This is a genomic window from Aquimarina acroporae, from assembly GCF_023195925.1.
Lineage (GTDB): Bacteria > Bacteroidota > Bacteroidia > Flavobacteriales > Flavobacteriaceae > Aquimarina > Aquimarina acroporae.
This window is the reverse complement of record NZ_JALPRE010000023.1, coordinates 1-57,671: the sequence shown is the minus strand read 5'-3', so window position 1 is coordinate 57,671 and position 57,671 is coordinate 1. Positions and strand designations below refer to the sequence as shown.

The 57,671-nt window shown below is 32.9% G+C and carries 22 protein-coding genes and 1 tRNA gene (1 of these 23 running past the window's edge); 22 read left to right on the top strand and 1 reads right to left on the bottom strand.

What is annotated here, in order from left to right:
* The 7 genes from nhaB to M0D21_RS22325 form a co-directional block, all read left to right on the top strand.
* Positions 1 to 56, top strand: the 3' portion of a protein-coding gene (gene nhaB, locus M0D21_RS22355) for a sodium/proton antiporter NhaB (RefSeq protein WP_248333689.1). It extends 1,471 nt beyond the left edge of the window; 56 of the gene's 1,527 nt are visible here — the last part of the coding sequence; the start codon falls outside the window, past its left edge; the stop codon is at positions 54 to 56.
* 66 nt (positions 57 to 122) lie between these two features.
* The gene (locus M0D21_RS22350) at positions 123 to 824 is read left to right on the top strand and encodes a MotA/TolQ/ExbB proton channel family protein (protein ID WP_394802487.1); all 702 of its coding nucleotides are present in this window, start codon (positions 123 to 125) and stop codon (positions 822 to 824) included.
* Position 825: 1 nt separating this feature from the next.
* Complete coding sequence (locus M0D21_RS22345; RefSeq protein WP_248333687.1) at positions 826 to 1,218, top strand: ExbD/TolR family protein; 393 nt, start codon at positions 826 to 828, stop codon at positions 1,216 to 1,218.
* A 2-nt stretch (positions 1,219 to 1,220) separates the two neighbouring features.
* Positions 1,221 to 2,117, top strand: a complete 897-nt coding sequence (locus M0D21_RS22340) for a cell envelope integrity protein TolA (protein ID WP_248333685.1) — start codon at positions 1,221 to 1,223, stop codon at positions 2,115 to 2,117.
* Positions 2,118 to 2,122: 5 nt separating this feature from the next.
* Positions 2,123 to 3,340 (top strand): bifunctional folylpolyglutamate synthase/dihydrofolate synthase, encoded by a 1,218-nt coding sequence (locus tag M0D21_RS22335; protein WP_248333683.1) that lies wholly within the window; start codon positions 2,123 to 2,125, stop codon positions 3,338 to 3,340.
* 87 nt (positions 3,341 to 3,427) lie between these two features.
* Positions 3,428 to 3,502 (top strand) — tRNA-Val (locus M0D21_RS22330).
* A 436-nt stretch (positions 3,503 to 3,938) separates the two neighbouring features.
* Positions 3,939 to 4,700, top strand: coding sequence for a ThiF family adenylyltransferase (locus tag M0D21_RS22325; protein WP_248333682.1), 762 nt, complete (start codon positions 3,939 to 3,941; stop codon positions 4,698 to 4,700).
* A 144-nt stretch (positions 4,701 to 4,844) separates the two neighbouring features.
* Here the strand turns inward: M0D21_RS22325 and M0D21_RS22320 are convergent, their stop codons facing one another.
* Positions 4,845 to 5,606: a response regulator transcription factor gene (locus M0D21_RS22320; RefSeq protein WP_248333680.1), complete on the bottom strand. Its 762-nt coding sequence runs from the start codon at positions 5,604 to 5,606 to the stop codon at positions 4,845 to 4,847.
* 281 nt (positions 5,607 to 5,887) lie between these two features.
* On the opposite strand from M0D21_RS22320, the gene M0D21_RS22315 reads away from it, so the two are divergent.
* From M0D21_RS22315 to M0D21_RS22245, 15 genes are all read left to right on the top strand, one after another.
* On the top strand, positions 5,888 to 6,496 hold the full coding sequence (locus M0D21_RS22315; RefSeq protein ID WP_248333678.1) for a hypothetical protein: 609 nt from the start codon (positions 5,888 to 5,890) through the stop codon (positions 6,494 to 6,496).
* 471 nt (positions 6,497 to 6,967) lie between these two features.
* The gene (locus tag M0D21_RS22310) at positions 6,968 to 7,498 is read left to right on the top strand and encodes a UpxY family transcription antiterminator (RefSeq protein ID WP_248333676.1); all 531 of its coding nucleotides are present in this window, start codon (positions 6,968 to 6,970) and stop codon (positions 7,496 to 7,498) included.
* 211 nt (positions 7,499 to 7,709) lie between these two features.
* Positions 7,710 to 9,017 carry a TolC family protein gene (locus M0D21_RS22305; protein ID WP_248333675.1) on the top strand — a complete coding sequence of 436 codons (1,308 nt, stop codon included), beginning with the start codon at positions 7,710 to 7,712 and terminating at the stop codon, positions 9,015 to 9,017.
* Between the two features lie 141 nt (positions 9,018 to 9,158).
* Positions 9,159 to 10,409: an efflux RND transporter periplasmic adaptor subunit gene (locus tag M0D21_RS22300; RefSeq protein WP_248333674.1), complete on the top strand. Its 1,251-nt coding sequence runs from the start codon at positions 9,159 to 9,161 to the stop codon at positions 10,407 to 10,409.
* A gap of 54 nt (positions 10,410 to 10,463) precedes the next feature.
* On the top strand, positions 10,464 to 11,177 hold the full coding sequence (locus M0D21_RS22295) for an ABC transporter ATP-binding protein (RefSeq protein WP_248333671.1): 714 nt from the start codon (positions 10,464 to 10,466) through the stop codon (positions 11,175 to 11,177).
* Between the two features lie 68 nt (positions 11,178 to 11,245).
* The gene (sbnA, locus tag M0D21_RS22290) at positions 11,246 to 12,235 is read left to right on the top strand and encodes a 2,3-diaminopropionate biosynthesis protein SbnA (protein WP_248333669.1); all 990 of its coding nucleotides are present in this window, start codon (positions 11,246 to 11,248) and stop codon (positions 12,233 to 12,235) included.
* 31 nt (positions 12,236 to 12,266) lie between these two features.
* On the top strand, positions 12,267 to 13,235 hold the full coding sequence (locus M0D21_RS22285) for a 2,3-diaminopropionate biosynthesis protein SbnB (protein WP_248333666.1): 969 nt from the start codon (positions 12,267 to 12,269) through the stop codon (positions 13,233 to 13,235).
* 207 nt (positions 13,236 to 13,442) lie between these two features.
* Positions 13,443 to 14,435 (top strand): TauD/TfdA family dioxygenase, encoded by a 993-nt coding sequence (locus tag M0D21_RS22280; RefSeq protein WP_248333665.1) that lies wholly within the window; start codon positions 13,443 to 13,445, stop codon positions 14,433 to 14,435.
* Between the two features lie 226 nt (positions 14,436 to 14,661).
* Positions 14,662 to 16,602 (top strand): cyclic peptide export ABC transporter, encoded by a 1,941-nt coding sequence (locus tag M0D21_RS22275; protein WP_248333663.1) that lies wholly within the window; start codon positions 14,662 to 14,664, stop codon positions 16,600 to 16,602.
* 33 nt (positions 16,603 to 16,635) lie between these two features.
* On the top strand, positions 16,636 to 19,026 hold the full coding sequence (locus M0D21_RS22270; RefSeq protein ID WP_248333661.1) for an ABC transporter permease: 2,391 nt from the start codon (positions 16,636 to 16,638) through the stop codon (positions 19,024 to 19,026).
* 187 nt (positions 19,027 to 19,213) lie between these two features.
* Entirely contained in the window at positions 19,214 to 25,564 is a 6,351-nt protein-coding gene (locus M0D21_RS22265; protein ID WP_248333659.1) for a type I polyketide synthase, read from the top strand.
* Positions 25,565 to 25,596: 32 nt separating this feature from the next.
* Positions 25,597 to 32,067: a non-ribosomal peptide synthetase gene (locus tag M0D21_RS22260; protein ID WP_248333657.1), complete on the top strand. Its 6,471-nt coding sequence runs from the start codon at positions 25,597 to 25,599 to the stop codon at positions 32,065 to 32,067.
* A gap of 46 nt (positions 32,068 to 32,113) precedes the next feature.
* Entirely contained in the window at positions 32,114 to 41,740 is a 9,627-nt protein-coding gene (locus M0D21_RS22255) for a non-ribosomal peptide synthetase (RefSeq protein ID WP_248333654.1), read from the top strand.
* Positions 41,741 to 41,760: 20 nt separating this feature from the next.
* On the top strand, positions 41,761 to 48,321 hold the full coding sequence (locus tag M0D21_RS22250) for a non-ribosomal peptide synthetase (protein ID WP_248333652.1): 6,561 nt from the start codon (positions 41,761 to 41,763) through the stop codon (positions 48,319 to 48,321).
* Between the two features lie 291 nt (positions 48,322 to 48,612).
* Positions 48,613 to 57,671, top strand: a 9,059-nt coding sequence (locus M0D21_RS22245) for a non-ribosomal peptide synthetase (RefSeq protein WP_248333650.1), incomplete at its 3' end; no start/stop codon positions are given.

Genomic DNA, 57,671 nt, shown 5'->3' with positions numbered 1-57,671 from the left:
CATATACGATTGTGCTAGGAGGAATTGGCTTATTAGGTGTGATATACCTATTATAGAAGAATTTATATACTTAACCTATAGAAATAACGTTAGTATACTAACACTAAATTAACGAAATCGAAATGACATATTTATCTATGCTAGGTGCTTTTGCCCAAAACACCCCAGAAATTGAAACAGCTGCCGAAGAGAAATCGCTATCGATTATGGATCTTCTTTTAAGTGGAGGTACTGGAGCGGTAGTAATTATTGCAATTCTTTTTGTACTGCTTTTTGTGGCAGTTTATATTTATTTTGAGCGATTGTTCGCTATTAAAGCTGCGTCTAAATATGATGAGAGTTTTATGCATCAAATTCGGGACAATGTTGCAAGTGGAAAAATTGAAGCAGCCAAAATTTTATGTGCTCAAACCAATAATCCTGTGGCAAGATTAACCGAAAAAGGAATTTCCAGAATTGGTCATCCTTTAGAAGATATAAATAAAGCGATTGAAAATGCAGGTCGATTAGAAGTATATAAGTTAGAGAAAAACGTAGGAATTCTGGCTACAGTAGCAGGTGCTGCACCTATGATTGGTTTTTTAGGAACAGTAATTGGTATGATTTTGGCATTCCATAATTTGGCGTCAAGTTCTGGTACTGCAGATATGGGAGTTTTGGCAGAAGGTATTTATACGGCTATGACCACTACAGTAGGTGGTTTGGTTGTGGGTATTGTTGCTTACATAGGATATAATCATTTAGTTGTTCGTACCGATAAGGTAATTCATACTATGGAAGCTCAAGCAGTAGATTTTCTAGACTTGTTAAACGAACCTGCTTAATATGAACCTTAGAGGAAGAAATAAAGTAAGTCCTGAGTTTAGCATGTCATCAATGACAGATATTGTTTTTTTGCTATTGGTATTCTTTTTGCTAACCTCTCCTGCAATTACTCCTGAGGCATTAGATTTGGTATTGCCAAAGGCCAAAGGGAAAAGCTCAAACGTGCAGAATGTATCCGTTAGCATTACGAATAAGTTACAATACTATGTAGACGATGAACGAATAAGCCAAAGTAGTTTAGAATCTACATTGCTATCACGTTTGAAAGGACAGAATGAGCCTACCATTATTCTAAGAGCCGAAGAAGGTGTGCCTATTGAAAGGGCTGTTGGAGTAATGGATATTGCAAATAGAAATAAGTTTAAAGTCATATTGGCGGTGAAACCAGATTAAAGATGATAAAACTAGATACAAAACATAAAAGAAAGTCGTTTGTGCTTACATTGTTGTTGCATATAGGGATCATCTTTTTATTGTTTTATCTTAGTTTGAATTATATCGTTCCGGAGGAAGAGGGAGGAATCGCAGTAAATTTTGGAACCACAGTAACAGGTTCGGGTAGAGTACAACCTAACAAACCTATTAAAACAGCTCCTAAGAACACTACAGAAGAGTCTGCTGCAAATGTTCCAGAACCTCAGGAAGAATCGCCAGAAATTCAAGAAAAAGTGGCTACACAGGAACTTGAAGAAGCTCCTGTAATTGCAAAGAAACCAAAGAAGGAAATTAAGAAAAAGGTAGAAAAACCTAAAAAACAGCCTCAAAAGACTTCAGATCAAAAAGTAGTAAAAGAATCTTCAAAGGATAAACCCGTTAAAAAGGTTGAAGAAAAAAAACCTGACCCAAAACCAGATAAATCTACATTAGATATTCTGAATAGCTTTTCTAATGGACCAAAAAATGATGGTAGTGCAAAAGGTGGTGAAGGAAACGATAGATCGCCTGGTGATAAAGGGAACCCTAATGGTGATCCCAATGCAAAATCCTACTACGGAACAGGAAAAGGGTTAGATGGTGACGGAAATTATAGATTAGGAGGAAGAAAAGCCCTTAATAAAGAGAAGTTTGTTCAAGATTGTAACGAATCAGGCATTGTTGTTGTAAAAATTGAAGTGAATCAAAGCGGAAGAGTAATTCGAGCTACTCCCGGAATGAAAGGTACTACCAATAGTGCTTCCTGCTTAATGGAACCAGCAAAAAGAGCTGCAATGGCCACAAAATTTAACAATGATCCTAAAGCTCCGGTAAAGCAAGTTGGAACAATTATTTATCAGTTTAAATTATCTGAATAGGTATTATGGATTATAGGGAAACCCTAGATTGGATGTTTGTTCAATTACCAATGTACCAACGACAGGGAGCTAGTGCTTATAAGGTAGATTTAGGTAATACTATTAGATTAGCATCTTATCTAGACGATCCACAAAATAACTTCAAGAGTATTCATGTAGGAGGAACCAACGGCAAAGGGTCTACAAGCCATATGTTGGCCTCTATTTTGCAAGAAGCAGGGTACAAAGTGGGATTATATACTTCGCCACATTTAAAAGATTTCAGAGAACGAATTCGAATAAATGGAGAGATGATCTCCAAAGAGCATGTGGTAGACTTTATACAAAAACACAAATCTTATTTCGAAAAAGAACAATTGTCTTTTTTTGAAATGACTGTAGGTATGGCGTTTCATTATTTTTCTGAATCCAAAGTTGATATCGCAGTGATTGAAGTAGGTCTAGGAGGAAGATTAGATTCTACAAATATCATAACCCCCGAAATTTCTGTAATCACAAATATAGGTTTAGATCATACACGTTTTCTAGGAAATACCATGGTTAAAATTGCGGGCGAGAAAGCCGGTATTATTAAGAATGGGGTACCTGTAGTTATAGGAAGGTCGAACAGGGAGACAAGAGGAGTTTTTGAGGAAAAGGCAAAGGAATGCAGAAGCGAGCTTTATTTTGCCGAAGAATCAGAGGTAGAAGTATACGAATCAGATCTAATAGGAGATTATCAAAAAGAGAATATGAGAACGGTTTTACAAACAGTATCAATTCTCGTAGAGAAAGGATGGAAAATTGATCATGAGGATGTAAAAAAAGGCCTTTTAGCTGTTACCGCGAATACTGGATTGCTAGGTCGATGGCAGATTCTTAAGAAGCAACCCAAAGTAATTTGTGATACAGCTCATAATGTTGATGGTTTGCAACGAGTATTACATCAATTACTTCAGGAAAGATATGAACATCTTCATATAGTTTTGGGAATGGTTAATGATAAGGAGATCGATGAAATTTTATCATTATTCCCGAAACAAGCAAGATATTATTTTACAAAACCAGATATCCCAAGAGGGTTAGATCAGAAAGAATTAAAAAAAACAGCAAAAAAATATAATTTATTTGGAGAAGAATTTGAGGAAGTAGATAAGGCGTATCAATCTGCATTACAGTATGCTACAAAACAAGATGTAATTTATGTGGGCGGAAGTACTTTTGTAGTTGCAGAAATAATTTAATTTTTCTTTGAAATTCTTTTGGTAGACTATAAAACTGTGTTATATTTGCATCCGCAATCAGGAACAAGGATTGTTAAAAAACATAAAGGGCGCGTAGCTCAGTTGGTTCAGAGCACTTGGTTTACACCCAAGGGGTCAGGGGTTCGAATCCCTTCGCGCCCACAGAATTGAAACCCGATGATTTATCATCGGGTTTTTTTATTTGTAAATATATTTACAAGCTTTTTTGTTATGGTTCGTTGTATAATATCTAAGACCGAAAAAGCATTGATATATTTACTTTTTTCAATATATATCTTCAAAATTCATTTTTAGTATAACTACCCTTGGGTGTAGCATAATAGTAGATATTGTCCCTTACATTTGACCTATAAGAATAGTAAAAAGGGGGTTGAAGCCTTGGGTAATGTAGATAAGAAAAACCAAAATAATCAACAATAACTATTCTTAACAGTAATCATATTCTGTAAAACAAAACTCATGTGACTGGGATTGGCGAAGCCATACATGGAATTGGTTAAGACATACTGGAATATGCAAAAAGGGTAAAAGATCTTAAAATAATTTAAAGTGAATTTAGAAGTAAAATTTAATCCCCATGAATGAAAGACATACTCGAAATAGAATTTATGTAAGTGAAGAGGAACAGGAATTAGTTAAAAACTTTCCAATTCTATTGGCAGGAAGTGGTATTGGAAGTGTAATAGCAGAATGTGCTCTTCGTTTCGGTTTTGAAAATATTACAATCATAGATGGTGATCTAGTTGAAGCATCTAATTTAAATAGGCAAAACTACACCGAGGAGGATATTGATACGAATAAAGTTGATGCTATTGCTAAAAGACTATTGTCTATTAATAGCAAAGCCAATATTAAATGTTTGGATCTTTTTCTTACTCTAGAAAATGTAAGTGAACATATAAAAGGGCATAAGGCAGCAATCAATGCTTTAGATTTTTCTTCTCCGGTACCGTTAATATTTGATACAACATGTCAAAAATTAGAGATACCTGTTTTACATCCTTATAATATTGGATGGGGTAGTTTGGTAACAGTAATAGCTAAAGACGGTTTGACATTAGATACACTAACTAAACCTGAAGAAGAGTTTAATGAAGTCAATGTCGTTAAATATGCCTCTAGTTATTTGAGGTTTTGGGGAAATCCGCAACAATGGATTGATGGTGTTGTCGAAAAATATATAGCAGAAGAAGAGGTTTTACCTCCTCCACAATTATCAATAGCATCTTGGTCTGTAGCATCAATGTGTACTCACTTGCTATTTAATATAGCTACAGGCAAAAAGTTTAAGCAGTTTCCTGAGTTCTACCTGTCGAAAATAATCGATGACAACCTATAACTAATATAGTGCGATATACCATTTTAATTTCGTTCACAACTTTATAAGTATAAAATAATACCGAGCGTATTATGAATAAACAACATTGATTATTGCTTTTAATAAGGAACAATAATCAATGTTGACACGGTTTTATCTTAGTTTTTAGACCAAAATATTATTATTTGTTGCATACGCAATAGCTTCAGAAATATTGGCTACACCCAACTTTGAAAAAAGTTTTCTTCTATGAAACTTTACGGTATCAGGAGATACAAAAATAGTTTCAGCAATTTCTCCGATTGTATATCCGCGAATCGAAAATTGCAGAATTTCTTTTTCCCTATTCGATAATGTAATTTTTTCAGTTGTTTTCCAAAAATCTCCGTCGAGATCATATTTGTAGATTTTGTTATCTCCTTTCTTGTATATCTTAATATTCCCAGAACTTTTTTCTGAGGAAAGTGATATTATACAAATAGCTTTCCAGATTTTTCCGTTTTGTGTTAAGTAAACCGGAGTGAGTTTTTGATTGATAAGAATAATTTTGCCATTAGGGTTTTTTAAATGGAAATCATAGGTAATGGTATGATATATTCTTTGTTCAACAGGAATGTTTTCATAAAAATCAAAGCCAATAGTATTAATTTTAAGAAGCAAATCAAGATCACCTTGAGTAACATATTTAAAATAGAAAGCATATCCTAGTTGCTGAACTTCTTCGGCGGTATGCCCACACAAAAATAACGGGTTCTCTGAAACATACTCAAACCCTTTTTTTTCATAATCTATAACATATATACTCTGATATGTTGTTCTTGCGAAGGCTTTTATCGCCTCCAAGTAATACATTGCTTGATCTTTTTCGTTTTCCGAGATATTTCTGACTGTATTTCTCGAAGAAAAAAAATCGTTTTCACTGACCATACGTAATCTAAGTTGGTTTAATGTTTTGTTAAAAATACATCTTTTTTTTTAAAAGGAATAAGTGGGTTTTGAATCACCAAACCATATGGTTTCTTTAAGTTTTTTTTAACAATTGTATAAAAGGGTGGTTTTGGCAACTACACTTTAGTGTGGTAGTTAAATTTTAAGGTGGTATATGCCCCTACCCTTTAGTGTGGTTTTTTATTAAGTAGTTGGTAACTAGCCTTTTGTGTAGTGGTTTCAGCTGTGTGCTGAAATAATTTTAGGTAAAACTAAAAATCATGACACACACAGTAAATCACTTAAACGAGGCTAAACAAAACGAACTTTTTAACATGTCAAAATTCGTAGTAATGGAGAATTTTAAACACCATACTAACGAGACAATGACTCAGGATTACAATGAAGATATAGCTTCTATTTATAAAGAAGAGATGGAATACTTATCAAATTCCCAAATCTCTACGGTAAAAAATGAAGATGGAGAGATAACTGGTACCATAAGAGTTTTAAAATGGGATTATGTTACGCCGTTACCAATTCAAAAGATGTTTAACATTAATCCCTTGCTATGTACCAATGGTAATCCTATAAATGAAATATTCCATATTGGACGTTTTGCCATTAAAAAGGAAGCTAGTGATATCAATTTGCTTAAAAAATTAATGGCCTTTGCAATCAAACCTATTTGTGAGCATAAGGATAATATAGGGTTTGCAGAATGCGATGCCAAATTACTTCGAGTGATGAGACTTATGGGGATTAAGGCAAAGGTAGTTGGAGAATCTATAGAATATTTAGGTTCTGAAACCATTCCTGTAAGCCTACCTTATAATGGATTGATAGATTTTTACAACGAGAATAAACATTTAATTGATTCTGAAGATTAAATATTACGAATGAAAAGCTAGCAAACTACACAATAGGGTAGTATTCTTCTGGAATACAGACAACTACCCCCAAGTGTAGCAGAATGAGAGAAATTCGATCTTAAATTTGAGTAAATAATGATAGTAATATATCTGAGTTCATTGATTTAGAATTTAAAATGTTTAAAAAAGCTTTTGCAGAGAAAAGCTAAGATATAGATGATTATATATGCATTTATAATTAGTTTTTATCTAAGATTGAATCAAGGTAGAAAAAGCCTTTGGTGGTAATCTAAAGCTTTAGATGAGCATGCTACTAGTTATGTAGTAATCTAAATAATAATCGAAATTATAATCATTATCTGATGCCTAACCTAAGCACCTTTAACAGGTAGAATAGGTAGAAAACACCCCAATATTATTTTTTATGCTAGAGAGCCCATGTGACTGGGAGTGGCGAAGCCGTATCTAATAACTAAAAATTGTAAAATTATGAAGAGCAGTAATGGTTGGCATGTCGTTTATGTAAAGTTTAGACATGAAGAAAAAGTAAATGATGAGTTGGAGAAATTAGGGGTAGAATCTTTTCTTCCCATGACTTCAACAATTAAACAATGGAGTGATAGAAAAAAGAAAGTATATACTCCTTTATTTCCAAGTTATGTATTTGTAAATATACAGTCCAAATTAGATTTTCATAAGGTATCTTCTTTAGATTCTGCATGTTCTTTCGTTCGATTTGGAAACGAGTATGGACGTGTTTCCGAAGAAGAAATTAATCAAATAAAATTGATGGTTGAAACCGAAGGAGTAACAGAAGTTCAAGCCAATACAGAACTTCCAAGTATTGGAGACAAACTTAAAATTGAGCAAGGAGACTTATCGGGTCTCGAATGTGAGGTATATAGAGTTGATAATAATCATAGAATAAGTGTTTGGATTAAATCTTTACGTCAAAATATATCAGCTACTGTACCCGCTTATTATTTTCAAAAGAACAATACCAATTATGTCTATCACTAAATGTGATATGGTGTAATCGCAATGTAAAAGTTAAATGATCAAACTGAGAATAAGTGATTACTGATTTGGGAATAAAACTATTTCCAAAGCAATTTACCTAGAACAAAAGTAGATCAACAATAAAAACACATCCAATATAAAATCCATGTTTCCTACTATAAAAAACTTGAAAGTTAATTTTCAGATTATAATTCTCATGATTGTGTTATCAATGTCACAAACTATAATCTCCCAAAAGACTTGGACTTTAGACGATTGTATTGCATATGCATTAGAACATAATCTTCAGCTCAATGACTTTGAGTTTAATACAGAATCGAGTTATGAAACTTACAAACAATCAAAAAGAAGTTTATTGCCTTCTATAGTCTTTAAGTCAGATTATGGTATAAGATTCGGAAGATCTGTAGATCCTAATGATAATAGTATTTCGAATACTGAGTTTTTTGCAAATACGTATTCTATTGAAGGTTCTATAGATTTATTTCAGAGTTTTCAGAAATTGAATGCTATAAAAGCTTCTCGATTTATTCATAATGCAACCCAAGAGGAAACCTTACAGCAAAAGTATTTATTGGCTTTTAGGGTGATGCAGGCATTTTATGATATTCAATTTTTTAAGGGAGCTTTGAAAATTGCAAATGAACAAGAAGGAATATCACAATCCAATTATAAACTTATCAAAAAACAAGTAGAACTCGGACTCATGGCAGGGGCAGATCTGTATGAGGCGGAGTCTATACTTCTATCAGATAAATTAGGAGTAACTCAAGCAAACAATCAACTAGTTGCTGCTAAAATAGCCCTAATGCAAGAAATGAATATTAAAGGGCTAAATGATATCCTTCTACAAGATGAAATTATCAATGTAACACAAACTTCAGAAACTTCTAAAATACAGTCAGATTCAGTATATGTAGAGGCCAAGAAATTTATTCCGATTATCAAAGCAGGAGAGTTAAGAGTAAAAGGAGCTCAAAAGCAATTAGCCATAGAGCGAGGGAAGTTATACCCTTCACTATCATTATTCGGACAATATGGGACGGGATACTTTGAAACAATCGTAGATAACGCGGGAGAAGTAGTTTCTTTTAAGGATCAATTTAGTGATAATGCATTTCAAGTAGTTGGACTATCTCTAAACATTCCAATAACTGATGGTTGGTCTGGAAGATCAAGGTTAAAACAACAAAAAATAGCTGTTTTGAGAGCCAAAAACGATTTAGCAACACAAGAACAGCAATTATATCAAACCATTCAAGATTTGGTACAAGAATACTATGCCTTGCATGCTGAATATAAACAAACTTCTAAAAATATTGAAGTCCAAAATTTGGCCTTCGACATTGCACAAAAGCGATATGAAAAAGGAATTATTAATGCAATCGAGCTCTTTACTGCCAAAAGTCTTTTGGCGACTGCTCAAAATCAGAATCTTCAAGTGAAACTAAAGATAGATGTGAATCAAAGTACTCTAGACTTTTACAGAGGTCTTCCAGTTTTTGATATTGAAAACTAACCTAGCCCAAGGAAAAGTATACAGATCATACGATACCCGCAATTGCTGTCAAATTTAAATAACAATTTATCATTTGACCAATGTGAGTCATCGTTTTAAAGGACCAAATAAAATTAAATAACAAATTAAGACGAAACAGAAATGGACATTCAAATTGAAAAGAAAAAAGGATTGCTACCTAAGCACTACGGTTACATTGCTTTGACCTTAATCATCCTTGTTGCAGGCTATCAATTGGTTTTTGCATCTAATCTATCAACGTATAGAACCGAGAAAGATAAGTTAGCACTAGCAGATGTTACTCAAGGTAAATTTGACGATTATATTACAATTAATGGAAACGTTGCACCAATTTCTACCATTTTTATGGATGCTTATGAAGGGGGTAGGGTTAGTGAAAAGTTAATTGAGGAAGGAGCTACTGTGAAAAAGGGAGACATTATTCTAAAATTAGAGAATATGAATCTTTATGAGCAAATTTTAGCTAGTGAGAGTAACCTTGCATTGAAACAAAATGATCTTCGTTCTACAAAATTAACTTTTGATGCTCGACAGGTGGATGGAAGAAGATCATTAGCTACCGCAAGTACAGATCTTCAAAGACTTAAAAGAAATTTTGAGCAAAACCAAGAATTGTATAATGAAGAATTGATCTCTAAAGAAGATTTTTTGATTTCAAAAGAAAATTATGAATTGGCTCTAAAACAATTCAATATCATCAAACTACAAACAGATAGAGATGAAAACTTTAGAAAAACAACTATTGGAGAGTTAAGCACTGATTTAAACAGAATGCAAAAAACATTAGGTATGGTATATCAACGTTTAGATCACCTTAATGTAAGAGCTCCGGCCGATGGGCAGCTTGGTTTTTTAGATGCTGAAATTGGACAAAATATATCTTCAGGACAACGTATTGGTCAAATCAATGTACTCACAGATTATAAAATTGAAGCCACAATTGATGAACACTATATAGATAGAGTACAATCAGATTTAACTGCGATTTTGGAACGTAACGGAAAGAATTTTGCTCTACGGTTAAGAAAGGTGTACCCCGAGGTACGAAATGGAAAATTTAAGGTTGATTTTGTATTTACCGATGATAAACCTGAGACCATTCGAACAGGGCAAAGTTATAACATTAAGTTACAATTAGGAGAATCTTCAGAGGCTACGTTGGTGCCAAAAGGTGGCTTTTTTCAGAGTACGGGAGGACAGTGGATTTTTGTAGTAGATCCAGATGGAGAAGAAGCTATACGCCGCGAGATTAGAATAGGTAAGCAAAATTCAAAATATTATGAAATTCTTGAAGGTTTGCAAATTGGAGAAAGAGTAATAACAAGTAATTATGACAGATTTGGAGATTCAGAAAGAATAGTTCTGAAGTAAACCATTTTAAATCAAAAGTTATACAAAGTAAATAATATTTAAAAATCGTTAGACATGATTAAAATAGAAAATTTAAATAAAAGATTTAGAACTGACGCTGTTGAAACATTGGCTCTTAACAATGTTAGTTTTGAAGTTGGAAAAGGGCAGTTTACTGCGATAATGGGGCCTTCTGGTTGTGGTAAATCTACACTGCTTAATGTGATCGGAATGCTAGACGGTTCTTCTGAAGGGAGTTATAAATTCAATGGCGAAGAAGTAAGTGGTAGTAGTGAAAAGCAATATGCAGAATTAAGAAAAAGTAATATCGGATTTGTCTTTCAAAAATTTAATCTGATTGATGAACTTACTGTAGAAGAAAATGTTGAATTACCTCTAATCTATCTCAAAATAGATAAAAAAGAAAGAAAATCTAGAGTAGAAGAAGTTCTAAAGAGAATGAAAATAGATCATAGAGCAAAACACTTCCCCAAACAACTATCTGGCGGACAGCAGCAAAGAGTTGCTATATCCAGGGCCGTTGTAACCAATCCAAAATTGATTTTGGCCGATGAGCCTACAGGAAATTTAGATTCAAAAAATGGAATAGAGGTGATGAATTTATTGAGTGAACTTAATAAAGAAGGAACTACCATTATTATGGTAACACATTCTGATCGAGATGCCAAATATGCTGATAGAGTTATTCATCTTTTTGATGGGCAAATCGTAGCCGAAGATTTTGCAAAAACTAAGCAAGAAGAAGAGCATATTGCAGTAGCTGTTTAACTTTTAGGTTTAATAAAAGTTACATTTCTTTTAATCAATAAACGACTTAATACTAAAGTACTATAATCATGGTAAATAATATATTAAATAAAGTTGGAAATACTCCAGTGGTTTCACTTCCGATTATTGGGAAACCAAATTTGAATGTTTTTGCAAAATTAGAATTCTACAACCCTACAGGAAGTGTAAAAGATAGAGCAGCTTGTTATATTATAAGTCGTTTACTCAATGATGGTACGATTAATAAGGATACAACACTTATAGAATCGTCTTCTGGTAATTTTGGAGTAGCTCTTTCTGCATATGCAAAACTTAATGGGTTAAAGTTTATTTGTGTAATTGATAAAACGACACTTCCGGTTAATGAAATGCTAATTCGTTTGCAAGGAGCAGAAGTCATTCGCATAACAAAACCTGATAACAATGGAGGTTACCTTATTAACAGGATTAAGAAGGTAAAAGAAATAGTTCAAAAAACTGAGAATATTTACTGGATTAATCAATATGCAAACCCTCTTAATGCCAGAGCTTATTATAATTCGTTAGGAATTGAAATTTGTTTAGAGGCACCCAGACAAAAAGTTGATTATTTGTTTATGGGAATAAGTTCGGGAGGAACCATTACAGGAGTATCTCAAAGAGTAAAAGAAAATTATCCTAATGCCAAAATTATAGCTGTAGATGTAGACGGATCGATTATTTTCGGAGGTAAAGCCCACAAACGTTTTATACCCGGAATAGGTTCAAGTATAAGACCTGACATACTTAAACATGCCAAAATAGATGATGTTATTTCTGTAAATGAAGACGAAACCATTGATGCTTGTCGAGAACTGTTAGAAAGACATAACTTATATGCAGGAGGTTCTTCGGGATCGGTATATGCAGGAATTAAAAAATACTTCAGGAGAAATAATGTTGAATCACAAGTTAATATCATGTGTGTATTTGCAGATAGTGGTGAAAGATATATTACAACAGTGTATAACGATCAATGGGGAGATATGGTTAGAGAATATAACCTGAAACGTCAATATTCTGAGGCAATTGCAGTATAAATATAAATTGATATCGATAAAAAAACTAAAAATGATATACCTAGGAGATAAAAATATTAAAGAAATAAATCTCGATTGGCATAAAAATGTTCAAGCCATCGAAACGGCTACAGAATGTATAGATGCCAACGATATAGCGCAACCAATAAAACCTTATTTAAGATACAGAGATCTTAAAAATAGGATTATTGCAATGCCAGCATTTGTAGGAGGACAAATTAATAGATCTGGTATTAAATGGATTGCCAGTTTTCCAGAAAATACTAAAAAAGGAATGGCTCGGGCACATAGCGTTATTATATTAAATGATACAGAAACCGGACAACCGGTAAGTGTAATAAATAGTGGTTCAATATCTGCTATTCGTACCGCTTCGGTAAGTGGGTTGATGATAAAAAAATTCCTTGAATTAGGTAGACATGAAAAAGTAAAAGTAGGAATTGTTGGTTTTGGACCTATAGGACAATACCATTTAGACATGTGTAATAATATTCTGGGAAGTAAGATTGAAGAGGTATTTCTATATGATTTGAAAAGTATTGAAGAAGAAAAAATCTCTAAAACTCTTCGAGATAAGGTAACAATCACTGAAAGCTGGGAGCAAGCGTACCGTGATGCAGATATCTTTATTACTTGTACCGTATCAAAAGAGCCTTACATAAATATTGAACCAAAGAAATCATCTCTCCATTTAAATGTTTCTTTAAGGGATTATAAAACAGATGTATACCCTTGGTTTTCAGGAGCCATTATTGTAGACGATTGGAATGAGGTTTGTAGAGAAAAAACCGATATAGAAATGTTTCACTTAAAAAATGGTTTGACAGAAGAAGGGGTGAAACCAATTCAAGATGTATTAAAAGGGTATCTACAAACTTTAGACAAGGACCAACCAATAATGTTTAACCCTATGGGAATGGCAGTATTCGATATGGCTATAGCTGGACATTATTTAAACCTAGCAAAAGAAACGAATATGGGCGTTTCGTTAGAAGCTTAACCTTGACATGAATTAAAGACTTATTTACTTCCTTTTTATTCTTCCATCTTTAAAAGATGTCTTTCGAAATAGCAGAAACCTTAAGATATTCTTTTGATCTAGGAATCCAAATACAGTACTAAACAGATATTAACTAAATAAGATTCTATAAAATCTTAAGGTATCTCGTACGCTTTTTTGAAATGAAAAATAATTAAAATTTAAAATATGGAAACTCTTACCACACTAAAAACAAACAATAATATCTATTTAGGAGAGGATGTGGTTACACAAGCCTCTTCGAAAAAGAATCCATTTATAATTACTCCAAATAATATTATAAATGTCTTAGAATGGGCCGAAACTCATAAGGATCAATTAAATGAATTGTTACTTGAGCATGGAGCAATATTGTTGAGAGGTTTTGAAATTAACGGAGCAGAAAACTTTAACAAGTTGTTTTCTATTCTTTCAGGAGAGGCAATGGAATATAAAAATAGAACATCTCCTAGAGATAAAGTTTATAGTAATGTTTATACTTCGACAAGTCACCCTAAAGATCAAACTATTCATATGCATACCGAAAACTCATACTCTAATGTATATAATAGAATCATAGCATTTTATTCTTTGGTTCCTGCACCTGTAGGAGGAGAAACGCCAATTGCTGATGAGAGAAAATTATTAGCAAGCTTAAAAGAAGAAACTAAAGCAAAATTTAGAGAAAAAGGGGTACAATATGTTAGAAATAGTATGCCAGGAATAGGATTGAGTTGGGAGACTATTTATCAAACTGAAAATAAAGATGAAGTTGCAACTATTTTGAAATCTTTTGGTCATGAGTTTTCATGGATTAATGAAGACCATTTAAGAATAAAATGGACTCTACCAGCTACCCAATTACATCCCATTACTAATGAAGAAATGTGGTTTAATCACATGTATTTTGGGCTTAAATATTTATACGACCCGGCTGTAGTAGAATATTTTGAAGAAGAAAATCTACCTTTTGTTACTTACTATGGTGACGGTACAGAAATTGAACCTGAAGTAGTGCAAGAATTTGTAGACTTCTATAAAGAAAACTCTATTGTTTTTACCTGGCAAAAGGATGATTTCTTGTTACTTGATAATATGATGTATTCTCATGGTAGAAGACCATTCGAAGGAGAAAGAACTACATTAACCGCAATGGGACAGCCACAAACGATGAAATTATAAAAAATTATTAGTAATCAACTTTTAGGTTAATAATATCCTCTAACTGTTTATTGAATTTTTTGATTTTTTCTTGCATAAGAAAGATGCTCTTTTACATCCTGAAAAAAGCTAACAAAAACATCATTTTATACTGAGATGATATCGAAATAGTTGATACAATTGGCCAGTTTACAGAAGTAGAAAATATAACAACAAATAAAACGTAAAACTCAAATAAATTAATGAAATGGAAAGTATAGCAAATAAATTATATATAGCTAACGGTGTTATGCTATTTCTTGGATTACTGTATCTCGGAATAGCCCTGTATCAGCTAACCAAGAAAAAAAGAAAATTCAATTTTTCTTCAAGTAGAATTATTAATTATTTATTGGGGTTTTTAGTATTGATTCCTGTCATTGCATCCTTTTATTACTTCCCAGTAGCATTTTATGATCAAGATTTTTGGTCTAAAACAGGTATTGAATATCTAAAATTGCATGAAGCATTGCGATTTTCTGCAGCAGGAATTTTAAGTTTTTATGCAATAACTCGTGCAACTATTTTCCTACGTCATCAAGACGAGTATTTTAATGTAGTGCCAAAATTACTGTTTTTGAGTCTTTTTCCTGGTTTAGCCAGTGCATTGAACGTAATGATCATAAATAAATTTATCACAGATGATGTTGGAGCCAATTACCTTTTGTTCTTTTTCGCCGTTACTACATTTGTTTATATCGTCACAGTTAGAATCTGTAAAAGAGAAACAGCAAGTCTTGGAATTTCTATAGCACATAGATTTAATATGCTTGTGGTACGTAAGATGTTTAAAATACCATTTGCAAAATATGAAAAAATAAAAAGTGGAAAAATATACACTATACTTAATGATGACATCAACTCTATATATTTCTTTTCTCAAAATGTAGTTAATATCTATACTACCATGATAACTACTGCGTTGGTTCTACTTTATATGTTCACCTTGAATGTTGTGAGTTCATTAATGCTATTAGGAGTCACTGGTTTAATTTTAGGTTTAATGATTTTGATGTCTGGTCCTCTAAAAAGAACTGGTCATAGCGCGAGAGCTAAGAGAGAACGATATACAAACTTAATATCCGGATTAATTAATGGTTTTAAGGAATTAATACTTCATCAAGTTAAAAGAGATCGGTTTCAAGAAGACATAGAAAATTCTAGTAAGATTTCATATGAAGGTAGCAAATCCAACATTAATCTAGGTATCGATGCATCTTTATTTTCAGAATTATCATTTACTATTGCTGTAGGCGTTTCGTGTTTATTATTCCCTTTAGTTTTTAATTTTGATAAGGAAGTTACTACTGCATATGTAATAGCCGTTTTGTTTTTGTGGGGACCCGTTGGAGCTTTGATTAATGGAGTACCACAAATAATTAATGTACAAGTGTCCTGGAAAAGAATCAAATCTTTTATTAAAGATGCAGATGTAGAAGATCAGGAAAGTAATGCTCATAGTAGATCTGCCGAAATAAGAAATGTTGAAAAAATCACAGTTAAAGATGTGTGTTTTGACTATAAAAACGAAGGAGAAAGTATCTCATATGGTATAGGTCCTATTGATTTTGAAGCTCAGAAAGGAGAATTGATTTTTATAGTTGGAGGGAATGGAAGCGGAAAAACAACATTTTTGAAAATACTTATTGGATTATACCAACCAGATTCAGGTAATATTTTGATCAACGATAGAAAAGTTAGCAATAAGGAATTAAGTGAGTGTTTTTCTGTGATATACAGTGATTTTTACTTATTCAAAAAACTATATGATATAAAAGAAGAAAGACTGGGTCAAGTATACGAATGGTTAGAAACGCTGCAATTATCGGGTAAGGTTACCATCGAAAATGGAGTTTTCAGCACTATTGATTTATCAAAGGGACAACGAAAAAGACTTGCCATTTTGAAGTCATATTTAGAAGATCGACCTGTTTACTTTTTTGATGAGGTTGCTGCAGATTTAGATCCTGCATTTAGAGATTTCTTTTACAATGAGTTACTGGTAAAAATGAGAGAAGAGGGAAAAATACTGATTATTATTTCTCATGATGACAAATATTTTGATCTGGCTGATAACATTTACAAAATGGAAATGGGAAAAATCTCCCTAAAATCAAAAGAAATACTGGCATTGTCAGAACAGTATTAATTAGTAGATATAATTGATTAAAAAAACAGAATCATGTTAAAACTTAATTTTTTACTGGTAATTAGACAGCTTAAGAAAGATAAAAAATCTTTTCTTATTAATGTCCTAGGATCATCGATTGGTCTAACCGCTATTGTTTTAATGGCACTTTACATTAATTACGAGGATAATTACGACTCATTTAATGAAAATAAGGATAGGTTATTTCGAGTTGAACGTATCGTTGATGACAAAATCCAAAGTCAGCTTTTTGATTCAGCTCCCTACGAATTAGCAGGTGAATTGAAAAATAAATTTCCTGAAATAACTAATGCATCAAGTGCAAGAACCACTAGCAATTACCTTTCTATTGGAGACGAGTTATATCCTCAGGAAAAGGGATTGGTTGTAGATCAAGCTTTTTTAAACATGCTTAGTTTTAACTTTATCAATGGAGATAAGAATAATGCGTTAAAACGCCCGATGAGTATTGTATTATCTTCTTCACTAGCTAATAAGCTGTTTCCAAATGGAGATGGAATTGGTAAACCTGTTAGAGTAAATAAAAAGTCATATTTAACGGTGACAGGTGTTTTCGAAGATTATCCTAAAAACTCTCACCTTAGCATGGAGTATATGATTTCTTTTAATTCTTATGAAGGACTTTATGGAATTAAAGAAACTAAAGGGTGGGATACCAATTATTCAGGGACCTATATATTGGTTGATGGTAAGGCAAAACAAGATATTCTTTCTTCTAAAATGAAAAATTTCCTTACGAATTATGTCAAGTTTAATGATGGAACGAAACAAACTTTAAGCCTTCGTCCGGTTACCGATGTATATTTAAAGACATTAAGTGTTAGAAACAGCGTAATGGGAGGAATAAGAAATAATGTTATTGTTATATATTTATTCGTGATAGTTGCATTTTTTACGGCTTTCGTTACTTCGGTAAACTATATCAACCTAACTACGACTCAACTAATTAATAGAGAGTTAGAGATTGGAATGAAAAAGGTTTTGGGTATATCCAAAACGCAATTGAGATACCAATTTGTTGCAGAATCTTTAATTATGGTGTTTAGTGTAATTCTTATTTCTACTGTCTTTTTACTTTTAATTTTACCTCTATTTAGTTCAATAGTGGACAGAGATTTGTCTTTGGCGTTTACTGGAAGCAGTTGGTTTTTTCTAAAGATATTTATAGGAAGTATTGTGTTCGGATTTTTAGGAGGATTGTACCCTGTGTTTTACCTAGCGTCATTAAAAATCACCTCTTTTCTTCAAGGAAATACCTCTATAAAAAGACGTAATTATTTAAGAAAAGGATTAGTTCTTTTTCAATTATTTATTACCATTCCTTTAATATTTCTGTCGATTTATACCATATCTCAAATTAAGTTTCTAAATGAAAAAGATGTAGGTTTTGAGAAGGAAAATTTGTTATTAGCTTGGGTTGAGGTGCCTGAGATGCAAGATCAGGAACAGTTGCAAGTATTAAAAAATACGCTACTCAGAAATCCAAATGTACTTAGTTATTCCATATCTGAAGCGGCTCCTTTCTTTGCTTCTGGAGAAGAAGTAAATGTAAATTGGGAAGGAAGTGATTCAAATGACAAAATCCGATTAACATCCTACGGAGTTGATTACGATTTTGTGAATACTTTTGAGATGTCGTTGAAAAAAGGAAGGTGGTTTTCAAAAGATTTTTCAACAGATAATATAAGCGGCTGCATTATTAATGAAACAGCAGCATCTATGTTAGGATGGAAAGATCCAATCGGGAAAACTATAGATAACGGAAGATTAAAAGTTGTTGGGGTTGTTAAAGATTTTAATCAGTTCTCGTTATTTCAGGAGATACCTCCTATGATGTTAACCATGAATACAGAGAATATGAAGTATGCTGCCGTAAGTGTAAAAGTTAATGCTAATGGCAGAACGGAAACAAGGAGAGCTATAAATTCGGTATTCAATTCAACGTTTAGAGAAACACCTATAGAATTTCAATTTCTAGATGAAGGTTTTGACGAAGGTTTTATGACAGCTCTAGAAAATGTAATGAAGATATTCATCCTTTTTTCTGTAATATCAGTCGTTTTAGTAATAATTGGGTTGTTTAGTTTGATTTCGTTTTCATTAAAAATGCAAAAGAAAATGATCGCTATTCGTAAGATATTAGGAGCTAGCACAAAAGGTTTGTTCATGTTTATTTTAAAGGAGTATATTGTCTTATATGGTATTGCAATGATTCTAAGCCTTATTTTAACATACTTTGCGATTCAACAAATTTCTCAAACATTTGCATACAGCGTAGAAGTTGGTCCTTTAGATTATTTAAACGTGATATGTATAACTCTTTTTATAGTATTAGCCACAATAAGTGGTAAAATATGGTCAGCTTCAGTCGATAACCCTATTAATGCTATTAATCATGAATAAAGTACTGCTGCCTAAGCAACATAGCTTTATATTTTTCTAGACCTTTTTAACAAAAAGAAGATTTTAAATTTTCTCTGAATAGGTGAAACAAATCTAGTATACACCAATTGCAGAGAACACTTTTCTCGTGTACTAAAGTATACGGGTATAGACTCTTATTATAATAATTTATTTCACTCTAAAAATTATGAAAAATCAAAATAAACCTATCGCTATTGTAGGATTGGGATGTCGATTCCCAGGATCTAGCTCGTCTCCCGAGAAGTTTTGGGAGATGCTAGTTGATCAAACTGATGCAGTAATTGATGTGCCATCAAACCGATGGGATAACCGACACTTTTATGATGAAGACGAAAATAAACCAGGCAAGATAAAAGCTCGTCAGGGTGGTTTTCTTAAAGAAAGCATAGAAGATTTTGATCCAATGTTCTTTGGAATTTCTCCCATGGCAGCAGAATCTTTAGATCCGCAAGAAAGAATTTTGTTAGAAGTTGCTTATGAAGCTTTTGAAGATGCAGGTATTCCGATCGAAAAGGTAAAAGGGACCAGTACAGGGGTTTTTGTTGGAGGGTTTACTTTTGACAACTACCTTATTAAGGCTGCAAACGATAATAAACATTTGGTGAATTCTCAAACTGCCTTAGGGATATCGTTAACTATGCTCTCCAATAGATTGTCCTACTTTTTTGATCTCAATGGACCTTCGATTACGATAGATACTGCTTGTTCTTCATCTTTGGTAGCTACTCATTATGCGTGTCAGAGTATTTGGAGAGGAGAGTCTTCTATGGCTCTTGTGGGAGGAGTAAATATGTTATTAAGACCCGAAGTGTCTATAAATATGAGTAAAGGACAGTTTTTGTCTAAACACTCTAGATGTAAAGCTTTTGATAGTGATGCAGGGGGGTATGTAAGAGGAGAAGGAGGAGGAGTAGTAATCCTAAAGCCTTATGAAGATGCAATAAAAGATGGCGATAAGATATATGCATTAATAAATGGTACAGGAGTGAATCAAGACGGTCATACCTCTGGAATTACAGTGCCAAATGGAGATGCTCAAACCAGATTAATACAAAAAGTTTATAAAGAAAATGGTATAGATACCAAAGATGTTCATTACGTCGAAGCTCATGGAACAGGAACTCCTGTTGGTGACCCCATAGAATTTGGAGCATTAAACAAAGTGCTATCTGAAAAAAGAACTTCAGATGATAAGCTCTTGGTAGGATCTGTTAAAACAAATATTGGGCATTTGGAAGCTGCCTCCGGAGTGGCAGGTTTGATCAAAACCGCTTTATGTTTAAATAAAAATCAGGTTCCGGCAAGTTTGCATTTTAAGAACCCTAATCCTGCACTTAATTATAATGACAGCGTTTTAAAAGTACCAACATCATTAAACGAACTTCCAACAGATAAAAAATCTCATGCATCTATTAACTCATTCGGATACGGGGGAACTAATGCTCATGTGGTATTAGAACAATATGCTCAAAATACAGATGAGGTTACAGGTGAATTGGCTAAGAAAGATAATTTTATTTTTCCAATTGGGGCTCGTAGTAAAGATGCTTTAGTAGCTCTTGCTAAAAAATATAAAGACTATCTCCAGAATGAAGATAATAACTTTGCTCAGGTACTTAGTAATACAGCCTATAGAAGATCTCATCATTCAGATCGATTGGCAATAGTGGCATCTTCAAAAGATGAATTATTAGAAAAAATAGAGGCTTTTGAAGAAGATATTTTAATCAAAGGTATTACCACTGGTAATGTTTCGTCAGCAGCACCAAAAGTAGTTTTCGTATATACGGGAATGGGGCCGCAATGGTGGAAAATGGGGCGTGATTTAATGCAAACCGAACCTGTGTTTAAAAGGGCTATCGAAGAGTGTGATGCCGAATTTACTAAAATTTCTGGGTGGTCCATCATTGCGGAAATGGAAAAACCTGAGGATATTTCTAAAATAGGGGAGACCTATATCGCACAACCTGCAAACCTTGTGATTCAAATAGGTTTAACAAAATTACTTAACCATTATGGAATATCTCCAGATGCTGTAGTTGGACATAGTGTTGGAGAAGTAGCCTCGGCATATGTATCTGGTGCTCTCTCCCTTGAAGATGCTCTTTTGGTAAGCTATCATAGAAGTCGATTACAACACACGACTTCAGGAACAGGTACCATGCTAGCAGTTGGACTACCAGAAGAAGAAATCAAAGATACCTTGATTGATTATAGTGATGTTTCGATTGCAGCAATTAATAGCCCAAAATCGGTTACTCTAGCTGGGAATGAGGAAAGTTTAAAGCTATTGCAAGAGAAATATGAAGAGATGGGGGTGTTTAATAGAATGTTAAAAGTTACGGTTCCTTATCATAGTCCAATGATGAATCCTATAAAAGAAGAACTTTTAACTTCTCTTCAAAAAATAAAGGGTAATGATACTACGATAGATTTATATTCTACAGTAACCGCGAATAAAATTTCAGGAGAAAATATCAATAATGAATATTGGTGGAGAAATGTTAGAGAATCTGTGCGTTTTGCAGAAACTGTAAATACTCTTGAGAATGATAACTATACCATTTTTATAGAGGTTGGTCCACATCCGGTATTGAAAAACTCGATGAAAGAGTGTGTAAATAATAATGAATCTTTCAATTTTCTGGAGACATTAAATAGAAAACAGCCTGAGCAGATCAACTTTTTTGAGAATATAGCTCAGCTTTTCACACTTGGGTTCTCTATAAACTGGGATAGATGGGTAGGAAAATTACCATACTTACCATTACCGTCATATCCATGGCAGAAAGATCATTATTGGGAAGAGTCAGCAGTATCTATTGAAAAAAGAGTTGGACGAAAAGAAAATGTATTTCTTCATCAAAAAGTGCAGTCGCCAAAGTCTACATATAAGGTAGAAATTAATAAATACTTTTTTCCATTCTTAAATGATCACGTAGTACAGGATAGAGTTGTATTTCCGGGTGCAGGATATATAGCTGCGGGAATTGCTTACTATCAAAATGAAATAAGTCCAGAAGTTTCATTTGGATTGGAAAATGTGAAATTTCACCAAATGTTAGTGATAGAAGAGGATAAATTACAGGATTTATATACCTCTTATGATGATAAAAGTCAAGTCTTTACCATAGATAGCTCTAATGTTGGGGAGGATATGGTTTGGACACAAAGAGCCTCTGGAAAGTTTATAATTGGAGATTATAAAAATGGAGCAACAAAAATAGATTTAACATCTAAAAATTTGAAATCTACCATTTATGAAGATGAAATTTATGAAAAGTTAAGTAAGTCAAAATTGGATTATGGGCCTTATTTCAGAACAATTGAAAATATTCAATTTGAGGAAAATGAACTAATCGCAACAATTAAAGGACATGAACAAATTAAAGATTCGTTGAATGAATTTTTTATTCATCCTACCTTACTAGATGCATGCTTTCAATCTGTAATCGCGTTTGATGATTCTGAATTTGTTCCGGTTTCTATGGGAAAAATGTATTGTCATTTTTCACCTGGAGATGAATTAGTTTGTTATTCAAATTTGAAATCTCGTACGGATAATTCAGTGTTAATTGATATGACAATTTGTGATGTTGAAGGTAATGTTGCTATTGAGATAAAAGATTTTAAATGCCAAGAATTGGTAGCAAAAACTCCTGAAAAAGAAGATTTTGTTGATGATTGTTTATTTACAACTAATTGGATTGAGGAAGAGTCTGATACTAATTTTACGACAGATTATGATACCGTTACTTACATTTTTACTGATGATTATTCAGGGTGTATTCCATTACTAGGTGAATTACAAGGTAAAGTTGTCGTACTACAACCAGGATCAGATTTTAAAGAGCTGGGAGAAGGACATTACATGGTAAATCTGGAGGATCTTGATGCAGTTTCTGAAGAAATAAAAGCTGATTTTAGTTCAGATGTAACCTTTGTGTACTTTGTAGAAAATGATACACTTAATCGAGTATCTGAAGTTGGAGAAGAGTGCCTTAAAAGGATCAAACCTATTTTGGATCTTGCACAATATTGTTCGAAGAACTTAAAGAATAAACTTACCCTTAATTTAATTACCCAAGGAAGTCAGTTTGTTCATGAAAATGATAAAATTCAATCTTTAGAATCTACAATTGCTCATGGGTTAGGAAGAATAATCGTTAACGAATTTCCTACTTGGGATGTAAGATTGTTAGATTTTGAATCTAGTAATGGAAACCCAATATCTACAGACTTGTGGAGATTAGTTCTTAGTAAGATGTATGCTTCTGTTAAGCCTTATGAAGAAATAGCAATTCGTAATAATACCATATTTAAAAGAAGCTTACAAAGCTGGAATAATGAAGATGTTGAGTTAACTAAAGAGACGGTAAGTTTTCAAGATAATATGCTGCAATTAGCAAATGAAGATTTTGATGGATTTGAAAATATAAGTTTTAAAGAGGTTGATAGAGCTGATCCTAAAGAGGGTGAAATTGAAATTTTAATTGATAATGCTTCGATTAATTTCAAAGATTATTTGAAGGTTACCAATAAAATTGTACCAGAATCTCTTGAAGGCTCGTATACTGGTAATTCAATGGGGTGCGATTGTGAAGGAGTAGTTACCAGAGTCGGTAAAGGAGCAAGTAAGTTTAAAGTTGGAGATAGAGTTATAGCCATCGCAAGAGGAACTTTTCAATCCTATACTACTACCTCAGAACTCTTAGCGGTTAAATGTCCTGAAAATTTAGTAGGTAAAGGATCAAACGTGGTACTGAGCTATTTGACAGCGGTATATAGTTTAAGAGATAAAGGTAATTTAAAGAAAGGTGATAAGGTATTAATTCATAATGCCACCGGAGGAGTTGGTATGGCAGCTATAAACTATGCAAATATGGTTGGAGCTGAAGTTTATGCTACTGCCGGGACCGAAGAAAAAAGAGACTACCTTAAATCTATTGGTATTAATAATGTGTACAGTTCAAGGAGTCTTGACTTTGCCAAGGAAATTCTAGAAACTACAAGTGGAAAAGGAGTAGATATTGTGTTAAGTGCATTGCCCAAGGAGACCATGCATCAAAGTTTATCGGCTTTGGCACCATATGGTACCTATCTAGAAATCGGTAAGAAAGATATTTTGGATAACGCTGCGTTACCCATGAGTTTATTCAATAAAAACATTTCTTTTTCTGCTATTGATGTAGATAGAATGACTAAGGAAAAACCTGAAGAAGTATCTAGCATATTAGAAGATATTGCATCTTTTATTGATGTAAATGAAATAGAATCTTTACCTGTTAAAGTATTCTCTCCCAACACTATTTCGGAGGCTTTCAGCTTAATTGATGAAGGAAAGAACATAGGAAAGGTAATTATCTCATTCACCAACGAACAAGTAGAAATTTTTAGAGAAAAAGAACTATTAATTAAAATCGATAAAACCTATTTGATCGCTGGAGGAACAAAAGGTTTAGGTTTTGAGATTGGGAAATGGTTGATAGATAAAGGAGCCAAAAATCTTGTTTTATTGAGCAGAAGTGGTCTTAAAGATCCTAAAGCAATAGAAACAGTAGAAAAGATAAGAGAAAAAGGGGTGAATGTCAAAGCTTATGCAGTAGATGTTTCAAGTTTAGAAGAAATGTCTAAAGTATTCGAAGATATTAACCAAAACTTACCGCCAATTGCAAGTGTTTTTCATTGTGCTATGGTTCTTGACGATGGTTCTTTGGTAGATATGAACATAGATCGCTTCAGAAAAGTAATGAGACCTAAATTGGATGGAGCGTTAAATATTTATGAATTATGTAAGAATTTTGAGTTAGATAATTTCATTTTGTTTTCCTCTGTTTCTTCATTAATCGGAAATCTTGGGCAGGCTAATTATATCGTAGCTAATGCGTTGTTAGACTCATTTACTCACATATGTAATAACGAAGGGATACCCGCAACAACAATTAATCTTGGAGTATTGGCACAATCTGGAGTTGTGGCCAGAAGTGAGAATTTAGAAGACCTTATCTATCAGGGAACTGGAATTAGAAGTTTTACCAATAATCAGGTGCTCGTTGGATTAGAGAAAATACTATATGAAAAACCAAGACAGGTAGGCTTTTTTGATATCCATTGGGAAGTGCTGAGTGAAAACATGAAAGGTAGCGGGTATTATATGTTTGAAGAATTGGTTAAAACCAAAGTAGGTTCAAATAAAGGTTTAAATGATGAGCAAAATCAGTGCATAGAAGAATTACTAGCATTGGAAAAACCAGAACAACAATCTTATGTCGCGGCCTTTTTGAAAGAAGAATTATCGAGGATTTTAAAACTGTCTAAAGACAAAATTCAATCTGACAAAGGAATTGGATTCTTAGGAATTGACTCCATTCTTTCTGTTGAGCTATTAAGAGTAATCAATAACAAATTTGCGATCAATATGTCTTCTATGGAATTGTTGACCTTACCGTCTGTAAACAAATTATCTATAATGATAATAGATAAGGTTTTGGAAACAAGTGAATTAGAATTGGTGTAGTAAGCTGTGAAACGTAAAGAATTTTAAACAAAATGGAAGGACAAACATTACAAGAAATCTTTTTGAATAATATAAATTCTAAAGAAGAATCTGGAATTACCTTTATAGAGTCTAAAAATGATATCCAATATCTGTCATACAAGAAGTTGTATCTTGAAGCCAGTTATAAGCTTCATGCTTTGCAACAAGTTGGGTTATGCCCAGGAGACGAATTGGTATTTCAATTTCAGTCGAATAAGAATTTCGTAGTCACTTTTTGGGCATGTGTTCTTGGTGGATTTATTCCTGTTCCAATAGTATTGGGAACTACTTCAGATATTGCGGCCAAAATTGCCGGGGTATGGAAAAAACTGAAGAATCCTTATATCATTTCAGATGTTCCAGAATTTAAGAATATTCTAAAAGAATTTAGTTTAGAACATGACGATGTTATTAATGATGTTTTATCAAATTTCATTGATAATGATGAGCTTGTCTACAGTAAAAAAGCTGTTCCAGTAACTGTTAGTCCTTCTGATTTGGTATTTATTCAATTCTCTTCAGGTTCTACCGGTACCCCAAAAGGAGTAACAAATACCCAAGAAAGTATAATATACAATGTTGGAGTTTCTTTGGATAAGTTCAATATTCAAGAAGCAGACAAACTTCTTGGTTGGATGCCATTAACTCATGATATGGGACTCATATTCTTTCATATACTCCCATTATTGGTTAATGCAAACCAATGTCTGATGTCTCCAATGTTGTTCCTTTCTGCACCAGAAGTATGGATAGAAAGTTTATCAAAAGAACAAATTACGATTTCCGGATCTCCTAATTTTGGATTTGTTCACGTACTTAAAAATTTGGAAAGAGCAAATCTAGAAAACTTGTCTTTCGATAAACTCAGAGTTCTAATTAATAGTGCAGAACCAGTTTCAATAGAAGTGTGTAGAGAATTTGAAAAGGTCTTCGAAAAATATGGTTTAGCTCAAAATACAATTAACCCTGCATACGGTTTGGCCGAAGCTGTATTAGGTGTTTCTGCATATTACAAAGAAGACGCTGGGCTTAAAGAGTTTTTTATCGACCGCGGTGAATTGAGTATAGGAACCAGGATAAAATTTGAGGATAGTACGACTGAAAATGTAGCATCATTTGCAGATTTAGGATCATTTCTAGGTACTGAAATAAAAATAACCGATGAACATAATAAAGAGCTACCCGAAGATACTTTAGGTATTATTCAATTAAAAAGTCCTGCTATTACATCAAGTTATTATAATGATCCCGAAGCTTCTGCAAAGGTTATTTCAAAAGACGGTTGGTTTAACACCGGAGATATAGGCTTTCTGCATGAGGATCATTTGGTAATTACAGGAAGACAAAAGGAAATGATTATCATTAATGGGCAAAATTATTTCCCTAACGATCTTGATAAGTTGCTCGAAGAATTGCCAGAGATTCAATTTCAACATGCGATTTCATGTAACATTTTTGATGAGAAAAAGCATGAAGATGAACTTTATATATTTCTGCAATTTAGTGGACTAACTGAAGATTTTATTCTTTTAGCCAATAAGATCAAAAAAATCGTTAATGATCGTATTGGGATACAAGTAAAAGAAGTTGTCATGGTAGATAAAATACCAAGGACAACAAGTGGTAAAATTCAACGATACGTTCTTAGAAAGAAATTTCTTGAAGGAACTTATGATGTTATTCTTAGCAGTTTAGATCAAAATGATAGCCTTGTTGAAGAAAGAGAGTATGTTGCTCCTTCAACAGATATCGAAAAAACGTTAGTTAAGATCTGGGAAGACTTTTTTGAAATTGATAATATTAGTGTAACTGATAATTTTTTCTATTTAGGAGGAAGTTCTATCGGATTAGGAATTTTGGCATCTAGAATTCAAGAAGCATTTGATATACAAATTGACGTTAGAACATTATTTACAAAAACCGATTTTCAAGATCAGGTTGCACTTATAACTGAAGCTGGTAAAGCAGAACCAAGTAGTATTATACCAATTCCAGATAGAGAATACTATCCTTTATTTGACACTCAAAAAAGACTATTTGTAGATCATCAAATAGACAAAAATTCGTTATCATATAATACTCCTGTTGTTTTAGAAGTAAAAGGCGAACTAGATGTAACTCTTTGCGAACAGGCTTTTAAGCAAATAATAGAAAGGCATGAAATTCTGCGTACATCTTTTGAATTAAAAGACGGGGAACCAGTACAAAAAGTTCACGATCACGTAGATTTTAAAATTCAAATTGTAGAAAGTACAGAAAAAAATGTTCAGAATTTATTACAAGAATATATAAAACCTTTTGACCTGACAAGACCTCCATTGGTTCGAGTGCTAATTCAAAAGGAAAATGATGTTTACAGCAAAATAATTATTGATGTTCATCATATTGTAATAGATGCTGCTTCATTCGAGATTCTAATAAGAGAATTTGAGTCCCTTTGCAAAAAAGAAACGTTGGATCCCTTAAAGCTGCAGTATAGAGACTTTGTAGTTTATGAAAAGACTGTTGAAGAACACAAAAATACAAATGATCAGAAAAAGTTTTGGTTAGATCAGTTCTCGGAACTTCCAGAATCTATTAAGCTTCCAAACGATTATACCAATAGAGATTTAGATAAATCTGAGGGCAATAGCTTTGTTTTTGAAATACATGGGGAAAGAAAAGAGAAGTTACAAGCTTTGTGCAAAAAGGAGCAGGTAACAATGTCTACACTTACTCTTACAATATTTTATGTGCTACTTGCCAAGTTGTCAAATCAAGAAGATATTGTATTAGGGACTTCCACTTTAGGAAGATGGAAAAAAGAGTTGAGAAATTCAATAGGGTTATTTATCAATACATTGGCATTACGTTCATATCCAGAAGGGGAGAAAAGCTTTGTCGAGTTTTTAAGAGAAGTAAATACAAATGTTATTGATTGCCTTTCAAATGAACAATATTCTTTTGATCAACTATTGAGTGACCTCGATTTAAAATCAAAAGGGAATAGCAACCCTTTGTTCGATATTACTTTTGAATATCACAATTTTGATTGGTCTGATATAGAACTTTCAGATTTTAAATTATCAAGACTAGAACACTCAAACTTTTTTGCAAGATTTGATTTAGCACTTCGAATTGTTGAAAAAAATGGAATTCAACAATGCTCACTAGACTATCGTAAAAGTTTGTTTGAATTGGATACTGTGAAGCGCTTTGCTGAATACTATGAATCTATTATTGATGAAATAATTAATAATGAGTCTATTGTCCTAAAGGATATAAATGTTTTATCAGAACAGGATTATACAAAATTATTGGAAGAATTTAATTCTTCAGAACCAACAATTACAGATGGTAAAAATGTTATTGAAGTATTCTCAGAGCAAGTGAGAACGACACCAAATCAAGTTGCATTGGTGTATAATGAGAAAAGCCTGACGTATTTAGAACTAGATGAGAAGTCTACAAATTTGGCAAAAAACCTTCTTCATCTTGGAGTGGAAAGAGGTGATAAGGTTGGTGTTATGATGACTAGATCTTTAGATTTTATAGTATCTGTTTTAGGGGTTATCAAAACAGGAGCAGCTTATTTCCCTATTGATACAAATTTGCCTGAATCAAGAAAGTCTTACATGTTAAATCAATGTGATGCAAAACTGATTTTAACAAATGTAGAAAAACCTAACCTAGAATTAGACTCGAACAAGTTGGTTAATGTCTCTGAGTTACGAGAGCTTAATATCCAGAATTCATCTTTAGAACTTCCAAAACTTACGCAGGAAGATGTAATGTATGTGATTTTCACTTCAGGATCGACCGGAGCCCCGAAGGGTGTGGTAATGCAACAAAAAGGTGTTTTAAATTTAGTTAAGGGACTTAAAGCTAGAGTATACAATACATACCCAAATAAAACTTTAAATGTTTGTCTATTAGCATCATATGCTTTTGACGCCTCTATACAACAGATATTTGGAGCTCTTTTAATGGGGCATTCTTTATACGTTGCAGACGATGAAACTAGAAAAGATGGAGAAAAACTACTGAAGTTTTATAACCAAAATAATATAGATGTGTCAGATGGTACTCCAACTCACCTTCGCTTTTTTACCGACTCATTTACCGAAAAAAGTAGGTTAAGTTCTTTAAGCAGTTGGATAGTTGCTGGGGAGGTATTGTCTAAAGATTTAGTAAAGACCTTTTATGAAAAATCAAAAGGAAGCACACAATTATATAATTTTTATGGTCCAACAGAAACTTGCGTTGATACCACGTCTTTTAAAGTAGATCAAAATGAACTAGAGCAGTATGATCAAATTCCAATTGGTAGACCTTTACCTAATGAGCGAGTTTATATCACAGATAAATATGGAAACTTAGTTCCCCCTGGTACAATTGGAGAATTATGTATTGCGGGAGAAGGATTAGCATCTGGTTATATTGGTGATACAGCGTTGACCCTTTCTAAATTTTGCTCTAACTGGGTAGAGGGAGAAAATACAGTGTATCGCACTGGTGATCTAGCAAAGTGGTTGTCTAATGGTAATTTAGAATATTGTGGTAGAAAAGATGATCATGTTAAGATAAGAGGGTTTAGAATCCATATTGGAGAAATAGAATCTGTTTTGAATAGGATACCAGATGTAAATCATTCTGTTGTAATCGTAAAAGAAGGAGAAAAAGAAGAAAAGCAATTAATCGGATATATAGTTTCTGACAAAGAAATTAGTAGCAAAGAAATTCAAAAAAGGCTAGCATTAGATTTGCCAGAATATATGATTCCTAGAGCTTATGTTCAAATGCCTTCATTTCCTACCACCAATTCTGGTAAGGTCGATAAAAAGGCATTACCCTTACCGATAATTGATACAAATTATGTAGAACCTACAACAGAGTTAGAACAGCAGCTGGCTTCCTTTTGGCAAGAGATTCTAGCAATAGAAAAAGTAGGTATTCATGATAATTTTTATGAACTTGGAGGAGATTCTATTAAGGCGATTCAACTTGCAAGTAAATGTAAAACGGTTGGTTTACACTTTCAGGTAAAAGATATATTTAATCACCAGACGATTTCACAAATAGTATCTTACATCAAGGAGAGTGCCGGAACATTACAGGAAAAAGGAGTTTTATCTGGACCAGTTAAACTTCATCCAATTCAGAAACACTTCTTTGAAAGAGGATATAAAGACATTAGTCATTATAACCAATCGATGATGTTTAAAGTTTCAAAATCGGTTACTGTAGAGGTTCTAAACTTTGCATTAGAAGAGTTGGTAAAATACCATGATGTATTAAGAATGTCTTATGATAGCATAGAGAATTCTATTTACCCTTTACAGTCTTATAATTCCAGAATTCCTAAAGTTATTCAAGAAGAAGTGTCATCAGTTGAACAGATTCCCGCAAGATGTCAAAACCACCAAAAGGATTTAGATATTTTTAAGGGGAATGTTTTAAAGGCAGTTTGGTTTGAGACAGGAGACAATGATTTGCATAATCGATTATTAATCGTGATGCACCATTTAGTGGTTGATGGGGTTTCCCAAAGAATTATTATTGAGGATTTAACAAGTTTGATAGAACAAAAGATCTCTGGAGATAAACCTGCGTTGCCAGAAAAACAGACCTCATATAGACAATGGAATAAAAAATTAATTGACCACGCCACTTCTTCTATTTTAGAGAAGGAACATATTTACTGGAAGGAAGTTTTATCAAATTATAACCCATTACCTGTAGATATCATTAATAATGATAGTGCAGATTATAATGCTACCGATAAAATACAAATATCCTTGCCTTCAGATTTAACAAGAACATTAATTCATGATGCTCATAGTGCATTTCAAACAAATATTAATGATATTCTTATTTGTGCACTTACTTTGGCGTTATCAGATTGGTTGAATGACTCAAAAGTAGTAGTTGGACTGGAAGGACATGGTAGAGAAGAGTTGTTTAAGGATACCGATATAAACAGAACCATAGGTTGGTTTACAAGTCTATATCCCATTTGTCTTAATCTTAAGAATGTCAATAATATAGCGATGTTAATCGCCGATACCAAAGATATGTTAAGGGGTATTCCTAATAAAGGAATTGGATTTAATTTGTTAAGAACCGAGTCTAAGTCTGAAATCATAAGGTCTAATTTATCAGCCTTCTATGAAGATATAACATTCAATTATTTAGGAAGCTTCGATACTGGTTGGACTTCTGAAAGAGAGAATGTAATTGAACTAACCATTGAGGATACTGGAAATACTATAGGCGATCGTAATGTTAATAAACATAAATTATCAATAGATAGTCTAATTAAGGACGGTCAGTTACACATGGAATGGAAGTATGATGCGAAATGCTATAATAAAACTACAGTTCAGGAATTGGCAGATAACTATGTAATTGCCTTAGAAAAGATACTACAATTTACACTAGAATCAGAAATGGGTGAGCAAGCCCAGGAGAAGGTTGAAGACTTTGAAATTTTCTCTATATAAATCATTATTCATTAATACAAAGTTTTTAAAAATGGAAAGTAACAATATGAACAATATAGTCGAGCTTCTTATAAGTAATGGGATCAAACTATTTGTTGAGAATGATGAGATTAAATTAAAGAAAAAGGTAGGTCATCAACTATCTGAGGATATTTTGGATGTTATAAAGTCCAATAAAAAGGAGTTGATTTTTTTCCTGAAAAACCAAAAAACTAACCCTTTCTATAGAACAAAAACCGTAAGCGATTTTGGTTTACCTTCTACAATATCAAATGAAAAGCTAAATAACTTTTTGGAGTTACCAATACATCAAGGAAAAATATCTAATTTGTATCCACTAACTCCATTGCAAAAAGGCTTTTTGTATCATAATTTATATGATAATAACGAATCTGCTTACGTATGCCAGTTTTATTGTGATTTAAATGGTGAAATTTCAAGAGATAATTTTGAGAAAACCTGGAAATATTTAATACAAAAGCATACGGTTTTAAGAACGAGTGTTTTTGCAAAAGGTCTAGACGTTCCTGTTCAGTGTGTTTATGCTCAGGTTGAATGCGCAATTAGTGAACTAGATTATAGCGAAGTAGACCCTGCCAATATTGAGACTAAGTTTGATAGCTTTTTAAAACAAGATTTAGAAAAAGGGTTTTCTCTTGATAAAGCACCACTATTTCGCATTCATCTTATTGATCTAGGAAACAGATGCACAAGGTTTGTATTTACGCATCACCATATCATCTTAGATGGATGGTCTGTGCAAAATTTAATGAAAGATTTTTATAACTACTATGTGCAGTTAGAATCAGGTACACCCACCCCAAAATTGACTCTTGATGAATTTGGAGATCACCTTCGACACATTACTACATTTAATGAAACCGAAGGAGTTTCGTTTTGGTCAACGTATCTTTCTAGATTGTCATCATCAACATATCTGCCTTTTGTTACCAATGATTCATTGAGAAATAAGAGGTTTGGTAATAAAAAAGTCGAATTTACCGTTGAGGGTCCAATTCAAGAAATAACAAAGAAATACCGAATTACCGAAAATACATTAGTTCAAGGAGCATGGTCCTATCTGCTTTCAAAGTATACTACCAATGAAACAGTTGCTTTTGGTAACATTATATCTGGAAGAAACTTAAGACATAATGGTATAGATTCCAAAGCTGGGTTATATATGAATACAATTCCGGTTTGTAGTACTATTGACGAAAATGATAAAGTTTCAGATTGGTTACAAGAATTACAAAAACAGCATACTATTAGCAGAGAAGAGTACGGATATTTTTCACTGAATACTATAGAAAATCAGAGCGAAGTAAAAGGTTCTTTATTTGACACAATAATGTCATTTCAAAATTATATAGATACTGAATTGTCATCAAATGTCGATAGACCTCTAACTATGGATAATTTAAAAGGAGATACGGATACCAACTATACATGTACTTTAGATGTGTATTCTTATCAAAATCAATTAAGGATTGTACTTCTATACAATGATGAGTTACTTTCTGATGAGGTTGTTTCCAGCATTCAAGGGCATCTAGAGACATTATTAACAAGTATATTGGAGGAGACAGAATATGTTAAAGACCTAAATTACCTAACCAAAGAAGAAGAGAAGCAAATAGTTGTTGATTTTAATACAACAAAAGAAAACTTTGGTAGTGATATTACTGTATTAGGTTTATTTAATGAACATGTACAGCAGACTCCAGATGCGACGGCTCTTATTTTTGAGAATGAAAAACTTACATATGAAGAGTTAGATGTGTTGTCTTCTCGTTGGGCGAAACATTTACTTAAATCAGGAATAAAACAAGACGATGTTGTCGCAATTAGAATGACAAAGTCTATTGAGATGTTCATCACTATTTTTTCTATTCTCAAGACTGGGGCAGGATATATGATGATAGACCCTATGTTACCGAGTTCAAGAATTACGCATATGATGGAAGAAACCAAGAGTTCCATTATTGTAACTAATATCAATGAGAAAATATCAGGGTTAGATGCCTATTCGGTAATAAATATAGACCAATTCTCAAAAATTGATGATGAAACAGAGGCGTTAAAGCTACCAATGGTTTCTACACAAAATCTAGCCTATGTTTTATATACTTCTGGATCAACAGGTAGACCAAAAGGTTGTATGATTTCTCATGCGAATCTTTATAATTTCATCGCTTGGGGGAATAATTTTTACTTCGAAAATAAAGATGAAGGACATTGGGCCTTACTTAGTTCTATGTCATTCGATTTGTCTGTAACCGTAACTTTTACAAGTTTGACAAGAGGGAAAAAATTATTCATCGGAAACGAGGATAAAGACATGGATCAACTACTGGAAGAGTCTTTCACCAATCCAGAGATAGATACATTAATGCTTACCCCATCTCATGTGACTTTACTTAAAGGATTAGATGGTAAACAAACTTATATTAAAACTCTTATTTGTGGCGGAGAACAGTTAAAAAAGAGTCACCTAGAGATTATAAAAAATATAGATCCAAACATAACTATTTTTAATGAGTATGGTCCTACGGAAGCAACTGTTGCTTGTACAGCAACTAAAATTTCTATAGAAGACAAGACAATTCCTATAGGTCGTCCTATCGCAAACACCAAAATTTATATTCTCGATAGTAATCAAAAGAATGTTCCTATTGGAGTTTCCGGAGAACTATATATTCATGGGGCAGGAGTATCTAAAGGGTATATTAATAACGAAAAACTTTCTTCAGAACGATTTGTTACAATAAATGGAGAGTATTGTTACCGAACAGGTGATTTAGGAAGATGGGATAAGCAGGGGCAGATAGAATATTTAGGAAGAATCGATAACCAAATAAAAATAAGAGGATTTAGAATAGAACCAGGAGAAATTGAAAGTGTACTAGAAAATCACCCAAATGTTGAAGAAGCTTTTGTAATTGTTCAAGGAGGAGATGAAAACAAACAACTTTGTGCATATTTAAAAGGAGTTGATACTCTAGAAACATCAGCATTAAAAGAGCTTCTGTTAGAGAAATTACCAGATTACATGATTCCTAAAAGTTACATGTGGTTAGATACATTTCCTTACACTATTAGTGGTAAGATAAATAGAAAAGCACTACCAAAACATGATCTGTTCTTAGATGAAATTGTTCTACCAGAGAACGATATTCAAAAAGAACTTGTGACAATATATTCGGAGATATTAAAGATCGAAGAAGATAAGATTGGGATTACAAATGACTTTTTTGATTTAGGAGGAAATTCTTTAAACCTAATTTATTTAAAAAATAAGTTAGAAGAGGTTTTTCAGGTTTCTATAAATCTCAAAAGACTAGTATCTATTAAAAATATTGAAGAGCTGGCCAAAGAAATTGAACATTGTACAGCAATACATTTTTCCAGAGTCCCTAAGGTAGATAAAAGATCATATTATCCACTTTCTTCTGGACAAAAAAGGATGTACTTCTTACATCAGTATGATAAGGAATCTTTGGCATATAATATACCAATGGTGGCATCATTACGAGGAAAAGTTAATGTCACAAAATTAGAGTTAGCATTTCAAGAATTAGTTCAACGACATGAGAGTTTTAGAACAGTTTTTGAAACTGTAGATGGAGAGGTAGTTCAGCGTATTTTAACTAAAAATAATTTTTCGGTTGAGCATTTTAAGCAAACTCAAAAGGATCAAATAGATGAAATCTTGAACGATTTTATTAGACCGTTTGATTTAACTAAATCACCATTACTACGAGTTGGATTAATTTCAATTTCAGAAAAGGAATATGTGATTATATGCGATACACATCATATCGTTTCTGACGGAATCACAAGTAATATTCTACTGTCAGATTTTATAAAATTATATAATGAAGAAAATCTCGAGGATATAAACATTCAATATAAAGACTATGCAGTATGGCAACAGGATGAAAGACAACAAGAAATGTTGTTAAATGAAAGGAATTTTTGGTTAAACCAGTTTGCAGATGACGTTCCTTTTACCGAATTACCTATTGATGGAGCTCGTCCTGCAACAATCAATTATAATGGGCAAAACTTAAAATTTAGTCTTAATGAAACAAAAACTAAAGCTTTGAAAAGATTAGCTCAAAAAGAGAATACTACTCTTTTTATGGTTTTATTAAGTGTTTATAATGTATTACTAAGTAAGCTTTGCAATCAGGAAGATGTAATTATAGGAACTTCTGTGTCCGGAAGACCTCACGCTGATTTGGAACAGATTGCAGGAATGTTTATCAATACTTTGGCCCTAAGAAATTTTCCTATCGGTACTAAACCGTTCTTAGAATTTTTAAGAGAAGTTAGTAGTAGAGCGTTTGATGCTTTTGAACATCAAAATTACCCTTACGAAGATCTAGTAGATTCTCTGAATTTAGCAAGAGATACAAGTAGACACCCTTTGGTAAGTGTTATGTTTGAGTATTTTGACCTAGAAGAATCTAACTTTAACAGTAGTGATTTTGTTATTGAACCTTTGGACTATGACGCTAAAGTATCAAAACTTGATATGACCTTAAGAGCAAGTGAGGTAGATGATGAAATTGAACTTAATTTTCAATATAGAGAAGACTTATTTAATGCAGAGAGTATTGTAAAGTTTGTAAACTATTTTGAAAAAATTGTGGATCAGATAATAGAGGAACCAAGTCGGGAACTCAAAAATTTCAGCGTACTTCAAAATAGTGAATATGAGCTCTTACAAACTTTTAACGATACAGCCATAACTTATGATCAAGGTAAAAGTCTGGTAGCTTTATTTGAAGAACAAGTTGATCGTAATCCAGATCGTATCGCGTTAGTTTCTAATGGAGAAAGATTGACTTACAGAGATTTAGATGAAAGATCTAATAAAATTGCAAATTATCTTATCTCAAGAGGGGTAATTCCGGGGAATATTGTGGGATTACTATTTGATAGAACCGCAGATATGTTAACTAGTATATGGGGAGTATTAAAAGTTGGTGCAGGGTATTTGCCGCTTGATATTAATTTACCAGAAGGCAGAATAAGATATATGTTGGATCAAAGTAGAGCAACTTTTTTATTAACTCAAAATGTATATCTGGAAGCATATTCATCCTATTTGCCTGTTGAAGCTATACATTCAGATAGTATTAATTCTCAGAGTATTTCAAGGATTTCCTTTGAAACAGAAGCCTCAGATTTAGCATATTGCATATTTACTTCAGGTTCTACGGGAGAGCCAAAGGGAGTGATGATGACCCATAAGGCAGTAATGAATCTGGTTAAAGGGTTACAAGAAAGAGTATATAGTAGATATGAAGATAATTATTTAAAGGTATCACTATTAGCATCTTTTTCTTTTGATGCTTCTGTTCAGCAAATATTTGGAGCTTTTTTACAAGGACATGAGCTATATGTGGTAGATGAAGAGAGCAGAAAAGATGGAGTGAAACTTTTAGAGTTCTATAACGATAATAACATTGACGTTTCAGATGGTACTCCTACGCATTTGGGGATGTTGATGGATGCTTCAAAAGAAGGACAAAAGATAACTAGTTTATCTAGTTGGATTTTAGCGGGAGAGGCATTGTCTAAAGCGCTGGTGAATAATTTTTATAACAGGTTTGCAGAAACTACTCAGTTATACAATTTTTATGGTCCCACAGAAACTTGCGTAGATTCTACCTGTTTCAAGGTGAATAGAAAAGAACTTGATCTATATGATACAATACCAATTGGAAAACCTTTACCCAATGAGCGTGCTTATGTAACAGATAATTACGGTGGTTTGGTTCCAGTAGGTACCATTGGAGAACTTTGTATAGGAGGAGATGGTTTAGCTAGGAGTTATGTAGGTCAAGAATCATTAACATCGGAAAGATTTGTATCAAATTGGGGCGGTTCAGAAAATAAGGTATACCGAACAGGAGATATGGTGAGATGGTTACCAGATGGTAACTTAGAATATCACGGTAGAAAGGATAATCAGATAAAAATAAGAGGGTATAGAATTGAGCTTTCTGAAATTGAATGTCAGTTGTTGAATATCTCAGATATCGAAAATGGCATCGTAGTGGTAAGTGAAAACGAAAAAGAAAAATTTCTTGTTGCTTACTACCAAGCAAAAGATATAATTCCAGTGGCTAGGCTAAGGGAATTTTTATCGACACTATTACCAGATTATATGATCCCTTCATATTTTGTTCATATAAAAGAGTTTCCTCGCACTATAACGGGTAAAATAGATAGACGAGCGTTACCAAAACCAACAATAACAAAGCAAGAGAACCATTTAGAACCCAATACCGAATTAGAAAAGGAATTGGCAAGAATATATGCAGAGGTTCTTGATCTGGAGGTAGGTATTATTGGGTTAAATAGTAATTTCTTTGATTTAGGAGGGCATTCTTTAAAGTCTGTGTTTTTAACTAACAAAATCAATAAAAGTTTTAATATTAAAGTAGCTCTTAAAGATGTAATTGCATCACCAACGATCGCTCATTTGAATAAACTTGTTTTATCAGCCACAAAGAAGGTAAAACATCTTAGCATTCAATCTTGTGAGAAAAGAGAATATTATCCATTATCACCTTCTCAACAACAGATGTTTTTCCTGCATGAGTATAACAAAGATTCTAAGGCCTACAATATTCCAATGGTAGTTACGCTAAGGGGTGATGTTAAAAAGACCAGATTTGAAAAAGCGTTTCAACAATTAATAGAAAGGCATAGTATTCTACGAACTTCGTTCGAATTTGTAAATGAAAATCCGGTTCAGCGTATTTCAGATACGGTTCCTTTTTCAGTGGTTGATGTAGTTAAAAAAGAGACTATACAAGATACGATAAATGATTTCATAAGATCGTTTGACCTTGAAAAAGCTCCACTGTGGAGGGTTGGACTTTTAAAAGTTTCAGATCAAGAACACATTATGATAATGGACACACATCATATCGTATCTGATCAGGTAACTAATGAAATCCTTATTAAAGATTTAATTTCCCTATATAAAGGAGAAATATTGCCAAAACCCAAAATCCAGTATATAGATTATATCATGTGGAGATTGGAAGAGGAACAGCAGACTGAAATAAACAAACAAAAAGATTTTTGGTTAGAGAAATTCTCTGAAGAGGTTTCAAAACTTGAACTGCCATTTGATTATAGCAGACCAGAAAAAAGTAGTGAAAAAGGAGGGAAATATGAGTTTACATTAAACTCTTCTAAAGTTCAGCAATTAAAAAATATTGCTAGATCAGAAAAAGTAACAGCATACAGTGTGATTTTGACGATCTATAATATTTTCCTAAGTAAGTTATCTAATCAAACCGATATAGTAGTAGGAACACCAGCGGTAGGTAGAGAACATGATGATCTACAAAACGTAACAGGTAATTTCATTAATACCTTACCAATTAGGAATTATTTAGATACAAAGAAAACGTTTAATGATTTCCTTCATCAAGTACAAGAGGGGAATGCAATGGCTCTCGAAAATCAACTGTTCCCTTATGAAGAATTGGTAGGAATATTAAACGTTGAAAACGAAGCTGATCAAAATGGATTATTTAATGTGTTTTTAGATTACAGATTTGAAAATGAAGGAATAGACTTAAAAGATACAGAACTTGAAATAGTTGAATATGGTACATCAAATACCTTAGCAAAGTTTGACCTTCTCTTGTCTGTACTAGATACAGGAAATGAATTAAGTTTTTCATTTACATACAGTAAAGATCTTTTTAAAGAGTCAACTATAGTTCGTTTTTCAAAGTACCTGAAAAAGATTATTGATGTTGTACTTCTAGATGTTTCCAAAACAGTTCAAGATATAGATATCGTTTCAGAAGTAGAGCAAAAGAAACTATTAGTAGATTTTAATAATACAGAAGTAAACTATCCTGAAAACGAGACTATAATAGATTTGTTCAAAGAACAGGTTAGGTTGTATCCTGAAGAAGATGCATTAATATTTGAAGGAAAGCGCCTTACATACAGAGAACTTGATAGTAAATCTGATGATTGGGCCCTAAAATTAATGGATCAAGGTATTTCTCCTGGAGAGATTATTGGAATTCGGATGACCAGATCTATTGATATGATAACGGCAATTTTGGCTATTCTAAAATCTGGAGCAACTTATCTCACCTTAGATAAAGCTTTACCTGGTTCTAGAATTATTCATATGATGGAAGAAAGTGGTTGTGCATTTATTATTACCAATATAGATGAACAACCAGAAGTATTAGAATCATACCATTGGCTGCAAATCTCAGAATTAAATGAATCTACAATTGAGAATACAACTAGAAAGTTGCCAGAAGTAGATTTAGATAGTTTGGCCTATATTTTATATACTTCTGGGTCTACAGGAAAGCCAAAAGGCTGTATGATTTCCCATGCCAATTTATATAATTATATCTCTTCAAGTAACGAATATTATTTTGAAAGTTTTGATCAAGGAAACTGGGCTTTAATGAGCTCTATGTCTTTTGATTTATCGATAACAGCAATCTTTACAAGCCTTACAAGAGGGAAAAAGCTCTTTTTATGTGACGAGGAAAAAAGTATTGACCAATTACTTTTAGAGAGTTTTAATAATAAGGAGATCGATACATTAAAATTAACTCCAACGCACTTGACCATTCTTGAAAATTTAACTATCGAAAATACTTCGGTGAGAACCATTATTTGTGGTGGGGAGGCGTTAAAAAATAGTCACATCCAAATTGTAAAAAATATTAATGAAGATATTAAAGTATACAATGAATATGGCCCAACCGAAGCAACAGTGGCATGTACAGCAATTGAGGTAGTACTAGATGATGAAATTACCATTGGGTATCCTATGGCTAATGCTAAGATTCGCATCCTTGATTCAGATAAAAAACTGGTCCCAATTGGCGTATCAGGAGAAATATATATTGGAGGATCAGGTGTTTCTAACGGATATATAAATAGGCCAGAATTAACTTCTGAAAAATTTGTAACCCTAGATGAAGAACGCTTTTACAAAAGTGGAGATTTAGGAAGGTGGAATATTGATGGAAAAATCGAGTACTTAGGACGAATCGATAACCAAATAAAAATAAGAGGGCATCGAATCGAAATTGGAGAAATTGAAAACATACTTGAGCAACATTTAATGATAAAACAAGCCTATGTAACTGTTCAAGGAAATGATGAAAACAAACAATTACTGGCATATTTGTCTGGATACGAACAGCCGAAAGATGAAGAACTTAAAGATGTCCTGTCCACATTACTGCCGTCATATATGATCCCGAGCTCTTTTATCTGGATAAAAGCTTTTCCTTATACCAAAAATGGAAAGATTGATCAAAAAGCGTTAACCAATATCAATGTCGAGAAAAAGGAAACTTATACGGCTCCTTCAAATCCAATAGAAGAGAATTTGGTTTGCTTATGGGCTAAAATTCTTAAAAAGGAAGAAAATCAAATAGGAGTAGAATCCAGTTTTATTGATCTAGGAGGGCACTCCTTAAATGTAATTCAATTGGCCAATAGTATCAATAAAGAATTTGAGATTCAAATAAAACTAGATGACATTTTTAATGGGAAGACCATTCGTCAACTATCCGAAATGATAACTATGAAACAATGGTTAGAAAATGATAGTGACGAAAAAGGGAAACGAGAAGAAATTTTATTATAAACAACTGAAGTCAAGAAATCATGGAAGAATTACTATTAAAATTAAAAGAGCTTGATGTTAATATACGCGTTGAGGACAATAACTTAAAATTAAGTGTTCCTGAAGGATTCAAACAAGAAGGAATTATTGAGGAGATCAAAAAGAACAAAATTGATTTGATCAATTACTTTCATATGAACGAGAAAATGAAAGTAAATGCCACAGATATTCCTAAACTAGAGTCTCTTGAACCAGTAGCATTAACTCCTCCGCAAGCTCGGTTATTTGTTCTTCAAGGAATGGCAGAGGATTCAAATGTTTATAATATTCCTTTTGCATGTGAACTAAACGGGGCTTTGAATATTTCGAAATTAGAAGTTGCATTTGAGAAACTTATAAAGCGACACGATAGTCTACGTACACATTTTGTTTTAAATGACAATTATGAACCAAGACAAATCGTAAATGATAACGTAGAGTTTAAACTTGAGTATCAAAAATGTAAACAAAAAGAAGTAAACAGTGCTATTCAAAGTTTTTCAACCTCTTTCGACCTGGAAAAAGCACCATTACTTAGAGCAAAGATATTAGAAACCGTATCAGAAAAATTTGTACTATTAATAGATGTACATCATATTATTTTTGACGGAGTTTCGCTTCAAATATTTTTGAAAGAACTTATGGCCCTATACTGCGAAGAAGATCTTCCTGCTATTAATTTACAGTTTAGGGATTACGCTTCCTGGTATTACAGTGAAGACTATCAGAAAAACCTTTCTAATCAAAAAGATTTTTGGCTTAATGAATTAGAAGGTTATAAAAATACGGCAGAGCTTCCTGTAGATTTTAAAAAATCTTCAAAAATTTCATTTGAAGGCGCCTATGCTCATTTTACGATTGATAAAAAAAGAAAACGAGCAATTGAAAAACTATCCAAAAAAGGGAAAGCATCGTTATTTAGTGTTTTAAGTGGTTTATATAGTGTTCTACAAGCTAAATTGACCGGAGTCGATGATTTGGCTATTGGTACACCGGTAGCAGGAAGAAGACATTGGAGCTTAGAAAACATGATAGGGATGTTTGTGAATACCTTATCCATGCGTTTCAATCCAAGAAAAGAGGTGCGTTTTATTGATTATTTGAAAGAAGTGAATTCTAAAATTGTACAGTATTTCGAAAATCAAGAATATCCGTATGAAAAGGTATTGGAGGATTTAGGAATAAGTAGAGATAATGAAGTAAATCCTTTGTTTAATACACTTATCACTTTGAACAATTATAATCAAACACATTTAGAGATAAATGGAATTGAATTAAAACCTTTTGAAATAGATAAGTCTACCGCAAAGTTTGATCTTATTATGCATTTTGAAGATAAGGAAGATGAGTTAGGCTGTACTTTTGAATACTCAACAGAATTATTCAAAAAAGAGACTATTGAGCGGTTCTTTGAGTATTTCGTAAATGTAATTGACCAGGTTTCAGAAAATGAATCTCTAGAGATAGATGCAATTACTTTGTTAGATATAAATGCTAGTCAGCAACTATTAGAAGTTAATAATTTTAGTAATGTTGAATTTCCACGAGAAGCAACCATAGTAGAAATTTTTGAGAGACAAGTAGCTAAAACCCCTGAAAATATTGCTGTGGTATTCGGAGAGAACTCAATGACCTACAATGAAATTAACAATAAAGCGAATCAGGTAGCAAGAATGCTCCGTAATAAAGGAGTAGGTCGTAATGAAGTAGTAGGAGTGATGATGGAGAAGAGTTTTGAGGTAATTATAGGAATGCTTGGGATTTTGAAAGCAGGCGGCGCGTATGTTCCTATTGATGTTAACTATCCTCAAAACCGAATTGATTATATCGTAGAAAATAGTGAGCTTGGGTGGGTTCTGTCTACAGAAAGTTATATGGATCTTATTAATAATGATGATGTCTCCATACTATTGATGTCTCAAGCAGAAACAATTCATGATACTTGTAATTTAGAGGTCATGAATAGTCCGAGTGATTTAAGTTATGTGATTTATACCTCCGGTACGACAGGGAAACCTAAAGGAGTAATGGTTGAGCATAAGAATGTTGTTCGTCTTTTGTTTAATGAATCTTTCCAATTCGATTTTACAGATAATGATGTTTGGACGATGTTTCATAGTCACTGTTTTGATTTCAGTGTTTGGGAAATGTACGGACCTTTACTTTATGGAGGAAAATTGGTTCTTGTTTCTACCATGGATGCAAGAGATCCAAGTAAGTTTCTTAACATTTTAAAAGAGAATAAAGTAACAGTTTTAAATCAAACACCTACTTCATTTTATAATCTAATTAAAGAAAGTATTGATAAAAATGAGTTGTTGCAGGATTTGCAATATGTAATCTTTGGAGGAGAAGCCCTAATTCCTTCTAAGTTGAAAGAATGGAGTGAATTGCATCCAGAAACTAAACTTATCAATATGTATGGTATTACTGAGGTAACGGTTCATATGACATATAAGAATATAGGGTCAGAGGAAATGGAATTAAGCCTTAGTAATATTGGGAAGGCATTACCAACAGGATCTATTTATCTTTTAGATGACAATTTAAAACCTGTTCCGGTTGGAGTAGTTGGAGAGATTTATGTTGGAGGAGAAGGAGTTGCACGGGGGTATATTAACAATGAGGAATTAACCAATTCTAGGTTTATCGAAAGTCCATTTGATAGTACCGATAGATTATATAAATCTGGTGATTTGGCCATTTTGTTAGAAAATGGCGAGTTGGAATATAAAAGAAGAGCAGATAATCAAGTTCAGTTAAAAGGATTTAGAATTGAATTGAAAGAAATTGAGCATCATTTGTATCAATATGATTTAATAAGTAATGTGGTAGTCGTAAAAAAAGAGTCAAAAGATAATGAACCATATTTGTGCGCATATTATACCTCTGAAGATAATATCGATCTTAATACCTTACGATTGTACTTAACCGAAAAACTTCCACATTATATGGTGCCTTCATATTTCATGAGAATAGAAGAATTACCATACACTTCTAATAGTAAAATTGATATTTCTAAATTACCAGAACCAAAAACCGAAATATCTCTTGAGAATTATGAAGCGCCAACCAATGAAGAAGAAAAAGCTATATGTGAAATATGGGAAAAATATTTAGGTGTAGAAAGAATAGGTATCTCAGATAATTTTTTCAATTTAGGAGGAGATTCTTTAAGAGCAATAGCTTTAATAGCAACAATTAATGAACGACTAGCATCCTCCCTTGTCATTGCAGATATTTATTCTTACCCAACAATCAAAGAATTAGCAAATGCAATAAAATCTAAACAAGGTGAAGAATACGTTTTGTTAAGAAAAGAAGCTGAAGAAGAGCTTCGATTATTCCAGGAAAAATATAAAAATGAAAATGAATTTTTGGATACTTATGAAGAAGTGTATCCTATGAATGGTATAGAAAAAGGAATGGTGTTTTATTCTTTGTTGGGAAATTCAGAGAATATCCATAATATTCTATATCATGAACAAAATATGTATGATTTGCCTTTCGAGAACTTCGATTTTGAAATTTTCAAGAAAGCAATTAATCTAATTGTAAAAAAACATAGTGAATTTAGAAAGATCTACGATTTAGAAAATTTCGCTCACATTATTTTAAAGGAAATAGAGCCAGATGTTCATTTTATTGATTTATGCCATTTAAATGCCGAGGAACAAGAACAGTTTATTTCTGATAAGTTGGAGGAAGAAAAACTTAGAGAAAAAAGCCTTTCAATGTCATTGATATGGAGAATGCATATTTTTAAGGTAAGAGAAGGATTTCAGCATGTGTTATTTGATTTCAATCATTCTTTGCTTGATGGCTGGAGTTTAGCATCTTTTTTAACAGAACTCAACAATACTTGTAGAGCTTTAATGAAAAATGAAAACTACTTCCTTAAAGAAATAAAAAGTAGTTATAGAGATCAAATACTTGGTGAATTGATCGCTACAAGAAATAAATCTAGTATAAACTATTGGAAAAATGAACTTTCTGGATATAAAAGGTTTGAATTAACTCCTACAGGTTTACCACATGAAGTAGTAACAAATGACTTTGATCTAGGAAAAGGATATAGAAAAGAAATAGAAGATGCGGCGAACAAACTGAATACTAACTTTAAACACCTTTGTTTTGCAGCAATTATTTATTCTTTAAGAAGAATAAGCTATGAAAATGACCTTACTATGGGTATTGTTACCAATATAAGACCTTTAGTCCCCGATGGAGAAGATCTTTTAGGTTGCTTTTTAAATACAATTCCTTTTAGAGTACAAGTGCCAAATGGTATTACCTGGAGAGAATATGTGAACTATATAGAGAACAAACTTGTTGATTTAAAATACCATGAGCGTGTTCCTTTTTACAAAATTTTGGAGATTATAGACGAAAAAAGCATTGATACAAACCCAATCTTTGATGTTAAACTGAATTACATAGATTTTAGGGTTTATGAAGAGTTTGAGGGGTATACCGATGAAATTTTTGGGCCGGCTGCGGGCACAAAGTCCTATTTAAATGAAAACACACCACTTAACCTTCATATTCTTGCTAATAATAGTGACTTTATTTTAAGAGTGGTACATTCTGCATCTCTTTTAGAAAAAGAACAACCAGATAAATTATATGCTTATTTTAAGAATACACTTGATCAAATATTAGAAGATGCCGATCAAGAGGCATTTAGTGAAAATGTATTACCTGATGAAGATTACATTACCTTGACAAAGGAACTTAATGCTACGAAAACTCCTTTTAAAGAAGGAAATACGATTTTGGATCTATTCAAAAAGCAAGTAGAGCAAGCTCCTGATGCAACGTCGGTTTCATTTAAAAATGATTCATTAACTTATAAAGAGTTAGACCAATATTCAAATCAATTGGCTCATAAGCTTATTGATATGGGAGTAACAACAGACACTCTAGTTCCCATTTGCATAGATCGTTCAACAGAAATGATTATCGGTATTTTGGGTATTCTTAAAGCTGGTGGGGCGTACGTGCCAATCGACCCGACATATCCTCAAAATCGTATTGATTATATTTTGGAAGATGTACAATCACCATTCGTCCTTACTCAATCAAAGTATGATGAACTTTTTGAAATTCCAAGGGTGCTTCTTGATAATTCTACGGTATATACTAAGAATTCAAAAACAGCTCCAGAGGTTGATATTACTAAATCTTCACTAGCATATGTTATTTACACCTCTGGGACCACAGGAAAGCCTAAGGGAGTTATGAATGAGCATGCAGGAATTTATAATCGCTTATCATGGATGCGTGACTATTTTAATGTTACCAAAAATGACCATATTTTGCAAAAGACGAATTTTTGTTTTGATGTATCTGTTTGGGAGTTAATGTTACCTTTAGTATGTGGGGCTAGATTGGTTTTTGCAAAACCCGATGGGCATAAAGATCCAAACTATATCGAGCAATTATTGATAAAGGAAGGAATAACACTAATGCACTTTGTTCCTTCTATGCTATCTATTTTCCTATTAAGTTTAAATGAATATAAAGTCAGCAAACTGAGAGCTGTTATTTGTAGTGGTGAAGCACTCAAATTACCTTTAGTTAAGGAGTTTCAGGAAAAATTGAAAGATGTAGGATTGTATAATTTATATGGCCCAACAGAAGCTGCTATAGATGTTACTGCCATTGATCTAACAAATCATGATCAAGATAAAGTTACTATTGGGAAACCTATCGCAAATACTCAAATTTATATCGTAAATAGTAATAATGAAATTCAGCCGTGCGGAGTAAAAGGAGAATTACTTATTGGGGGAGTACAGGTTGCCAGAGGATATCTTAACAAAGAAAAACTTACTTCTGAAAAATTTATAGATAACCCATTTGATAAAAATGACCCTTATAAGTTGTATAAGACTGGTGATATGGCTAGATGGCTGCCAGATGGTACAATAGACTATTTGGGTAGAATGGACAATCAAATAAAACTGAGAGGAAATCGAATTGAATTGGGTGAGATAGAATCTAGTTTGGCCGAACATTCTTCAATTAATACGGTGATTGTAGACTATCAAAAATACTTCAATGATTATTGTATCATAGCATACTACTTAGCAGATCAATCTGAACCTATAGAAGTGAATGAGTTAAAGAGTTTTCTTAAAGAAAGCCTACCCGAATATATGATTCCTTCATATTTTGTTAAGCTCGAAGAGATACCATTAACTTTTAATGGTAAGCTAAATAAATCTGCTTTACCAAAACCTGAAATAGGTAGTATAGAAAAATATGTACCACCTACCAATAAAACAGAAGAAAAGTTAGTAGTAATATGGTCAGATATTTTAGGCATTAAAGCAGAAGATATAAGCATAAAAACAAGTTTCTTCAATATTGGAGGACATTCGTTAAAGGCAATTACTTTGGTGAATTCAATTTTGAAAACTTTTAATGTAGAAATGACTATAAGTGAAGTTTTTGAGAAACAGACGATAAAGGAAATTTCTGATTACATTTTAACGATAAAACAATTAGAAATTTCTGATCAAGAAATTGAAGAACGTAACCTCAAATTACTCATTTAAATTACATTCCCAATAAGGAATATTTACTCTAAAATTTGCAGTACTACATAGGTTCTACTGCAGATTTTAGAGTAACAGCAATAATTCAACAACACAATCTTTCATTTAAGGAAGGCCGAAATCTAATAGATTACTCTTCCTTTTTCACTTAAGAACAGACATTTATTTACCGTTTTACGAAGCTATAAGTATTTTTTAGCCTAATTCCCCTATTGTAAACTTTAAAGTTTGAATAAGGATAGGTTTAAATTAAATACAACTTCCAAAAGGTATAACGTAAAAGATAATCCGATGACAATAGACAAATACATCAGTAGGCTAAGAGATAAAAACATTTTTATCTATATAGAAAATGAGCGTATTGGGGTTGACGCGCCAGATGAAGCCATTACTCCCGAATTAATTGAGGAATTAACTGTCAAAAAACAAGAGATACTAGATTTTTTTCGATTTGTAAAAAAGACAAAACAATCTATAACAATTCCTAAAGCTGAGGATAAAGAATCCTATCCATTGTCATCTGCTCAACGTCGTATGTATTTCTTATATGAATTTGATAAAACAGGTATTTCTTACAATATGCCAGGATTTTATCGATTCAGTAAAGCTTTGAATGTTCTGAAACTAGAAGAAACGTTTAAGAGGTTGATAGAGCGTCACCAAAGTCTTCGAACAATTTTTGAGATTGTAAATGGGATACCAATGCAACGTGTTTTGGATTCAAGTTCTTTTAAACTTGAAAGTTATCAATGTGAGGTATCAGAGGTTGATGATCAAATTGAAAGGTTTGTTCGATCATTTGATCTCTCAAACGAATTACCAATTCGTGTTAAATTATTAGATACTAATGACGATCACTACATCATGTTGATAGATATCCATCATATTAGCAGTGATGGAGTATCACAAGAAATACTAATGAGAGATTTTTGGAATCTCTATCATGATGAAGTACTACCTGAATTACAAATTCAATATATCGATTATGCAGTATGGCAGCAAAGCGAGGAATATCAAGAATTAATGTCTAATCATGAGCAATATTGGTTAGATATGTATTCTGAAGTACCAACGCGATTAGAACTACCTATCAATAAAGCTGATACTATTGAAGTTTCGAAAGAAGCAAATGTTGAATTGTTGCAACTTACTAGCTATCAAAGTTTAAAACTTCGCGAATTAGCCCAGGCTGAGGGGGTTACGCTATATACAGTTTTCTTGGCCATCTATAATGTTTTATTAAGTAAGTTGACCAATCAAGATGATATTGTGGTTGGGACTCCAACTGCCGGTCGTCATCATTCAGATTTAGAAGGCCTAGTAGGAATGTTTGTTAATACCTTGGCCCTGCGAAACCATGTGGATGCTCAAAAGACATTTCAAGAGTTTTTATCCTCGGTACATGATACCACTATTGGAGCTTTTGATCATCAATTATTTCAGTATGAAGATTTGGTAGAAGCTTTAGGGTTGTCCACAAATTTTGGTCAACACCAGTTATTTAATGTTTTCTTTTCATATACACAGGAAAATAAAGGTGCAGGATTATCCGATTCAAATTTGAAAATGGAAAGGTATGAAAAAGATTTTCTGCCTGCGAAGTTCGATTTTAGTTTGGGGATTCTAGAATCAGAAGAACTTAGATTGTCATTATCATATAGGAAAGATGTATTTACACCATCGTTTATTGAAAGATGCATAAATTACCTAAGTAGTATTATTGATCATATCATCCAGGATGTTACAGAAACCCTTGATAATATCGAAATTATTACAGCCGAGGAGAAATCACAAATGTTATATGAGTTTAATGATACTTCGGTAGATTATAATTTAGAACAAACCATATTAGATCGATTCATGGTTCAATCTAAAAATACGCCTGATGCTATTGCGATTGAATTAAATAAGGAACAACTAACGTACAAAGACCTTCATACACTTTCAGATGTATGGGCCAAACATTTAATTGATTTGGGTATAGGCGAAGGAGATATTATCGGATTATTAATGACGCGTTCTGTATCGATGATTACTTCGATGCTAGCTATAATGAAGACAGGCGCAGCATATGTCGCTATTAATCCTAATCAACCTTTGTTGCGTACCTTACAAACTCTTGAGGATTGCGATAGCAAATTCGTTTTGACCAATATGGTAGATGTATCTGAAGAAATTACAAAACGTTTCCAATGTCTTCATCCAAATACTTTCAATTCGAATAACAAAGCAGACAAAAGCAGGGAATTACCTGGAGTATCTTCCAAGAGTTTAGCTTACATTATATATACGTCTGGTTCTACCGGGCAACCAAAAGGAGTTAAGATTAATCATGAAGGGGTTACCAACTTCATATTACATCAGAAAGAGTATTTTGGTATCTGTGCCAATGATCGTATTCTTCAATTTTCTCCATATTATTTTGATGCTTCAATAGAACAAATATGGTTGGCCTTAACTACCGGAGCTCGTCTAGTTCTTATTAATGAGGAAACTATTTTAGATGCAAAAAACTTTAAGGCCTACCTTTTAGAAAAAGGCATTACCCATCTTCATAGTACTCCTTCATTTCTGGAAAGAATAGAATTAAACGATTTACCAGATTTGAAAAGAGTTATTTCTGCAGGTGAAGTTTGCAAACCTTATCTAGCGAAGGAGGTTTCATCAAAATATGACTTTTACAATAAATATGGTCCAACTGAAACCACGGTTTCTTCAATAATTTATAAAGTTACAGCGGAGGATGATTTTGAAAGTAAAATTCCTATCGGGCGGCCGATTGCAAATACAAAATTATATATTCTTAACGATAAGCTAGCCTTAGTACCAAAAGGAGCCATAGGAGAATTGTATATTGGTGGTAGAGGTGTTTCATCGGGATATTTGAACAGACCAAATCTAACTAAAGAACGTTTTGTTGATAATCCCTTTGGAGAAGGTGTACTTTATAAAACAGGAGATTTAGTAAAGTGGTTACCTAATGGGACAGTTGATTATGTAGGTCGAAATGATTTTCAAGTTAAAATAAGAGGATATCGTATTGAGTTAGGTGAAATCGAATCAAAACTAGAGACAATTGATTCTGTAGCCAAAGCGGTAGTAACAACTTATGGAGGCGAGCATGATAAACAATTAGTAGCTTATTTAAGTGGTGAAAAGGAGAAAGATAATCAACTTCAAAAAATGTTATCATCTCAACTCCCAAATTATATGATCCCCAATCAGTATATCTGGGTTGATAGCTTTGCTCTTACCGCAAATGGGAAAATTGATATGAAAGCACTTCCTACTCCAGAATTTAATGGAGGTGTAGAATATATCGCTCCAGAGAATGAAGATCATCAAAAATTGGTAAATATATGGTCTGAAGTTTTGAATATTGCTCCTGATGAAATCAGCATCACTTCTGATTTCTTTAGTATAGGAGGGCACTCTTTATTAGCGATTACGTTAATCAATAAAATTAGCCAGTTATTCAATGTTGAGGTTTCTTTACGAGATTTGTTTTCGAACAGGAATATTATTGAACTAGCAAAATGTATATCCGATAAAGAAAAGGTAAGTTTTAATTCGATCCCTGTAGCCGAAATTGCAGAATATTATCCACTGTCGTCGGCACAGCAGCGTATGTATTTCTTATATCAGCTAGATAAAAATGGAACTTCCTACAATATGCCAGGGTTTTATAAGGTTGACAGAGAACTTAACCTTACAAATTTTGAAAAAGCATTTACTCAAATTGTAGAACGCCATCAAAGCCTTAGAACAGTATTTAAGATAGAAAAAGGCGCTCCGGTACAAGAAATTAAAGAAACAAATTCATTTAACATTGTATATCATCAATGTAACTCAGCCGAGGTAGATAGTTTTATGCAAGAATTTGTACGCCCATTTGACCTGTCTAATGAAATACCAATTCGTGTAAGTTTGTTAGATGTTAAAGGGGAGGATTATGTTTTGTTAATAGATATCCATCACATTAGCAACGATGGTGTTTCAAAAGAAATATTGATGAGAGATTTTTGGAATCTCTATCATGAAGAAGTTTTACCAGAATTACCTATTCAGTATAAAGATTATGCGGTTTGGCAGCAAAGCGATATTCATGGAGAATTGGTTACAGAGCATAAAGAATATTGGTTAAATACTTTTAACGAAATTCCAAGTAAATTGGAACTTCCAAAAGGTAAAACAGCCGATTTGGAAATTTCCAATGCAGAAACGCAGTCATTGAGACTCACTAGTCATCAAAGTTCTAAGTTACGTGAACTAGCTAGCACGGAAGGTGTAACGATGTATACATTGTTTTTGGCAATTTATAATGTTTTCCTAAGCAAGCTTTCGAATCAGAAAGATATTGTAGTCGGTACTCCAATTGCAGGACGTAATCATACAGATTTAGCAGGTATTGTTGGAATGTTTGTAAATACCCTTGCATTGAGAAATCAGGTAAATAGTCAAGTCACTTTTAAAGAGTTTTTATCTGAGGTACATTATACTACTGTTGAAGCATTTGATCATCAGTCGTATCAATACGATGATTTAATAGAAGCTCTAGGATTAAACCGTAATATTAGCAGTAATCCACTGTTTGATGTGTTCTTTTCATATAATCAGGAGTATAAAGAAATAGATTTTTCTAATTCTGACCTCAAAATGGAGGCATGTCAGGCTTCATCTAACCCTTCAAAATTTGAGCTGGAATTAGATGTTTTCGAAGAGGGAAAGGTGTTTAGCCTCGTTTTTAATTATGATTTTTCTTTATTTAACACTGGTACAATAGGTAGGTTTTTTAACTATATAGAAGAAACAATTAACCAGGTAATATCTAATCAAAATGTAAAATTATCGGAAATAGATATTCTTGGTGAGCAAGAAAAGAATCAAATCCTTTATGAATTCAATACTACTATTTCTAAAAATGATGATGATTATAATTTGGTAAATGCATTTGAGAAACAAGTGTTATTAACACCAAATGCTAATGCTATTTACTTTGAAGAAATAGAAATCAAATATCAAGAATTAAACGAAAAGGTCAATAAGCTTTCTAATTACCTTATAGATGTTATAAAAGTTGGTAAGGGAGATCAGGTGGGGATTTATTTAGGGCGTTCTCCCGAAATGATAATTGCATTTTTGGCTGTACTAAAATCGGGGGCAACCTATGTAGCTCTTGATCCTGAAAATCCTTTGGAGCGTTTAAACACGTTAATCGACGATTCAGGGATGAAGTTTATTCTTACGAATCAGGTGAATGATTTACTTTCCGCTAAAACTGAGATTAAGATTATAAACTTGAAAGTTGAAGCTGAAGATGTAAACAATATGTCAAATGAAAATCCAAATACTTCGATTCAAAATGACAATGAAGCGTATATTATTTATACCTCTGGAAGTACAGGAAAACCAAAAGGAGTAGTTATTCAGCATGATTCATTATTAGATTACAGTGTTACCTTCAAAAATTATTTTTCCTTAACCCCAGAAGATAAAGTAATACAACAAGCTTCACCAGCATTTGATACGGTAGTAGAAGAAGTTTTTCCTGCTTTTCTGTCTGGGGCAAGTATTGTCATTTTACGCGAAGGAGGGAAAAACATTACATCTCTTATTGAAAATATACAACAAAAAAAGGCCACCGTATTAAGCACAGTTCCGGCAGTTTTACAAGCGATTAATGATTTTGCAGGAGATTTAGATGATCTAAGAGTGATTGTTAGTGGCGGAGATGTTTTACTTCCTAGATATATAGATAAATTAATAAAAGTAAGTGATGTTTATAATACTTATGGGCCTTCAGAATCAACAGTATGTATTACATATCATAAGGTAGATGTTCTAGAAAACGCTTCCTGTATAGGAAAACCTATTTCGAATAGACAAGTGTTTATCCTTAATGAGGATAACCAATTAAATCCAATTGGTGTTCCAGGAGAACTTTGCGTTTCGGGAAAAGGCTTGGCAAAAGAGTATCTGAACGATATTGATTTAACAGCAAAGAAGTTTATACAAAACCCAATTATTCCTGGGGAGAAGATGTATCGTACTGGAGATGCAGCTATGTGGAACGAAGATGGATCAATTGAGTTTTTAGGTAGAATCGATAATCAAGTTAAGATAAGAGGTGTAAGAATCGAACCAGGCGAGATTGAGGCAAAATTAGAATTGATAGATTCGGTTAATCAAGCTTTAGTTACTACCTATGGTACAGAAGATAATAAACAACTAGTTGCATATTTATGTGGTAATGATCAATTGAGTAATAGGGAAATTAGATCCAATTTGGTATCCAAACTTCCAGAATATATGATTCCCGTGTGTTTTGTGTGGATTGATAGTATTCCTCTAAATTCAAATGGTAAAATAGATAAAAAGGCTTTGCCAATTCCTGATTTTGAATTGTATCAAGAGTATATAGCCCCTGAAAATGATGATCAAAACAAACTAGTAGAAATATGGTCTGAGGTTTTAGGTATAGATGCAGATAAGATTAGTATTATAGCAGATTTCTTTAATCTAGGAGGACATTCGTTAACGGCAATTACTTTACTCAATAAAATCAATAAAGTATTTAATGTTGAGATACCTCTAAAAGATTTGTTCATAAATCGTACGATAGCTGAATTGTCCAATCACATATTACAATTGGATCATATTGGTTTTGAGTCAATTCCTAAAATAGAAGAAAGAGATTATTATCCTTTATCTTCTGCTCAACGTAGGATGTACTTTTTATATGAGTTTGATAAGAATAGTACAACATATAATATGCCTGGGTTTTTTAGAATTGGCGAGAATCTAGATGTTTTAAAGCTGGAAACAGCATTTAAGAATTTAGTTATCAGGCACCAAAGTTTACGTTCGGTTTTTGAAATTGTAGATGGAGTTCCAATGCAGAGAATTATCGAAGCAAAAGGTTTCGAAATTGAGCATTACAAAGGAAGTAATCAAGATATTGAAATGTATCGTAAAAGTTTTGTACGTCCTTTTGACTTATCGGAAGATTTTCCAATCCGCGTAGCGTTAATGAATGTAGAGAACAATGAATATGTTTTATTTATAGATTTACACCATATTATAAATGATGGGGTTTCGCATGAGATTTTAATGCATGAATTTTGGGCATTATATCATGGGGAAGAGTTATCTGATATTCGTATTCAGTATGTGGATTATGCAGTTTGGCAACAAAGCAAAGAACATAAGTCTGTTGTTGATAATCATAGAAAATATTGGCTAGAGAAGTATAATGAAGAAGTGAAGACTCTAGAGTTGCCTACAGATTATCCCAGACCTCTAAGGTTAGATAATTCAGGAGATATTCATTCTTTACAGCTTACGAAATTTCAAAGCGATAAATTAAGATCTTTGGCAAATTCTTCTGGAGTGACCATGTATACGTTGTTTTTAGCGATGTATAATATACTACTTAGTAAATTGTCAAATCAGAGTGATATTGTAGTTGGTACTCCAACGGCGGGAAGACATCATGCAGATTTAGAAGGTTTAGTAGGTATGTTTGTGAATACGCTACCTTTACGTAACCAAGTTGACTCAGAACTTACTTTTACAGATTTTTTAACCGAAGTACAGGAACAAACTGTACAAGCTTTTGATCACCAGTTGTATCAATATGAGGAATTGGTAGATGATTTGAAGCTTTCCAGAGATTCGGGGCATAACCCATTATTTGATGTTCTTTTTAATTATAATTTGGGATTCGATGATGCTACTTTTGGAGATTATGATGTAAAGATTACCAATCTTGATGTGCCATATACAATAGCTAAGTTTGATCTTAGTTTAAATGTACTAGATTCAGACCAGATTAGTTTGTCATTTACGTATAGAACCGATTTATTTAATAGAGAAAGTATCAGTCGTTTTTCAGGATATTTAAACCGAATTGTCGATGAGGTTGTGAGAGATGCAGAACAAATAATTGCGGAGATTGATGTCCTGTCAAAGAGTGAAAAAAGGAAGTTATTAGAAGAATTCAATAGTACATTAATCAACTACGATTTAGACAGAACTGTATTAGATAGATTTAAAGCTCAAGCTTTACAAGTTCCGGAAAAGGAAGCTCTTACATACAATGATGAGCGAATTTCATATCATGAATTACATAAACAATCAGATGCATGGGCTACTCATCTTATAGATAAAGGAGTGATGCCAGGAACAATAGTTGGTTTATATATGGATCGTTCCTGCGAAATGATAACCGCTATTTTGGCGGTGATGAAAGCAGGAGCTGCATATGTGCCAATCAATCCTGAGCAACCCATCTCTAGAACAGAACATATGCTAGAAGATTGCGAAGTAAAAGTGATTATCGGTAATGTGTCTATCGATTTGCCGAATTTAGAATGGTATACCTGGTTAACATCAAACGAATTAGATAAACCAATTGAAACACTAAAAGAACTTCCATATCCTAGTGCTTCAGATTTAGCCTACGTTATATATACTTCAGGAAGTACAGGTCAACCCAAAGGAGTTATGATTCATCATGAGAGCCTTTCAAATTTGAATTGTTTTCAAAAAGACTATTTTGAAATAGTTCCAGATGATCGTTTACTTCAGTTTTCGCCGTATTATTTTGATGCTTCAGTGGAACAAATATGGTTGGCTCTTACTTCTGGTACTACTTTGGTGTTAATTAGTAAAGAAACGATTCTTGATAATGATAAGTTTACAGAATATCTTTTTAACAATAAGATTACCTATATACATAGTACTCCATCTTTCTTAGAAAATCTATTAATAGATAAATTACCATTGCTACGACTTATAATTTCGGCGGGAGAAGCATGTAAACCGTCTCTTGCAAATAAGTTAGTTGGTAAATCTCGATTAATAAATGAATATGGGCCAACAGAATGTACTGTAATTTCTACTACCTACGATATTACCGAAACGGTTACTACGGGGAAAAGCGTTCCTATAGGAAAGCCAATTGCCAATGTTAAGGCTTATATTTTAGATGATCATTTAAAGTTATTACCCCAAGGAGTAATAGGAGAGCTTTACTTAGGCGGTAAAGGTTTATCTAGTGGTTATTTAAAGCGTGCTGATTTAACAGCAGATCGATTTATAGACAACCCCTATGGATCGGGTCGATTATATAAAACCGGAGATTTAGTTCGCTGGTTAGCCGATGGTACCATCGAGTACCTGGGTCGAAACGATCATCAGGTTCAGCTTAGAGGTTATCGTATTGAACTCGGAGAGATAGAGGCACAGTTAGAAGCTATTGAATTGGTAGATAAAGCTTTGGTTCTGCCTTATGGTTCAGAGCATAATACTCAGTTGGTAGCGTATCTAAGTGGTGAAGAGCTAGATAA

What these genes read in the sequence shown, in the direction of transcription:
- M0D21_RS22265 (WP_248333659.1), top strand. Translation starts at nt 19,214, where the DNA reads ATGAAAAATCAAAATAAACCTATCGCTATTGTAGGATTGGGATGTCGA.
- M0D21_RS22310 (WP_248333676.1), top strand. Translation starts at nt 6,968, where the DNA reads ATGAAGAGCAGTAATGGTTGGCATGTCGTTTATGTAAAGTTTAGACAT.
- M0D21_RS22295 (WP_248333671.1), top strand. Translation starts at nt 10,464, where the DNA reads ATGATTAAAATAGAAAATTTAAATAAAAGATTTAGAACTGACGCTGTT.
- M0D21_RS22325 (WP_248333682.1), top strand. Translation starts at nt 3,939, where the DNA reads ATGAATGAAAGACATACTCGAAATAGAATTTATGTAAGTGAAGAGGAA.
- M0D21_RS22345 (WP_248333687.1), top strand. Translation starts at nt 826, where the DNA reads ATGAACCTTAGAGGAAGAAATAAAGTAAGTCCTGAGTTTAGCATGTCA.
- M0D21_RS22275 (WP_248333663.1), top strand. Translation starts at nt 14,662, where the DNA reads ATGGAAAGTATAGCAAATAAATTATATATAGCTAACGGTGTTATGCTA.
- sbnA (WP_248333669.1), top strand. Translation starts at nt 11,246, where the DNA reads ATGGTAAATAATATATTAAATAAAGTTGGAAATACTCCAGTGGTTTCA.
- M0D21_RS22285 (WP_248333666.1), top strand. Translation starts at nt 12,267, where the DNA reads ATGATATACCTAGGAGATAAAAATATTAAAGAAATAAATCTCGATTGG.
- M0D21_RS22335 (WP_248333683.1), top strand. Translation starts at nt 2,123, where the DNA reads ATGGATTATAGGGAAACCCTAGATTGGATGTTTGTTCAATTACCAATG.
- M0D21_RS22350 (WP_394802487.1), top strand. Translation starts at nt 123, where the DNA reads ATGACATATTTATCTATGCTAGGTGCTTTTGCCCAAAACACCCCAGAA.
- M0D21_RS22255 (WP_248333654.1), top strand. Translation starts at nt 32,114, where the DNA reads ATGAACAATATAGTCGAGCTTCTTATAAGTAATGGGATCAAACTATTT.
- M0D21_RS22250 (WP_248333652.1), top strand. Translation starts at nt 41,761, where the DNA reads ATGGAAGAATTACTATTAAAATTAAAAGAGCTTGATGTTAATATACGC.
- M0D21_RS22300 (WP_248333674.1), top strand. Translation starts at nt 9,159, where the DNA reads ATGGACATTCAAATTGAAAAGAAAAAAGGATTGCTACCTAAGCACTAC.
- M0D21_RS22340 (WP_248333685.1), top strand. Translation starts at nt 1,221, where the DNA reads ATGATAAAACTAGATACAAAACATAAAAGAAAGTCGTTTGTGCTTACA.
- M0D21_RS22260 (WP_248333657.1), top strand. Translation starts at nt 25,597, where the DNA reads ATGGAAGGACAAACATTACAAGAAATCTTTTTGAATAATATAAATTCT.
- M0D21_RS22270 (WP_248333661.1), top strand. Translation starts at nt 16,636, where the DNA reads ATGTTAAAACTTAATTTTTTACTGGTAATTAGACAGCTTAAGAAAGAT.
- M0D21_RS22280 (WP_248333665.1), top strand. Translation starts at nt 13,443, where the DNA reads ATGGAAACTCTTACCACACTAAAAACAAACAATAATATCTATTTAGGA.
- M0D21_RS22320 (WP_248333680.1), bottom strand. Translation starts at nt 5,606, where the DNA reads ATGGTCAGTGAAAACGATTTTTTTTCTTCGAGAAATACAGTCAGAAAT.
- M0D21_RS22305 (WP_248333675.1), top strand. Translation starts at nt 7,710, where the DNA reads ATGTCACAAACTATAATCTCCCAAAAGACTTGGACTTTAGACGATTGT.
- M0D21_RS22315 (WP_248333678.1), top strand. Translation starts at nt 5,888, where the DNA reads ATGACACACACAGTAAATCACTTAAACGAGGCTAAACAAAACGAACTT.